Raw genomic sequence first — 55,177 nt, forward strand, 5'->3', positions numbered from 1 at the left:
CCTTAGGTGGCCGCAAAGAAGAGGCTCTCGCTCCTGGCCCGGGCGGGACGCGCCAGGGCGGGACGCGCGGACACTCGTGCTCAGGGGGTGGCGCCGGTCTCGCGGACGACCTCGTAGCGCAGCCAGAGCATCCCGTCGCCTCCGACCTGGGCGAAGAGCAACCGCAGCCGGGTGGGAAGCTCTCCGTCCGCGAGTTGGGGGCCGTCGAAGAGCGCCGGTGTGCCGTGACCGCCGATGGCGGCGGGGATGACGAGCAGCTGGATCTCGTCGATGAGACCGGCCCGGAGCAGCGCGCCGTTGAGCCCGCCCCCGGCCGTCGAGACGACGCAGGTGACCGCCAGCTTGTCGCGCATGCGCCGCAGGGCCGCGGCGAGGTCGACGCGTTCGCCGCCGGCGACCAGGTAGGGGATCCGCTCCCGGCGCAGATGGGCCAGATAGGCCGCGGGCGTGGCGCGGGCCACCAGCACCAGCAGGTCGTATCCGCCGTTCCGCTTCATCGACCACCCCACCCGGCCCCGGCTGTCGACGACCGTGAACCACTTCTCGTGCCCTGGCCGCTCGACGACCTCCTCGGGCAGGAAGTCCGTGAACAGCGTGTCCACCGGCTCATCGAACTCTTCGGGCAATCCGGTCAGCGGCCCGGTGGAGCCGGTGACGAGCGACCCGCTCCCTTCCAGGACCGCCTGGGGCTGGTGCAGACCGGCCAGCAGCGCCGAACGCGCGTCCTCGGCCGCCTGCGCCCCCTCCGGCTGCATGGACTGCCACATCCGGGCGGCATCGGCCTCCATCAGCAGGCGATCGCTGCCGAGCGTCACTCGCCCGTCGACCGACGTCGACACGGAGACCACGACGCGCGGCCGGGCGGCCGGCCCGGATTCCTGCTCCATCAGAGCCTCCTGAGGGGACCGTCGCCTTCAGGCGATGGGGGAATCGGGAGCGGGAGGGCCGCCAAGGCCCGGGCGTTCAGGGGCAGAACCTCGGACACCGTCGCCTCCTGCGGATAGGATTGTGCTTGTGCTTTCGGGCATCGGTCAGGGCTTGGCCGTCGTCTCCCGCGTATGCGGGGCGAGAAGCCGCTTCCTTCAGGGAGCGGAGGAGTCACGACTGCACGCTCCTCATGCCGGGGATCTGGCGGTGGTCTCGTTCTATCGATGGCCACCGACAGTTACGCGGACCCCGTTCCGCCCCGGCGGGAGCTCAGTCCCTGGCCTGCCTGATCTCCCTGATCGCCCGCATGATCTCGCGCTCGGCCGGTTCCTTGGTCACGCCCATGTCCGCCAGCGCCCGCACCACGGGCCCGTCCTCCAGCGACAGGATGCCGAGCAGGATGTGCTCGGTGCCCACATAGTCGTGGCCCAGCCGCAGCCCTTCACGCAACGTCAGGTCCAGAGCCTTCCTGCCCTGCGCGGAGAACGGCGTGATCATCTGCCGAGGGCTGCCCTCGCCCGGCCCGAGCGCGGCCGTGACGGCGTCCTCGACGGAGCCGGGTGACGCGCCGAGCGCCACCATGGTCGCGACCGCAAGCGCCTCCGGCTCGCGCAGCAGCCCGAGCACCAGGTGGCCGGGCTCGATGTGGCCGTGGCCCGCCGCCCGCGCCTCCTCCTGCGCCTTCACGACGACGCTGCGGGCCCGATCGGTGAAGCGGGCGTAGGCGCGTATGTCGGCCGCCAGGTCGGGGCCGCCGTCCTTGGGCACGAACCGCTTCTGCGCGGCCTGCTTGGTGACGCCCATGCTGCGCCCGATGTCGGTCCAGGAGGCGCCGGAGTGCCTGGCCTGGTCGACGAAGTGGCCGATCAGATGGTCGGCCACTTCGCCGATGTACTCGCCCAGGGCCACCGCGTCCGACAGCTCGCCCAGGGGGTCGCCGTCGGGGTGGCGGGTCTTGATCGCGGTGATCAGGTCGTGGAGACGTACCGTACTGTCCATGCCGTCAACCATAGGTTGACGATCGCTTGCCGTCAACTCTCGGTTGACGGTTGGGCTGCCGGCGCCGGCGAGGGCTCGACGACGAGCCCCGCGTGCTGCGGACGGGGTTCGCCGTTTCCAGCTTGACGCTCACCGTGCAGCCGAACCGGCGCCCAGCGCGTCGCACTCGTACAGCGGCGCGTCCAGGAATCGCGGGTCGATCACCTGGCGAGCCGCTCCGATCCGGTCAAGGCCGCACGTCGATCCTCCACTTCAAGGACGACATGCTGCTGTTCACGCTGGAGCACCACGGCCGTCGCCTGGTCGAGAGGCTCTCGGCGCGCGCCGCCGGTGCGCCGCAGCCCTCCACGCCCCGCCGCGTGCTGCGCGCGATCGCGATCGAACTGCTTCCGCTGGAAGAGGAGCGTGCCGTCGAGGCGAGGATCGCCGCCGCCTTCACGCTCCGCGCCGCGGCCGACCCGGAGCTCGCGCAGGTCTTCCGCCGGCAGTACGCGCTGCTGGACACCCTGGTGGCCGACCAGTTCGGCCGGGCCGGCGTGCCAGACGCCGACGCCGACGCCCGGGAACTGCTCTGCCTCATCGAGGGCCTGCGCACCCAGCGGCTGCTCGGCGAGATCGACGACGGCACGATCGTGGCCATGGTCGAACGGGTCCTCGACCGGCTCGGCCCGGCGCATCCGGTGCGGCCGGCCTGACCGACCGCTACGCGCTGGTCGACCACCCGCCCACGCTGGGCTCGGGCGCACGGACGTTCGAGGGTCTGCGCTGCTGACGCGGTTCCGCCCCGCCAGCGGGATACACCACGGAAGGCGTCATCGCCGCCCACGACGATCGCCGCTGACCGCCGCCTCCTCCTCGGAGCCGGGCGGGCGGAAGCCCGCGCAGAGGCCTTCGAGGCCGATGCCGCTGATCAGCAGGCGTTCCTTGGCGTTGCCGAGCAGGCCAGCGGTCCAGGTGACCGATCCGCCGTCGCTGAGGCCGACGTCGTCGCCGGCCGGAGTGGTGGCGCGGATCCCGAAGCAGACGCCGCTGTAGTAGCCGCGGCCCGCAGCGCGGTCGTCGTCGAAGCCGAACGCGGCGCCGGGATGCGCCTGCGCGAGCCGGTCCAGGACGTTCTCGCGCAGCGCCCGGCGGTGGCGCCCGCCGGTCAGGTCGGTGACGGACACGCGCACCTTCGTGGCCTCGTAACCGAGGGCGCGGGCCTGGTGCAGGATGTCCAGGTGGACGCCGATCTGCTCGGCCAGGGCGGCCGTCTCGAAGGCGAACGAGCCCTCGTCGCGACCGGCGGTGCACAGGCCCAGCAGCGAGAAGTGCGCCGCCATGCCCGGCCCGTCGAAGGCCTGGGCGCGCACCACGCGGTGAACGGCCCCCAGCCGGACCCGCCGTCGTGAGCGCGGATCGGCCCCGAGCAGATCCCGGCGACGTACCGCGCACTCCAGAGCCAGCACGTTGGTGACGTCCGCGACGACCTCCGTGGTACGGACCGTGGTGACGACCTTGTTCTGGTCCGCGGTAGCCACCGACGAGACGGTGCCCAGCGGGCACAGCGGCGACAACGCCACCGTGGTGAAGGCATGCTTGCCAAGTCGTTCGAGCACCAGAGCCTCCAGGCGTGCCAGCTCACCGGCGTCCAGCGCCGACGGCCGGGTGAACCGGTTGTCCTCATAGGCCTTCAGCAGGCGCGCGGGCGTCACCGCGGCGGCACGCCGGCGGGAGACCTCGAGCAGCAGCGTCTGCAGATCGGTGGGTGACAACCGTTCGGCCAGCACCTCCAGCGCCTCGGGAACGGCTCCCTCGCGCAGGATCCGGCCGAGCCACCGCTCACGCGTCCGCGCCGCCGACCGATCTTCACCAAGGTCGAACACATCACTCATCGAAATATCGTGGCGAATTTTCGGACGCCCCGCAGCGGGTTTCCGGCCGTCCGGACTTCAGGGAGATCGGAGCAGTGAGCCCGGATCCGCGCGAGCCGTGTGGCTCATGTCACATCCGTTCCTGTCACACATCGCCGGGCAGGCCCGTCAGTAAGACGACCAGCAACGACGACAAGGAGCCACCATGGATGCTCGTCTGAACGTTTTCGGCAGCCAGCTCGCGGCCAAGGCGATGAAGCACTTCGTCGCGGTGAGCAAGGTGGTCGCGGACTCGAGCCTGCCGGCGGCGACGCGGGAACTGGTGCAGCTGCGCGCCAGCCAGATCAACGGCTGCGCCTTCTGCATCGACATGCACACCAAGGACGCCGCGCACGCCGGGGAGAGCTCGGTGCGGCTCAACCTGGTCGCGGCCTGGCGGGAGGCGACGGTGTTCACCGAGGCCGAGCGAGCCGCCCTGGAGCTGGCGGAGGAGGGCACCCGCCTCGCGGACGCGGCCGGCGGCGTCTCCGACGAGGTCTGGGCGAACGCCGCCAAGCACTATGACGAGGAGCAGCTCACCGCCCTGGTGACGCTCATCGCCACCATCAACGCCTACAACCGCCTGAACGTCATCACCCAGCAGCCTGCCGGCGACTACCAGCCCGGCCAGTTCGGGTAAGGGGAAGGCCCGGGTCCGCCCGCGCCGGAAGGCAGGCGGATCCTGGCGTTCGGCGGAACGTCCCAGGGGTGGCTGCCCGCCGCCCGTGCGAGGGCCGCACGGCGGGCGTCGCTCACGCGTCGAGGAGCCGCCATGCGGTGAGGGCGATTCTGGCGCGGGTCAGCCCGGCCGGTTCCGTGAGGTCGATGGCCAGGGCCTTGCCGATCTGTTCGAGCCGGCGGGCGATGCTGCTGTGGTGCAGGTGGAGGAGGTCGGCGGCCTGGCGCAGGGAGCCGGTGGCGCAGTAGGCGTCCAGGGTCTCCAGATCCTCCGGGGTGCCGGCCATGCGGGCGATCGCGGCCACGTCGGCGTTGCCGCGCGCGACGTCCGGGGGGATCTCGGCCAGGAGGGCCAGCGCGCCCAGGTCGTCGTAGTGGATGACCGGCCGGCGCGGGGTGGAGTAGCGCAGCGCGGTGCGGGCCTGCTGCCAGGACGTGCAGGGGCTCGCCGCGGCGCCGATGCCCGCCCGCACGTCCGCGGGGAACCGGCTCTGGTCGACGGTGGTGGCCAGGATGACGCCCACGCCGCCGAGCGGCGCCGCCTTGACCGGGCGCGACGGGCAGATCAGGCCGCCGACCTGGTCGAGCGGGAGCTGCGAGCGTACGGCGGCGACGCGGACGGGCAGGTCGGCGGCGAATCCCAGCAGGCGCAGCGCCCGCGCTCTGGCGGCCTCCTCGCTGCCGGGGCTGATCGCGAGTTCGACGAGGGCGGGGTCGGCCATGGTGGTGCTGGCGGGGCCGTACCTCTCGACGACGGCCGCGGCGGCGATGGCGAGCCGGTCGAGCAGGAGTTCGTCGAGCAGGACGGGAGGGGCGGCGCGTTCCAGCCAGACCGTGCCGATCTCCTCGTCGTCGAGGGTGATCGGCGCCGTGGTGGACGCGGGGGACGGCGGGTCCGCCGCCTGCCCGCCGTCGGGCGAGTAGCGGATGACGCGTCCCGGGCCGTGGAGCCGTATCCCGGTCACGCACCCGGCCAGGTTGGCCGACGCCCGGGCGAGCGCGGGGAGATCCACCCGGCGGCGCATCAGCGTGTCGTAGAACATGACGACCCGGATCGCGCCACCGGCTTCCGTGTCGAGGTGCGACAACCGTACGGCCAGTGCCTCCATGCCCGGAAGGGTACGCGACGATCGGCGCGCGACCCAGTGGCGATCGGCGACGGTTGGCGGATGATGGCGCGGGGCGGCCGCGGCCAGGATGAGCTGTATGGATCCCGAACTGGAAGCCTTCATCCCGCTGTTCCCCCAGTCGGATCTTCGTGATCCGATCGCCGAGCGGAAGGACTTCGCCGCCCTGGCCGCCGCGGTGGCGCCGCCGGACACCTCGGACCTGGAGATCGAGGACCACATGGTCCCCGCCGAGCCCGACGTGCCGGTGCGCGTCTACCGTCCCCGGCAGGCGGCGCAGGGCGCCGTCGTGTGGCTGCACGGCGGCGGCTGGGTCATGGGCGACCTGGAGACCGAGCACCCCTGGGCCGCCCGGCTCGCCAACGTCTCCGGCACGGTGGTGATCTCGGTCGGCTACCGCCTGGCCCCCGAACACCCCTTCCCCGCCGCCCTGGACGACGCCTACGCCGTGCTCCGCTGGACGGCCGAGCACGCCACCAGCCTCGGACTGGACCCTGCCCGCATCGCCGTCGGCGGCCACAGCGCCGGCGCCGGACTGGCCGCCGGCCTGACCCTGCGGGCCCGCGACGAGCACGGCCCGTCCATCCGCTTCCAGCTGCTCAACCAGCCCGGCCTCGACGACCGCCAGGAAACCTGGTCCGCCCGCGCCTTCACCGACACCCCCTGGATGACCCGCGACAAGGTCACCGCCGCCTGGCGCCACTACCTCGGCGACGCCCCCGCCACCCCCTACGCCGCCCCTGCCCGCGCCGGCGACCTGACCGGCCTGCCCCCCGCCTACATCGCCACCGCCGAACTGTGCCCCAACCGCGACGAGGACATCGCCTACGCCGCCCGCCTGCTCCAGGCAGGCGTATCGGTCGAACTCCACCAGTGGCCCGGCACCTTCCACGGCTCACAGGCCATCCTGTCCGCCGAGGTCTCCCAGCGCCAGATCGCCGAACTCGGCGCCGCACTCCGCCGCGGACTGGCCGGGTGACGCCGCCGCCCATGGCACGGCTGCTGCGCCCTTACGGATGGGGTCTCGCCGCTGTCGTCCTGTCGCAGGCGATCGGCTCCCTCGCGGGCCTGGCGCCGCTGCTCGCGGTCGTCGAGCTGGGCCGTGTCCTGCTGTCGCCGGGCCCCGCCGACCACGGCCATGTCTGGTCCGTGGTGATCGCGGGCGCGGCCGGCCTGCTCGTCCGGCTGCTGTTCACGGCCGCTTCGTCGGGGATCGGGCACGTCATCGACGGCCAGGTGCAGCTGACGCTCCGCCGGCAGCTGGCGGAGCGGCTGGGGCGCGTACCGATGGGCTGGTTCTCGAGGCGCGGGACCGGAGAGCTGGCCAAGGTGGTGGGCGAGGACGTGAGCGCCGTGCACCCGTTCATCGCCCACTCCCCCGGCGAGCTGGTCTCCGCCTTCGTGGTGCCGCTGGTGTCGCTGGTCTACCTGGCCTCCGTCGACTGGCGGCTGACGCTGATCACGCTGATCCCGGTGGCCATGGCGGTGTCGCTGGTCCCGCTGATGATGCTGCCCGCCCGGCTGCGCGAGCAGGAGGAGTTCGACGCGGCCATGGGGCGGATCGCGAGTTCCGCCGTCGAGCTGGTCCAGGGGATCTCGGTGGTCAAGACGTTCGGCGGATCCGGACGCGCCCACCGCACGTTCCTCGAGGCCGCCGACGATTTCGTCAGCGTCTTCTTCCGGTGGGTGCGCAGCATGTCCCTGATCGCGGCGGGCATGCAGCTGGCGCTGTCGCCGCCGTTCGTGCTGCTGGTCGTGCTGATCGGCGGGGCGGCCCTGATCACGTCCGGCGGCATGGCCCCGGCCGACCTGCTGCCCTTCCTGCTGCTCGGACTGGGCCTGACCGCGCCCGTGGCGGCCCTCGGTCACGGCTTCGACGACCTGCAGGCCGCCCGGCGGGCGGTCGGCCGGATCAAGGACGTGCTCGAGGTGCCCTCGCTGCCGGAGCCTGACGACCCGGTCGCGCCGCAGGGGCACCGGGTGGAGTTGCGTGACGTCCGGTTCGGTTACGACGAGGGTCACGAGGTGCTGCGCGGGATCGACCTGGTGCTCGAACCGGGGACGGTCACCGCGGTCGTCGGGCCGTCGGGAAGCGGGAAGTCCACGCTCGTCCAGCTGCTGCCGCGGTTCTTCGACCCGGACCACGGCTCGGTCCTCCTCGGCGGCGTCGATCTGCGCGAGCTCGGCAGCCGGGAGCTCTACCGGAGGGTCTCCTTCGTCTTCCAGGACGTGCGCCTGCTGCGCGCCTCGGTCGCCGACAACATCGCCCTCGCGGTGCCGCACGCCGACCGCGACGACGTGGTCCGCGTCGCCCGGCTGGCCGGCATCCACGATCGCGTCCTGCAGCTGCCGCGGGGGTACGACACCGTGCTCGGGGACGACGCGCGGCTGTCGGGCGGCGAGGCGCAGCGCATCGCGATCGCCCGCGCGCTGCTGGCCGACGCGCCCGTTCTGGTGCTCGACGAGGCGACCGCGTTCGCCGACCCGCAGACCGAGCAGGCGGTACGCCGGGCCCTGGCGACGCTGGAGGGCGATCGGACGATCCTGGTCATCGCCCACCGCCTGGAGACGGTCGCCGACGCCGACACCGTCGTGATGCTGGAGAACGGCTCGATCGTCGAACGCGGCAGCCCCGCCGAACTCCTGGCACGGAACGGAAGGTTCGCCGCGTTCTGGCGATCCCACCGGTCGGCGGTCGCCGGCACGAGCGGCACCCCCGGCGACGTACGACAAGGAGATGAGCCCTGATGATCCGCATGCTGCTGCGCGTGCTCGGACACGAGTTCGCCGGGCCGATGCGCCGCACCATGGCCCTCATGACGATCACCGCGACGGCCGAGGGCCTGTCCTACGCGCTGCTGGTTCCCGTGCTGCGGGCGCTGCTCGGGGACACGCCCGCGGACGCCTGGCCGTGGCTGGCCGCGTTCGGGGCCGCGGTCGCCGGCTACGCCGTGCTGCGCTACACCAGCGACCTGTCCGGCATGCGGGTCGGGACCACGATGTTGCGCGGCCTGTACCACCGCCTCGGCGAGCATCTGGCCCGCCTGCCCATCGGCTGGTACACCGCCGGCCGGGTCGGCGAGGTGTCCCTCATGGCGGGTCGCGGGCTGCTGGCGGCGATGAGCGTGGCGGCGCATCTGCTGGCGCCGTTCATCTCCGCCGTGGTGACTCCGCTGGCCATCGTCGCCGTGATGCTCGTCCTCGACCGGCGCATGGGGGTGGCCGCGCTGGCCGCCGTGCCCGTCGTGGCGGCCATCCAGGTCTGGACGGCCCGCTCGATGGCCGCCACCGACGACGAGCGCCACGAGCGCGACCACGAGGCGGCCGGGCGGGTCATCGAGTATGTCCAGGCCCAGCCGGTGCTGCGGGCCGGCGGGCGGACCGTGGAGCGCTTCGCGCTGCTCGACGACTCGCTGCGGGGAGTCCAGCGCGCGTCCCGGCGTAGCGTGCTGGCCACGCTGCCCGGCATGGTGGGGTTGACGCTCGTCGTGCAGGCGATCTTCACCGTGCTGCTGGTCCTGGGCGCCTACCTCGTGCTCGGCGGGTCCATCGGCGCGGCGGAGGTGCTGACGATCCTGGTGCTGGCCGCCCGCTGCGCCGACCCGCTGCTGTCGTTGTCGGACATCGGCGGCCGGCTGCGCGGCGCCCGGTCCGAGCTGGACCGGCTCGACAGGGTGTTGAGCGCCGAGCCGCTGCCGGAGCCCGCCGACCCGGTCGAACCGGCGGGCCATGGCCTGGAGCTCGCGTCCGTCACCTTCCGGCACGGCGCTCGTACGGTGTTCGACGACGTGTCGTTGTCCGTGCCGCAGGGACAGCGGCTCGCCGTCGTCGGACCGTCGGGCGCGGGCAAGAGCACCCTGCTGCAGTTGCTCGCGCGCTTCTACGACGTGGACGCGGGCGCGGTGCGCGTGGGAGGGGTGGACGTGCGCTCGATCGACACGGAGGTGCTGATGGCGCGGATCGCCATCGTCTTCCAGGACGTCTACCTCTTCGACGGCACGATCGAGGAGAACGTACGTCTCGGCCGTCCCGGCGCCGGCGAGGCGGAGGTGCGGGCGGCGGCGGCCGCGGCGCGGCTGGACGAGGTGATCGAGCGGCTGCCCGGCGGATGGGCGGCCAACGTCGGCGAGGGCGGCGCGCTGCTGTCGGGCGGCGAGCGCCAGCGGGTCTCGATCGCGCGGGCGCTGCTGAAGGACGCGCCCATCGTGCTGCTGGACGAGGTGACCTCCGCGCTGGACCCGGAGAACGAGGCGGCCGTCCACGAGGGGATCGAGCGCCTCATGGCGGGCCGGACGGTGGTGATGGTGGCGCACCGCATGCGGACCGTCCGGCGTGCCGATCGTGTCGTCTTCGTGGACGGCGGCCGGATCGTCGAGGAAGGAGGTCACGACGAGCTGCTGCGCCGCGGCGGGCGCTACGCCGGGTTCTGGGAGATCTCCACGACGGCGGGTTGCCCCGCGACCAGGTAGATCGTCAGAGTGGCGCGCCAGGTGAACGCCGCTCGGTCCGGTCGACGTTCTTCGGGGTCACCCGTGACCGGCCGGTCATGGACAGGCCCGCGTTGGCGGCGGCGGCCACCTGGGCGGGGTGGGTGAGCTGCGGGTGGTGCCCCGCCCCCTTGACGATGGTGACCGGGACGTCGAGGGCGTCGCCCACGAGCGGGTCGTGTTCGCCGGCGACGACGCGTACGGGCACCGGGCAGGTGGCCGCCAGAGCGCGCAGTTCGGCCCGCTCGGCCGGCCGCTGCGCTCCTGCCAGCCGGCGCGCGGTGCGCCGCGCGACGCCAGGACGCCGCACCTGGGCGGCCGCGCTCTCCAGCGCCGGCCCGGCGGTGGCGCCGGGGCCGAGCAGCGCCCTGGCGAGCCGCGCGGCTGAGGCCGCGTGCAGCAAGGGGCCGGCGAGCACCCCGGTGCGCTGGGGCCATGGCGGGCGGCGCTGGAGGAAGTAGGGCGAGACGAGCACGAGACCGGAGAGCCGTTCGGGATGGGCGTGCGCGTAGCGCAGCGCGGGCGCGGCGCCCGCCGAATGTGCCACGAGGACCGGCCGGGTCCGTACGGGAGCCAGGAGCGCGGCGAGCCAGGCGGCCGGACCGGCGCCAGCGCGCCGGCCGACGAGGTGTCGTAGCGGTCCTCCGACAGGAAGTCCAGCGACTCGGGCTCGGCTCCGGTCAGCGCGCGGGGCAGGCGGCGGACGAGTCCGGCCGGCAGGAGCACGCGCGGTCCGCGCAGCCCGAGGTGCCGTGCCAGCAGCGCCATCAGCTCGGGCAGCTCGGAGGTGTCGTCGTCGAGGACCCAGTGCGCGCGGAAGGGCCCCCGATCGTGCTCGGGGACGGCGGCCAGGAAGCGGGCCAGGTGGTCGGCGGTGACCACGGGCACGTACGTGTGCCGCGAGCCGGGCAGCGCCTGGAGCCGTCCCGACCACAGGCGCTCCACCAGGCCGGCCAGGCCGAGGTACTGGTCGGACTCGCCGGTGGCCGAGTGGCCGATCACGGTGGCGGGATTGACCACCGTCAGGGGGATGCCCCGTTCCCGCCGCCGCCCTCCGCACCGTGGCGTCGCCCTCGCGCTTCGAGGCCTCGTACGCGCCCAGGCGCCGGTAGAGCCCGGCCAGGTCGTGCTCGGAGGGCGGCTCGCCCGCCCCCGCGCGGTATCCGGAGATGTGGACCAGGCGCCACAGGCGCGGGCGGGCGGCGGCCCAGCGCAGGACGTTCACGGCGCCGTCGACGTCGACCCGCCGGGCCTCGTCGCGGCCCAGGCCGAAGCGGTACACGCCGGCGGTGTTGAAGACGTCCCGTACGGAGTCCAGCCGGGCCTCGTCCTGCGGCGCGAGCGCGCCCTGGTGACCAGAGTGTCCGGTTGGTCCATGATGAAGCTCTTCTCTAGACCGATCTACATATTCTGAGGGCCGCGACGTTGACGCGGGACGCACCGCTGTCACCAGGTCAGCCATGGGGGGTGGTGCCGTCGCTGACACCAGACCCTCGCTCAGCACGCATCGATGAAACAGGAACCGGGCGGCGGCCAAGGGCGCACCGGGGTTCGCGCGCCACCAGGTCGGGGCGACGAACCGGGTGTGCGCATGTTCGCCCGGTCGGGGGAACGCGGTGTGGGTGTCGTCAGTCCGGCAGCAGGTGTGACACCAGGGTGCGTGCCCATTCGGGAGTAGGGGCCTGGTCGGTGAAGACGGCGCGGTAGTAGAGGGGGGCGAGCAGGGCGTCCGTGGCGCGTTCGATGGGCGGGGTCTCGTTACCCCGGGCCTGTTCCCGTTCGAGCATGGCTTCGAGCTGCCGCTGGCGTTCCGCGCGGCACGCGCTGGCGTTCTCACCGCCCGTGCCGACGATGGCTCGCACCAGGGTGAGGGTGTCCGGGTCGCTGAGGTCCTTGGCGAGGTCGGAGGCGAAGCGTTCGAGGTCCTCGCGCAGGCTTCCGGTGTCCGGCACCACGATATCTCCGGAGAAGCGGCTGGTCGCGACGTCGGCGAGCAGGTCTCCGACGGAGCCCCAGCGGCGGTAGACCGTGGTGGCGTGCACGCCTGCGCGGGCGGCTATCACCGGGATCGTGAGCTCGCCGGCCTCGTCGCCGAGCAGTTCGCGGACGGCCTGGTGGACGGCGGCGCGGACCCGGGCGGAGCGGCCGCCGGGCCGGCTCTCGGTGCGAGATGAGGAAGGCGCAGGACGCATGCGACCAGTATCGCACTGATCACTGCTTTTTAATCGCAATGATCACTGCGTTTGTGTTACCTTGAAGCCACTAACGCAACGATCACTGCGAGATGTTCATGTCTGTTGAGCCTTCTGACCTCCCCGCACCGCTCGTCGGCGGTCCGCACTGCCGCGTGCCGCGGAAGGGGGCCTTCTCTTCCGCGGCCGCCGTCCTCGTGCTCTTTCTGGCCGCGTCCAGCGCCCCGTCCCCGATCTATGTCATCTACCAGCAGCAGTGGCAGTTCGCGGCGTGGGTTCTGACGGTCGTCTTCGCCCTGTACGTGTTCGGCCTGCTCGGCTCGTTGCTCGTCGTCGGAGCACTGTCCGACCATCTCGGCCGCCGGCCGGTGCTCGCCGCGGCGATCGCACTGGAGGTGATCGCGCTCGTCCTGTTCCTGGTCGCAGGGAACGTACTCGTCCTGTCGGCCGCTCGGGTGTTGCAGGGCATCGCGACCGGGGCGGCGACGACGACGCTGAGCGCCACGCTGGTCGATCTCGAGCCGTCCCGGGGGCGGGCGGGCGTCGTCACCTCGGTGGCTCCCCTGACCGGGCTCGCTGCCGGTGCTCTCGGCAGTGGCGCGCTGGTGGAGTTCGGCCCCGCCCCGACCCGGCTGGTCTACGCGCTGCTGCTCGGCGGGATGCTGCTGGCGGCGGTGGTCGTCGCCCTCGTCCCGGAGACGTCGCCGCGCCGGCCGGGAGCCGTCGCCTCCCTGCGACCCCGGGTCGCGATGCCCGCGCACCTACGCGCCGACATCGTCCCAGTGGTGCCGGCGATGATCGCCACCTGGGCCCTGGCCGGGATGTACCTCTCGCTCGGCCCGTCCGTCGCGGCCGAGTCGCTGGGGCTGCACAACCACCTGATCGGCGGCGTCGTCGTGACGCTCCTGGCCGGAACCGGAGCACTCGCGGTCTTCCTGCTCCGCTCCCGGCCCGCCTCCTGGCTGCTGGCTCCCTCGTCCGCGATGCTCGGGCTGGGCACCCTGATCTCGCTCGGTGGGGTCGCGCAGGGCCTCGCCTGGCTCGCCGCCGCCGGCACCGTCGTCGCGGGTCTCGGCTTCGGCGCGTCGGTGCTGGCGACGTTCGGCACTTTCGCCCGGATCGCCAGGCCGCACGAGCGCAGCGCGGTCTTCGCCCTGGCGAACACCATCAACTACCTGGGCAACAGCGTGCCCGCCGTACTCGGCGGAATCGCCGTCACCGCCCTGGGACTGAGGACCGCCACCATGATCTACGCGCTGGCCATCGCGGTGATCACGTTCTCCGCCTTCGCCCTGCGCCTGAACCAGCTACGGGCCGAGCGCCGCACCGTCATGGCCACGTGCGGCTGAGAGCCCGCGCCCGCCCTGCTCCACCAGCACATGCGTAACAAGTGACAAGGAGACATCGTGACGGAGACAAGCAGGAGCAAGAAGCACCTGGGGGTCCGGCGAGCGGACCACACGACCATCCGGTACACGGCCAGCGGTCCGGCCGGAGGACCGACCCTGGCTCTCATCCACGGCTGGGCGTGCGACCGCGGCGACTTCGACGCGGTGACCGACCATCTGCCCAAGAACCACCGTGTCCTCGCGATCGACCTCGCCGAGCACGGCGAGTCGCGGTCGACGCGGAAGCTATGGACGATGGAGGAGTTCGCCCGCGACGTGACGGCCGTGCTGGAGGCCGAGTCGGTGGACAAGGCGGTCGTGGCCGGGCACTCCCTCGGTGGGGCGGTCGCTGTCGAGGTCGGCCGGCTGCTTCCCGATACGGTCTCGCGGGTGGTGGCGCTCGACGCGCTGCACTATCTGTCCCTGTTCCCGGCGATGAGCGAAGAGCAGGTCGAAGCGATGCTGCGCCTGTTCCAGGAGGACTTCGCCGCCGGGGTGCGGGGCCTCGTCGAGGGAGGCTCGCCGGCGGGGACCGATCCGGCTCTCAAGGAAACGTACTTCGAGAAGATGGTCGCCGTACGGCAGCCCGCGGGGCTGCGTTCCCTCGAAGGGCTCATGCGCTGGGACATGGACGCGGCGCTGCGCGAGACGAAGCAGCCGATCACCGTGTTCGCGATCCGTGACCTGGTGACGCAGGAAGCGATCGACCGCTACGGGGACCGGCTCGACATCGTTCTCATCGAGCTGGGCAGCCACCACTTCCCGGTGGAGGCGCCCGAGGGCACGGCGAGGCTCCTGGCCGATGTGGGAACCGACTGATGAGACCGCGACTCATTCGGCCAGTCGGCGGTAACACATGAGGGCTGCAGCGATCGCCACGAGGGACGCGCAGCGATCAGCCCGGCGCTCGTAGCGCCGGTGTGAACGGCGGCAGCCGCGAACGAACTGACCATCAATGATCAATGAGTCGGTCCAAGGCGGTGACCGAGCCGGTGACCGAGGCCGTGAGCGCCGCGCTCAGGCGCCGAGCAGGACCGCCACCACCCGTCGCGCCCGCTCGACGGGCACCAGGCTGCGCCGGGCGCGGGCCAGGACGAGGGCCCCCTCGATCAGGGCGAGCAGGGAACCGGCCAGGTCCTCGGCCTCCGCAGGAGGGCGTCCGTCGGCGACCAGGCGGTCGGCCAGCGCCCGCTCCCAGCCGTCGTAGGCGTCGGCACAGACCTGCTGGAGCGCGTCGTGGGTGGCCGCCACCTCCAGGGCGACCGTGGCGATCGGGCAGCCCTTCGCATAGCCGGCCGCCTCCATCCGGCCGGCCAGCGCGTCCAGCACGGCGTCGATGAGCGCACCGGTGCCGGCGGCCTCGTCCGCCAGGCTCCTGATGAGGGCGTCGACCTCCCGGCCGGACGCGGCGACGGCCTCGGCCGCCAGCTGCTCCTTGCCGCCGGGGAAGTGGTGGTAGAGCGAGCCCCTGGGCGCCCGGCCTGCGTCGATCACCTCGTTGAGGCCCGTGCCGTAGTAGCCCCGCTCCTCGACCAGCGTGCGCGCGGCGTCGATCAGCCGCGCCCGCGTCTGCTCTCCTTTGACAGCCATGAAGGAAGAGTAGACCGATCTACATATTTTGTCCATCCGGTGTGACGACGGGCTGCCGCGCCGCGGCGGGCGTCACGCCGGCTTCCGGGAGCTCTCCATGGCGCCGGGCTGCAGGTAGGAGAGCAGGAGCTTGATCAGGAGCACCGGCGTGAACCAGGCGACGGCCTGCGGGACGGTGACGAGCGTGAGGCCCAGCACGGCGATCGCGAAGGCCGCCGGGTGGCGCACGCCCGGCGGCGCGAACTGCAGGACGGCCCCTCCCCACGCGATCAGGTAGATCGCCAGGGCGGCGCCCCAGGTGAACCCCGGGACGAGCCACGCCATGAGGAAGGGTTGGACATGGATGCCGACGAAGATCAGGTGATGTCTGGCCGTCCGGCCGGGGGCGTGGTATTTGCGCTTGGCCGACGCCGTGGCGTTGACGACGGCTCCGCCGTACAGGTCGAGGGCGATGATCGTGACGACCACGACCGCCGGCCAGGGCCAGTGCGCGTCCAAGGCCCGGTGGAGCGCGAGCGCCGCGCCGGCCACGGCTGCGCCGTAGCAGAGGAGCCGGTCGACGCCGGTCGCGCCGGGCGCTATCAGGACGTCGTCGATCCGGCTCATCGCAGGCTCCGCACGCAGATCTGGACGATCGGCCCGGCCAGCTCGCCCAGGTCGAGCTCGGGGTCGGCGAGGCACTGCACCAGGCAGCCCTCGACCGCGCCGACGATGACGGCGGCGGCGTGATCGGGGTCGAGACCGGGGCGGATCGCGGCCCGGCGCAGCAGGCCGGCGACCGTCGTGCGGTAGTCGCGGTAGAGGCCCGCCATGTCCAGGCCCGCCATGTCCAAGGGGGCGTTCCACACGTCGAGCTGGACGCGGGCCAGGTCGGCATCGGCGACCAGCATCGTCAGCGTGGCGCCGATCAGCTCCTCCAGCCGGTCGAGCGGGTCGGCGCCGGCGTCGGCATGGGCCAGCAGCGCGGCGACCCGGGCGGCGTGCGCTTCGAACGCGGCCTTCAGCAGCTCGTCGCGACTGTCGAAGTACAGGTAGACGCTGCCCTTCGCGATGCCCGCCTCGGCGGCGACGTCGTCGATGCGGGTGGCCGCGAAGCCCTTGCGGGCGAACATCCGGACGGCGGCGGCCAGGATCTGCTCCCGCCGCTCGGCCTTGTCGACTCTCTTGGGGGTCATGCCACAATAATGACTGACTGGTCAGTCATTATCAAGCGGGCGGTGCGCGCGCGGCGGACGGGCCCGGCCCGCGAAAGCACGCGCGGCGCGCCGGGTTTCGCCGGGCCTGCCGGGGGAACCGGGGCGGACCAGGGCGACGGAGAGGCGGGCGAGATGGCGCGCAGGCTGATGGCGATCGGCAATCCGGCGGCGGGCGGCGACGACGACGAGACGCGGCAGGCGGTGCTGCGCACGCTGGAGAGCGAGGCCGACGTCGTGGCTCCCGTCGTGGCGGCGCCCGGAGACGTCGACCGCGTCCTGGCCCGGCACCCCGGCCGCGACCCCGTGGTGCTGGGCGGCGACGGGACCCTGCACGCGGTGCTGGCGGCCCTCTTCGCCCGCGGCGAGCTCGCCGACCGGCCGGTGGGGCTGGTCCCGATGGGCACCGGCAACGACCTGGCGCGCTCGCTGGGCCTCCCGCTGGACCCCGAGAAGGCCGCGCTGCTGGTGCTGCGCGGCACCGAGCGGCCGCTCGACCTGCTGGTCGACGACGAGGGCGGGATCGTGATGAACGCCGTGCACGTCGGCGTGGGCGCGCTGGCCTCGCAGCAGGCGGCCCCGCTCAAGCCGGTGCTGCGCCGGGCCGCCTACTCCGCGGGCGCGCTGCTCGCGGGGATCCGCAGCCGGGGCTGGCGCCTGCGGGTGCGCGCCGACGGCGTCGTCGTCGCGTCCGGCCGCCGGCGCGTGCTCATGGTGGGCGTCGGCAACGGCGCCACGATCGGCGGCGGCACCCCGCTGGCGCCGGACGCGTGCCCGGACGACGGGCTGGCCGACGTCGTCGTCTCCTTCGCCGTCTCCCCCTGGGCACGGCTCGCGTACGGGCTGCGGATGCGGCGCGGCGAGCACCTCGAGCGCGGCGACGTCGTCACCGTGAAAGCGAGCTCGGTCGTCATCGAGGGCGAGCCCGTGCTGGCCAACGCCGACGGGGAACTGCTGCCGGCCGCGCCCGTCCGGTCCTGGACGGTACGCCCCGGAGCGTGGCGGCTCATCGCACCGGACGATGGCGCTTGACCTGAGGTGCGGCCGGCCAGTCACCCCGGACCGTGACCCTTGACCCCTGTGAGAGCATCGGTCAGGAACGCGTGATGATCGCTCGCCGGCCGTCTCGACGCGGACGCCCGCCGGCGCGCGGTGGATGGGAGGATCCCATGTCCTTGCCCGGCCGGCTCCTGCTGGTGTTACCCCTCGTGACTCCTCCGCTCCCTGAAGGAAGCGGCTTCTCGCCCCGCTTACGCGAGAGACGACGGCCAAGCCCTGACCGATGCCCGAAAGCACAAGCACCATCCGACCCGCAGGAGGCGAGGGTGCCCGAGGTTCTGCCACTGAACGCCCGGGCCCTGGCAGCCCTCCCGCTCCCGACTCCCCCATCACCTGAAGGCGACGGTCCCCTCAGGAGGCTCTGATGGCGACGTTCGCGGCAGGCGGGGGTGCGGCCGGCGCGGCGTCCGCCGCCGTCGATCATCGAGGCCGACTTCCCCGACCCCGACGTCATCCAGGCCGGATCCACCTTCTACGCCTACTCGACCAGCAGCCGGGCCGGCCGCATCCAGGTGGCCGGCGCGCCGTCGCCGACCGGGCCGTGGACCGTGCGCGGTGACGCGCTGCCCGACAAGCCGTCCTGGGCGGGCGACGGCGGTTTCTGGGCGCCCGACGTGACCCGGCGCGCGGACGGGCAGTACCTCATGTACTTCACCGGCCCGAGCACCGCGACCAAGCGCATGTGCATCGGCGCCGCGCTGTCGCCCACCCCGCTCGGCCCGTTCCGCCCCGTCGGCGACGGCCCGCTCGTCTGCGACCCCGCCGAGGGCGGCGACATCGACCCGTCGAGCTTCGTCGACACCGACGGCACGCGCTACCTGCTGTACAAGAACGACGGCAACGCCGTGGGCAAGCCCGCCGTCATCTGGCTGCAGCAGGTGGCGGCCGACGGCGTCACCTTCATCGGGGCCAGGAGGGAGCTCATCCGCAACGACCGCCCGGAGGAGGCCGGCGTGATCGAGGCGCCGGTGCTCGTCAAACGCCCGTCCCGGTACGTGCTGTTCTACTCGGGCGGCTCCTACACGGGCAACTCCTACTTCACGAGCTACGCCACCTCCCCCTCGCTCACCGGCCCCTACACCAAGGCGTACCGGCCGCTCATGACGACCGGCACCTTCGACGGCGCGGTGCAGGGCCCGGGAGGCACCGACGTGCTGGGCGATCGCGTCTTCTTCCACGGCTGGGTCGGCAACGCGCGCTGGATGTACACCGCGGACCTGGGCTGGGCCGGCGACCTTCCCGTCGTGCGCGGCAGCCGGGTCCGCTACGAGGCCGAGCGCGGCACGGTCAACCACGCGGAGGTCCGCACCGGCGCGGCCGGCGCGTCGCAGGGCGCCGTGGTGGCGAAGCTGGACCACGCCGACAGCTGGGTCGACATCAGGGTGTTCGCGCCGGTGGGCGGCGACTACACCGCGAACGTGGCGTACGCCGCCGGATACGGCGACGCCCAGCACGCCCTGACCGTGAACGGGTCGGCGCGGGCGACCGTGAACTATCCCGACCGCGGCTGGGACAACTGGACGCAGGTCAGGGCGACGGTCACCCTGGTCGCGGGGTGGAACACGTTGCGCCTGCAACATCTGACGCGGTGGGCGGAGCTCGATTACGTCGAGCTCGCCTGACCGGGCCCGCCGGCCGCGCGTTCCCTGAGCACGGCCTTCTGGATCTTGCCGGTCGAGGTCTTGGGCAGGTCGCAGAAGGCCACCTCCCGGGGCGCCTTGAAGTGGGCGAGGCGCCCCCTGACGTGCTCGACCAGCTCGCCCTCGGTGACGCTCGCGCCGGCGGCCAGGCTGACGTACGCGACCGGCACCTCGCCCCAGTGCGGGTCGGGCCGCGCGACGACCGCGGCCTCCTGCACGGCCGGATGGCTCACCAGGGCGTTCTCCACCTCGACGGAGGCGATGTTCTCGCCGCCTGAGATGATCACGTCCTTGGCGCGGTCGACGACCTGCACGTAGCCGTCGGGGTGGCTCACCGCCAGGTCGCCCGTACGGAACCAGCCGTCGGGCGCGGCCCTGCCGGTGGCGGCAGGGTCCCGGTGGTAGCCCACCATGACGTCGTTGCCGCGCATCGCGATCTCGCCGACGGTGGCGGCGTCGGCCGGCACGTCGTCGCCGTGCGCGTCGACGACCCGGACGCGCTGGGCGACCACGTTGCCCACGCCCTGCCGCGCGCTCAGCGCCGCCCGCTCGGCGGCGTCCAGGTCCGCCCATGCCGGCTGCGGCTGGCAGATGGCCGCGGGCCCGTACGTCTCGGTGAGCCCGTACAGGTGGATGACGTCGATGCCCGCTTCCAGGGCGCGCCCGAGCAGCGCGGGGCTCGGTGGCGCGCCGCCCACGCAGGCGAGCAGGCGCGGGTCGAGAGGGCCGGCAGGCGCGTCCTGGTGGGCCAGCAGCGACGTGAGCACGGTCGGGGCGCCGCACAGGTGGGTGACGCGGTGCTCGCGGATCAGGCGCCAGGCCTGGCCCGGCTCCACCTTGGGCAGGCAGACGTGCCGGCCGCCGGCCAGGGTGACCGCCCAGGGGAAGCACCACCCGTGGCAGTGGAACATGGGCAGCGTCCACAGGTAGCCGCTGGCCGCGTCGAGCCTGGCGTGCAGCGCCATCGCCATCGCCTGGAGGTAGGCGCCCCTGTGGTGGTAGACGACCCCTTTCGGCCGGCCCGTGGTCCCGCTCGTGTAGTTGATCGACAGCGGCGCCAGCTCGTCCTCCACCGGGATCAGGAGCGGCTCGGCGCCGGCCCGCAGCGCGTCGTACGCGGCGGGCGGCAGGAGCAGCGGTCGCGCCGCGCTCGCGCCGGCCGCCGCCCGCGCCGTGGAGGCGAGGCCGTCGTCGTGCAGGAGCACCGACACCTCGGCGTGGTCGAGGATGTAGGCCAGCTCGCCGGGCGACAGGCGGATGTTCATCGGCACCAGGACGGCGCCGGCCGCCGGCACCGCGAAGGTCGCCTCCAGCGGCATGTGGCCGTTGGCGGCGAGCACGGCCACCCGGTCGCCGGGGCGCACCCCCGCCCCGGCCAGGCCGCCGGCGACCTGCCGTACCCGCTGCCACAGCTCGGCGTAGGTGAGCGTCAGCGCGCCGTCGAGCACCGCCGGGCGCCGCGCGAACACGGTCGCCGACCGTTCGAGGAAGCTCGTCGGAGTCAGCGGCTCGAACGACAGACCGGACATCCGTCCCTCCTGCCTGGGCTGTGCGAAGGGGTGCTTGATCGATCGTCGCACGGCGAGGCCGCGCCGCGGGAGACCGCACGCATGGCATCTAAAGCGGATTTATATCGCTCCTTTCTACGCTGGCGGGATGTCGAGTGTTGAGGACCGCTTACTGGCGGGTCGCTACCGCCTCGTTTCGCCGATAGGCACCGGCGGCATGGGCACGGTCTGGCACGCGCACGACGAGCGGCTGGACCGGGAGGTCGCGATCAAGGAAGTACGGCTCCCTCCCGAGCTCGGCCCCGGCGAGCGCGCCGAGCTCTGCGCCCGCATGGTGCGGGAGGCGCAGGCGGCCAGCCGGCTCAAGCACCCGGGCATCGTCACCGTCCACGACGTGCTCACCAGGGACGACCGCCCGTGGATCGTCATGCGGCTGCTGCGCGGCCGGCCGCTCGACCGGGTGATCCGCGACTCGGGAGCGCTGCCCGTGCGCCAGGTGGCACGGCTCGGCCTCGGCGTGCTGGACGCGCTCGCCACCGCCCACGCCGCCGGCGTGCTGCACCGCGACATCAAGCCGGCCAACATCTTCGTCGGGGAGGACGGCGCGCCGATCCTGACCGACTTCGGCATCGCGACGGTGGAGGGCCAGGCGACGATCACCGAGTCGGGGATGCTGGTCGGCTCCCCCGGCTACATCGCCCCCGAACGGCTGCGCGGGGAGCGCCCCGGCCGGCAGTCGGACCTGTGGTCGCTGGCCGCGACGCTGTACGAGGCGGCCGAGGGCGAGCCCGCCCACCCGGGCGGCGACGCGATGGCGGTGCTGGCGAGGGTCCTCACGGAGGAGGCCCGACCGCCCCGGCGGTCGGGATCGCTCGGGCCGCTGCTGACCCGCATGCTGGCGCGCGAGCCCGCCCAGCGCCCGGCCGCCGAGCTGGTACGCCGCACGCTGGCGAGCATCGCCCAGGACGCGGAACCGCCGCCGCTGCCCGCGCCCGCCGCCCTTCCCTCCGGGCGGCGCGCCCTGCCGTTCTCCTCCGGGCGGCGCACCCTGCCGCTCGCCGGCGGGGGCGGGCGCCGCCGGCGGCTGATCCTGGCCGCGGGCACGGCCGCGCTGCTCGTCTCGGCCGGCACGCTCGCCGTCACGAATCTGCGGGGTGAGGATCCCCCTCCCGTGGCCTCACCGCCGCCCGCCGTCTCCGTCACCGCCACGTCCCCGTCCGCCGTGGCCCAGCCGGTGGAGGAGGAGCAGGCCAGGTTCCCCGCCCCGATCGACCTGTGCACGCTCGTCACCGCCGAGCAGGCCGCCGAGATCGTGCCCGGCGCCTCACCGCGCGGCGGCACGCTGTTCAAGAACGGCGACAGCACCGGATGCCGGTGGACGGTCGAGGGCAGGGGCCTGTTCGTCAGCGAGGAGCCGTTCGGCACGGTCTATCCGGAGATGTGGGACAGCCAGCCCGTCGACGCCCACGACGCCTACGTCAACCTGCGCAACCATCTGCACGGCGGCGACAAGCGGCTGATCGTCTGGACCCGCCCCTCCATCGGCGTCACCCAGCGCACGCAGTCCGACCAGACAGGCTCCACGGACGTCCCCGGGCTGGGGGCGGAAGCGCTCACCTACGACCTGCTCGTACGTCACCAGGAGGACGTCATCAGCACCACCGTCGCCTACCGGCTCAGCAACGTGCTGCTGGAAGTGACCTACACCGACATGAAGGCCGGCTCGTCGGAGCGGACCCGCGAACGCGCGCTGCGGGCGGCGCGCTGGACGGCCGCCGCGCTCGAGGAGAGGGCGGCATGAACCCGCCGGGAGACCGCTACCGGATGTCGCGGCCCGCGGGCGAGCGGGCCTTCCTCGCATCGGACCGGCAGTTGCTCAGGGAGGTGCTGATCAGGGAGGTGCCCTCGCCGCCGGAACTGCCCGGGAGCGAGCGCGACGTGCTCGCGCTGAAGGCGGTGCAGCGGGCCCGCGCCGCGTCGCGGATCTCGCATCCGGCGCTCAACCCCCTCCTCGACGCGTACGTGGCGGACGGCGCGGCCTGGCTCGTCTCCGAGCCGATCGACGGCATGCCGCTGGCGCAGGCCGTGCGCGAGCGAGGGCCGCTCCCTGCCGGGCAGGTGACCGCCATCGCCACGGACGTGCTCGGCGCGCTCGCGGCCGGTCACGCGCTCGGCCTGGCGCATCTGGGCGTGCGGCCGGACACGGTCTGGCTCACCGCGTCCGGCAGGGGCGTGCTCACCGGGTACGGCTGCGCGGTGCCCGAGCTCTTCGGAGGCGGCTCCGGGGGCACGCCGGGCTTCACCGCCCCGGAATGCCTGTCAGGAACGGGGCCCGCCCCGGCGTCCGACCTGTGGTCGCTGGGCGCCACCCTGTACCTGGCGGTCGAGGGCGTGCCCGCGTTCCCCGAGGGCGGGCTGGCGACGGTGAGCGCGGTGCTGGCGGGCGAGCCGCGCCCGCCGGTGCGCGCGAGGGCGCTGGCGCCGCTGCTGCTCGCCCTGCTCGCCCGCGACCCCGCCAGGCGGCCCGCCGTGCCGGCCGCGCTCGACACGCTCCGCGGAGGCGGCCAGCGCCCGGCGCTCCGGCTGGGGGGCGGCATGGTGGCGCTGTCCGCGGCGGGGCTGAGCCTGGTGGTGGCGGCGCCGGCCGTCGCCGTGACGCTGTCGCTGGGCGGCTCCCCCGGGCCCGCGCCGCGCACCACGTACGCGCCCGTCTCGGCGTCCTCCGCCGCCTCCACCGCGGGTCCGGCCGCCACGGCACCGGTCGGCACCTCCCCCAGCGCCACGGCCACGCGGGGAGGAGCCGCCTTCGCCTCCATCCCGCGACCGTGCAGCCGGCTCACCGAGGAGCAGGCGCGGGAGCTGGTCCCCGGCTACACGAAGTCCCCGCTGGAAGCGAACGAGTGCTCGTGGTCGACCCTGGACGACGGAAAGAACTCGATCATCCTGAAGGCGTTCCTGATGAAGCCGGGGCCGCTGGGCGACGGGACGGCCGTGGCCCGCGAGTACGTCATCGGCATGCGGCAGGAGGCTGCCAGCATGGCCGGCCCGTCCGCCGTGGGCGGCAGGGAGCTGCCGCCGCGCGACCTGCCGGGCGTGGGCGACCTGGCCGCAGGACGCGACAAGGTCTCGTCATGGGCCGGCGACAACAGGCTGAACACGGAGGTCTGGTTCCACGTGCGCAACCTGGCGATGCTGCTGCGCTGCGAGCGAGACGTGCCGAGCACGGTCACCGCCGACACCGACGGCTCCGTGCGCAAGTGCGCGGAGACGGCGGCACGCCACGTCGCGGAAGGGCTGACATGACCACGCTGCTCAACGAGCGCTACCGGCTGACCGTCCCCCTCGACGCCGGCGAGAAGACCACCGTGTGGCGGGCCAGGGACGAGGTGCTGCACCGGGACGTGACCGTACGCGCCCTCGACGAGCGGGACCTGCCCGGCGCCCTCGCGGCGGCACGCCTGCGGCATCCGGCGGTGGCCGCCGTGCACGACGTGTTCACCGTGGACGGCCGCTCGTGGCTCGTCGCCGAGCTGCTGGAAAGCCGCACGCTGGGCCGGCTCGTGGCGGAGCGCGGCCCGCTGCCCGCCGGGCAGGTCGCGGCGCTGGGCGCGGACCTGCTCGAGGCCCTGGTCGCCGGTCACACGCTGGGCGCGTTGCACGGAGCGGTCCAGCCGGACCACGTGCTGGAGCCGAGCTCGGGACGGTGGGTGCTCACCGGGTTCGGTACGGGGGACGCGGATCCCGCCTTCACGGCGCCGGAGTGCCGGGCCGCCAACGCGGTGCCGGTTCCCGCCTCGGACCTGTGGTCCCTGGCCGCCACCCTCCTCACCGCGACCGGCGCCCCGCTTCCGCCACCCGCCCCCGGCCGTCCCGTTCACGGGAAGGTGGCGTCCGGCCGCCCGGCCCTCGAACGGGACGTCCCCGACCGGCCGGACACCGGCCAGACCAGCGCTCACCAGACGGCGGCCGAACGGCACGACGGACCGGACACCACCCGGACCACACCCGACCTGAAGGCAGCCGCACGGGACACGCCCGAGCAACCGGAGACCGGCCAGGACGCGGCCGGCGGAAGCGCGCCGGGCCAAGCGGCCGGCGGAGGCCTGACGAGCCGGGCAGACGGCACCGGCGTTCCGGCCCCCGGAGGCCTGTCTGGCCGGACGGCCGGGGTGGGGACACCGGAGGATCGGGCGCCGACCGTACGGGTCCGTCCCGGTACCGGAGGGCAGGATCGGCGCGGAGGTGGTGATCGCCCCGCCGGCACGCTGCGCCTCGACCGCCCCGGCGCAGGTGCGGAGACGGAGGACGCGGCGGCCCGGTTGCGGCGGCTGCTGCTCGAGCTGCTCGCCGAGGACCCGGCACGGCGCCCCGACGCGTGGACGGCGCAGCGGACGATGCGGGACATCGCCACAGCGGGACGGGCGGACCGCGTCACCGGTAAGACCACGGTGGAGCTGCGGCTGGGCCGGCGTCCCGCGCTGCAGGCGCGGCCGTGGGCGCTGGCGGCGGTCGCGGCGTGCCTGGCCGTCGTGGTGGCCGGAACGTCGGCGGGTGTCACCGCGGCGTTCGGCCCGGACCGTACGGCGGCCGTCGCCGCCTCCACCGCCGGGCCGTCCTCGGGAGGCGGGCGCGGCGGCACCCCGTCCCCTGCGGCGACCGGCCGCACTCCTCCGCCCGCGAACCTGCCCGCGACCCCGGTCGTCCCTCCGGGCGCGGACTCGGGGACGGGCGAGGTGACCACCCAGCCGGACATCTGCCGTCTCCTCACGGATGAGCAGCTCGCCCAGCTGGTGCCCGACAGGGATAAGCCGTTCGCGTTCGAGCAGCGGAGTTGCGACTGGAAGTCCGATCTCTCGGACATACCGGGTCGGCTGGTCTACGGGCTGAAGGTGGACGTCGAACGGAGCGGAGACCCCGCCGAGGCGCGGCGGACATTCGGTTACGCTCGCGACTCCGCCTATCGCATGGTGCATGCCACGACGGACGGCAGCATCGTCTACCGCGAGCCCCAGAAGCTGGAAGGGCTCGGCAACGAAGCATTCACGGCCGACTTGACCCACGTGGCCTCGACGAACTCGGAGCCGAGCTTCAGGGCCTCCGTGCACTTCCGGTTCAGCAACGCGGTGGTGACGGTCGAGTACGGACGGGACGTGGAGGAGGACCAGCGCATGCGCGAACTGGCGGTGCAGGCGGCCCGATGGGTCGGGGAAGCGCTCGCCCGTGAGTACTGACGCTCCGCTCGCCGGGCGCTACCGGCTGGGGAGCTCGCTGGGCGAGGGCGGCATGGGCATCGTCTGGCGGGCCTGGGACGAGCTGCTCGGCCGCGAGGTGGCCGTGAAGGAGGTGCGCCTGCCCGCCCACATGCCCGCCGACGCCCGGCAGGAGCTGTGCGAGCGCACCATGCGGGAGGCCAGGGCGGCGGGCGGGCTGGCGCACCCGTCCATCATCACCGTGCACGACGTGCTCGTCGCCGACGGCCGCCCGTGGATCGTCATGGACCTGGTGTCCGGGCCCTCGCTGGAGCGGTTGCTGGCCGGCGGCGAACGGCTGTCGCCACGCCGGGCCGCGGTGATCGGGCTGCAGCTGCTCGAGGCGCTGGCGCTGGCGCATGAGCGGGGCGTGCTGCACCGGGACGTCAAACCCGCCAACGTGCTGCTGGCGGAGGGCGACCGGGCGATCCTCACCGACTTCGGCATCGCCGTGCGCTCCGGGGAGGCGGCGCTCACCTCCGCGGACGCGGTGGTGGGCTCGCCCGGTTACATGGCTCCCGAGCGGGTGCGCAACGACCGCGCGGCCGGGCCGCCGTCCGACCTGTGGTCGCTGGCTGCGACGCTGTACGCAGCCGTCGAGGGCCGGGGGCCGTTCCACCGGGACAACCGGCTGGCGACCCTCGGAGCCGTCCTGACCCACCCGGCCCCTCCCCCGGCGCACGCGGGCCCGCTGGGGCCGGTGCTGCTGGCCGTGCTGGCCAAGGATCCCGGTCGACGCCCTGACACCGAGGCGTTCCGGCAGGCTCTGCACGCGGTGGCGCACCCCGACCAGGCCGGCGTCACCCCCGGTGTCACTCCGGACGGCACCGGGAGTGACACGCCCCGGAAACGTGCCAGGAAACATGCTCGGGGACCCGGTGGGGAGCACGGACGGGGCGGCGCCGCGTACCCGCCCGGGCAGGCCTCCCCGCCGCTCCCCGGCGGGAATGCGCCGGGCCCGCGCACCGGGCGGGACGGGGTCGACACCGTGGACCACCCGTTCCAGCCGGCCTTCCCGGCGGCCCGGCGGAGGCGACCGCTGGTGGCGGCCGCCGTGGCGGGCGCGGTGGCGGCGTCGGCGGTGACGGCGGCCGCGCTGCTGATGACGAACGCCACGACGACGACCGGCCCACCCGGCACCACGACCAGCGGGCCGACCACCGGGCCGACCACAGGACCGACCACCGGGCCGACCACCGGGCCGGTGACGGCGACCTCCGTCTCCACGCCGCCCCCGTCGCCCACCGCCGCGGCCGTCCCCGATCCGTGCACCCTGCTGACCGAGGCGCAGGCGGCCGCTCTCACGGGCGGCGCCCCCTCCCCCGAGGGCACCACCACCTGCTCCTGGCGGGGACGTACACAACTCGACATCAAGATCAACGGCTATCCGGAGGAGAAGACCGCCGAGGAGACCCTCGCCCTGCACCGCGCCGCCGCGGTGTCGGAGGCCGGCGTCGGCAAGGGGGAGCTCACCACCGTGACCGTTTCCGCCGTGCGGAAGGTGCCGGGCCTGGGCGATGAGGCGTTCGCGCAGGACGAGGGGACCGTCTCCGACTTCGGTGACAGCGCCGCGACCACCGTGTGGCTGAGATCCGGCCGCACCCTCCTCACGGTCACCCACACCGCGCGCGAGCAGCCGAAGGTGAGCGACGACGTCCGCGACGGCGCGCTCCGGGCCGCCCGCCAGGCGCTGGCCAACCTGCCCTGACGGCACCACGGCCCGCCGGCCGGCGGCGGTCCCGCGCGACGCCGACGCGTCGAGGGGGTCACGCGCGTCAGCCTGTGGTCGCAGCCCGGGTGCGACCAGCGTGGCAGGCGAGGTTCGTCAGGAATGAGGACGAGGACGGCCGCGGGCCCTTCGAGGATGGAGATCGTTCACCGCCGTCCCATCGAAGGAACCTCTACATGTCCCTCCTGACCGGCCGCCGCGTGGCGGCCACCGTCCTCATCGCCGCGGGACTGCTGTCCCCCCTGCCGGCGAGCGCGCAGGCGCAGGAGCATGCCGGCGTGCGCCAGGCGCTCGACGCGATGGTGGCCGCCGGCGCTCCCGGCGTCCTGGCCAGGATCGACGACGATCGCGGCACCTGGATCGCCACCAGCGGCGTCGCCGACCTGGAGACCCGCGCGCCGGTGCCGCGCGAGGCGCGGTTCCGGATCGCCAGCCTGACCAAGAGCATGGTGGCCGCGGTGGTCCTGCAGCTGGTGCGGGAGGGCAGGGTGAGCCTGGAGGAGAAGATCGCCACCCGGCTGCCCGGCCTGGTCGAGGGAGGCGACCGGATCACCGTACGGCACCTGCTCAACCACACGGGCGGCCTGGCCGACTACGCGCAGGCGCCCGGGTTCGCCGACCCCGCCCGCTTGCACAAGACCTACACCCCGCGGCAGCTCGTCGCCGAGGCCGAGCGGCTGCCGCGACCGGAGCGGGGCCGCTTCTCCTACTCCAACACCGGCTACATCCTGCTCGGGCTGCTGGTGGAGAAGGTCACGGGCCACGACCTGGGCGCCGAGCTGAAGCGGCGGATCTTCCGCCCGGCGGGCATGACGCGCACGTACCTGCCGCTGACCCGGCCGGACATCCGCGGCCCGCACGCCACCGGCTACTACCTGCCCAGGGACGCCGACCCCGAGGTGCCGGGCTCGCTCAAGCCCATCACGCGGCTGAACCCGTCGTTCGCGTGGGCGGCGTACGGGGTGGTGTCGGACGCCCGCGATGTGAACCGCTTCTACCAGGCACTGTTCGGTGGCCGGCTGGTCACGCGCGACCTTCTCGCCCAGATGCGTACCGGGGTCGGCATACCGCAGGCGCCGGTGTTCCCGCGGTACGGGCTCGGGCTCGAGTCGGCGGGGCTCACCTGCGGCGAGACGTGGGGCGCGACCGGGGCCATCCCGGGCTACCAGACGTTCGCCTTCGCCGACGCGGCGGGCAGGCGCCGGATGACGCTCTCGGTCAACGTGCACCGCAGCGATCCGAAGGTCGCGCCGATGTTGCTGGCGGGCGTCGACGCGCTCAACCGCTACTTCTGCGGCGAGCCGTACAAGCCGCCGACGAAGTGACGCCGAGCCCGGCGATCGCGTAGGCGCCGGCCGCGACCACCACGTCCACCCAGCACAGCCCTCTCCCCCAGGCCAGCGGCACGGCGGCCGCCAGCGCCGCGAACGGCGCCAGCACGGCTCCCCAGAGTGCGGCCGCCGCGACCCGTCCGCGCCCCGGCGGGGGCGGGGCGGCGCCCGCCCGGTTCTGATCGGCGATGCCTGTTGCGGTTGGAGCCATCCCAGATCCGCCTCCCGTCGAACGGCTGAAAGCGCTTCGGGAGACCCACGCCTGCCCGATCGGAAACCGTCATACCGCCCATCGATCCGGATTTGGCATTGACCAGGGTGATTCTGGGCCGGACATCGGCGCGTGTTTGCCACCGGCCTGACCGGACGCCGCGAGCGGCTCATGAGCGCCGGTACGAGCCCGTACACGCGGCAGGGCGTGCCGAAGCTCAACCGGGCGGCCCGTCACGCCCCGCGCAGCGCCGCCGGCGGCACGGGTATGGCGGGGAACGGGTTGTCGGGCAGCAGGATCACCCGGCGTGCCCTGTTCGGCTGCCCGGCGGCGTCGAGGTGGAGCAGCGCCGCGCCGATGCCGGCCGCGCCCACCATGTATCCGGTGTCGGCCGTCACCTCCTCCGGCCGCAGCCGCCGGTAGGCCTGGTACCAGCGGTAGCCCCGCCCGTCGTGGTCGCTGGCCCGGCCGATCAGGTCGGCGGCGAGCGTCCTGGCGTACTCCAGGTGGGAGGGGTTGCCCGTCGCCGCCCATAAACCGGTGAACAACTCGATCAGGCCGGCCGCGCCGCAACACTGGCAGGCCACGTTCCAGTAGCCCTCGGTGCTGCGGCGCGGCACGCCGCTCTGCACGATGCCGCGCGCGAGCCGTTCCACCCAGTCGAGGTCGCCCGGGTCGCCCGCCACCCGGTGCAGCTCGTAGAACATCCGGGCCACGCCCGCCGAGCCGGAGCAGAAGCCCAGGTAGTGCAGCCCGCGCGCCTGCGGCACGTGGTGGGGGACGACCGCGCACGCACCGGTCACCACGCTGATCTCGCGGACGAAGCCGGCACCGCTGCGCGCCGCCGCCAGGAACCGGTCGTCGCCCGTCACGCCGTACAGGCGGGCCAGCAGGAACGCGGTGCCCGCCGTACCGGCCAGGAAGCCGGGTGTGACGGCATCGGACGGCAGGCCGGGACCGTCTCCGAAGAGGTGCCCCGGCACCGGCAACCGGGCGATGCGCAGGCCGGCCTCCACCGCCGCCTCCTCGCAGGCCGGCAGGCCGAAGCGGGCGGCCGCGGACAGGAGGCCGAGCACGACTCCGCCGTCGCCGCGCTGGGCAGGGTCGCGCGACCAGGCGACGCCGTCGCCCGAGGACCTTCCGAGGTGGACGACGTGCTCGGCGATCGCCCTGGCCTCCGCCTCGAAGCGGTCCTCGCCGAGCGCCCAGCCGGCCTCCATGAGCGCCACCATCGTGCCGGTGAGCCCGTGGTAGAGCGAGACGTCGTCGCGCTCGCGCCAGGTGGCGGCGAGCCACCGTGCGCCGGCCCTGGCGTCGTCGAGGTAGGCCTCGTGGCCCGTGGCGGCGGCCAGTTCGAGGAAGAACAGCACGATGCCGGCGCCGCCCGAGTAGAGCGACCAGGGCTCGGGGGTGACCGCCGACCCGCCGCGCAGGTCGGGATTGGCCAGCCAGCGCCTGCCGTGCTCGTCGTCGGCGGCGGCGGACCTGATCCACCGCCCCGCGCGGATGGCGGCGGTCACCGGGGAGTCGGCGCGCGCGCTCGACGGGCGGGTCCTGTCCATGCTCACCACCCCATCTTCCCACACATTTGGTAGGAAAATAAGTATTTACCGCCGCGTCACCGACACGCCCGTGCGCCGCACCGCGGGCGAGTCAGGAGGACGCCACCGTCACGCGTGCGGGCCCGCCGTGACCGTGCCGACGGTCAGGCTCGGCCGGCCCTCCATCACCGCACCCACCCGTTCCACCTGCTCGTCCAGCTCGCGCAGGTGCGCCCGCGACAGGTCGCCCAGCGGCTCCACCGTGACATCGATTCTCCGCCCCGAACGCCGCTGGGGCCAGACCCCGCCCACGACGCCGTCCACGAGCAACACGGGCAAAGTTCCCCGCCTGCCCGCCGTTCAGCGCCCGGCCGGCCGCCGCGCCCGTGATCGGGGTCGGTCATCGCGCGCGTGACGTACGCGACCTCGCGCGCCATCACGGCCAGCCGCACCCCGACGAGCCGTTCCTACGGGTCGCGCCGGGCCCGCAGCTCGTCCAGCACGACCCGCAGCTCGGGCCGTCCGTCCCGGGCGAGCGCGGCCGGACGGCGGCACCGCTGCCCGTGGGACAACGGTTCCACCTCGGCGATCAGGGCGCTGGGCGTGAGGGCATGAGACCGCATTAACCGCCCCATTATGCTGCTACGGCGCGCCGATCGTGAGCCAGCGACCTTACCTGGCTCGATCGGCGGAGGGCCATGGCGTGGGTCACGCGCCGCAGGCGGCCCGTACGTCCGCGACCAGCCGCGCCGCCGCGTCGATGGTGCGCCCGATCTCCTCCGGCGTGTGCCCCACCGAGGCGAGCAAGGCCTGGGCCCGCTCTCCGAACCCGCCGGGCGCGGACGGCAGCCGGTCCGCCGAGGCGATCATGGCCTTCTCGTTGACGAGCCAGGCGCCGTCGTGGGCGTGCAGCGCGTGGCAGGCGACGCCGAGCGCCCGGAACAGGGCCGCCGCGGTGTACGCCGGGTCGCGGCCCGCCGCGCCGTACCGGGCGGCCGACAGGGCGAAGTCGCCCTCCCACAGCCCTCCGACCAGGGCGTCGCGCAGCGCCGGCGGGTAGGCGGCGGCGACCTCGTCGCGCAGGGCGGTGAGCTCGCCGCCCGCGTCGGCGAGGACCCGGCACAGGGCCACCTCGCCCGCGTACGCGTGGGAGTAGAAGCCCAGGGGGTGGCCGACCTGGAAGCCGATCTCGTAGCGGCCCGCGCGGCAGTCTCGCCAGACGCTGTGCACGCGGTCAAGGTCACGGTAGATCCAGTCGACCCGCCACCCGTCCATGGTGAGCCAGCCGCCGCCGTCCACCCACGGGCCCCAGCCGCCCGGCTCGGTCAGCTCGGCGGGCGCGCCGGTCAGCTCCGTGGCGAGCGCCCGCAGGTCGTCCACGGCGAGCGGGCCGCGGTAGTAGAGGCCGAGGTCGATGTCGGAGTCGGGACGGTGGGTGCCGCGCGCGCGGCTGCCGCCGAGGACGACGGCGACGACCCCGGGCACGCCGGCCAGCCGGGCGGCGATGGGGTGGAGATCCGGTTGTCGCACGGGCCGATCCTAGCGGGCCGCCCCGGACCGTTTGACAGATTTTTTTGTCGGTGACATCGTTCACGCATGGACGAAGTGGCGGTGATCGAAGACCCTGCGGCGGCCGAGGCGTCCCTCGACCCCATGCGCTCGAAACTGCTGGCCGAGCTGGTCAAGCCCGGCTCTGCCACGTCGCTGGCCGCCAGGGTGGGCCTGGCCAGGCAGAAGGTCAACTACCATCTGCGGACGCTGGAGAAACACGGCCTGGTGGAGCTCGTCGAGGAGCGGAGGAAGGGCAACGTCACCGAGCGCGTGATGCGGGCCACCGCCGCGTCGTTCGTCATCTCGCCGGCCGCGCTGGCCTCCGTGCAGCCCGACCCCGGCCGGTCACCGGACCGGCTATCGGCGCGGTGGCTGCTGGCGCTGGCGGCGCGGCTCGTACGCGATGTGGGCGCTCTGGTCAACGGGGCGGCCAGGGCGCGGAAGCGGCTGGCGACGTTCGCCATCGACGGCCAGGTGCGTTTCGCGTCGGCGGCCGACCGGGCGGCGTTCGCGGAGGAGCTGACGCAGTGCGTGACCTCGCTGGTCAGCAAATATCATGATGAGTCTGCTGAAGGCGGGCGTGATCACCGGCTGATCGTGGCCGTGCACCCTTCCGTGCCCCCTTCCGTGCACCCGATAGAGCGTTGACGTGGGGCACGCGTTCGAGCTCCCCCATGAGGCCCTGGTCGAGGCGACCCCGGAGGAGGTCTGGGAGGCCATCTCGACAGGGCCGGGCATCGATTCGTGGTTCATGGGCCGCAACGAGGTCGCCGGCGGGGTGGTCCGCACGGCCTTCGGCGGCTTCGCGATGCCGGAGTCCACGGTGACGGCCGCCGAGCCCGGCAGGCGCTTCGCCCACAGCAGCGCCACCGGCGAGGACGGGCGCTTCGTCGCCTACGAGTTCCTCATCGAGGGGCGCGACCGGGGCAGCGCGCTCGTTCGCCTGGTGACCAGCGGGTTCCTGCCCGGCGACGACTGGGAGGACGAGTTCGACGCCATGTCCAGGGGCATGGAGATGTACTTCGCGACGCTGGTCGAATATCTCGGCCACTTCGCGGGACGGGCGGGGACGCCCGTCACGGAGTTCGGGCCGCCCGTCGGCGACTGGCCGCGCGCCTGGGAGCTCCTGTACGCCGCCCTCGGCGGCCCTCCCTCCCCCGGCGACCGCGTGCGGTTCGGCCCCGGGCAGGTCGAAGGAGTGGTGTACTTCCGCAACTCCCAGACCCTCGGCATCCGAGCCGATCACGCGATCTACCGCTTCCTCCAGGGCTTCCACGGTCCCATGATCGCCGCACACCTGCTCTTCGAGGATGAGCGCGGGGATGAGCGCGAGGGCGGGCGCTGGCGGGCGTGGCTGGACGAGCTGTACGCGGACGGGACGTGACGACCACCGCGACCGGGGCAGGAAGGCGGGCATGAGAGTCGTCGCGCTGTCCGACACGCACGCCCCCAGGCGCTGGCGCTCCTGCCCGCCCCGCGTCGCCGAGCACGTGCGCGGCGCGGACCTGATCCTGCACGCGGGCGACGTCTGCGTCCCCTCGGTGATCGAGGAACTGGCCGCCTACGCCCCCGTGCACGTGGTCAAGGGCAACAACGACGGCCCCGACCTCGACGCGCCGGAGAGGCTGGAGCTGACCCTGGACGGGCTGCGGATCGCCATGATCCACGACAGCGGCCCGGCCAAGGGCCGCCTGGCCCGCATGCGGCGCCGTTTCCCGCGGGCGGGCCTGGTCGTGTTCGGCCACTCGCACATCCCGCTCGACGAGTCGGACGGCGGCCTGCGCATCTTCAACCCCGGCTCCCCCACCGACCGCCGCCGCCAGCCGCACGGCACGCTCGGCCTGCTCACCATCGAGCACGGGGCGCTCACCCGGGCCGAGATCGTGCCCGTCACGTGACGACGTCGTCGCGCGACTTGTCGAGGTTGGCCTTGAGCTCCTCCATGACCTTGGCGTACCCGAGGTAGCTGTAGCGTTCGGCCGCGTGCCACGGATAGAGCTGGCCGGCCTTGACCGCGGGCAGCTTGGCCCAGGTGGGCTTCGCGGCCATCTCGTCGATCTTCATCGACTGGGCGCGGGCGTCCACCAGGATCACGTCGGCGTCGTACTTGTCGGCGTTCTCCCAGCTCAGCACCTCCCAGAAGCCGCCCTCGCTCTTCGTGGGCCGGTCCGGTGAGACGATGTTCAGGCCCAGCTCGCCCCAGTACTTGATGTCGGGGTGGTCGGGCAGGTAGGCGACGTACAGGTTGTCCGGGGTGCCTGTGACGATCATCACCTTCAGGTCCGGCCTGTCGGCGGCGAGCTGCTTGAGGGCGTCACCGGCCGCGTCGAAACGTCTCCTGGCATCGGCCACGGGCGCGGCATCGGGGTCCGCGCCGAGCGCGGCGGCCAGCCGGCCGTACGTCTCGATGATCTCCACCAGGGGCTTGCCGCTGAGCTGCACGCCGACCGTGGGGGCGATCTGGTCGACCACCTTGACCGACTCCTCGGGGACGTACCAGAGGGTGTTCTTCTGGTACATGCCGGCCACCAGCAGATCGGGCTGGAGCGAGGCGTACTTCTCGACGTTGAACTCGCCCCACACGTTCCCGATCGACTCGACCTTGGAGATGTCGACCTCGCCCACCTCGGGGTCGCGGCCGCCGTCCTTCAGCCGGTGCGGGCCGAAGACCGCGACGGGCCGCACGCCGAAGTCCCACAGCGCCGCCGCCGCGCCCGACTGGGCGACGACGCGCTGGGGGCGCTCCGGGAGGGAGACCCGCTTGCCGCGGTCGTCGGTCCAGGTCCATGCCCCCTGGCCGGACGCCGGCGGCGCGGCGGCGGGCGGCGGGGCCGTGCCGCCGCAGGCGCCGGCGCCGAGCAGCGCGGCGGCGCCGATGGCGGCCAGGATGCGGCGCGGGACAGTGGCCATGGGTGCTCCTCTTCGCAGCGATCTACGCCCTGATGGACGCCATATTAGATGAGCCTTACCTAACCGATAATCGCGGGCCGCCGGAACGGGCGTAGCGGGAAGCACGCGCCGTACGACCGGTGGTGTAGCGGACGTGGCGACGGCCGTCCGATGCCCGCGGGGGACGCCCGCACGACCCTTGGCAGTAGGGCGACGGCAAGACGAACGGGAAGAAGCCGTGAGCGCCCTCCAGCACAGTGATCGCGGATCGCGGGAGAGAAGGGCCGGAAGATGAGCCAGCCGCACACCATCCAGGACGAGATCACGCTTCCCGGCTTCTCCGGGGCGGCGCACCTGCCGGGCGAGGCCGGTTACGACGCGGCGCGCCGCTCGCTGAACCCCGCGGTGGACCCCAGGCCGGCGCTCGTGGCCGAGGCGCGGAGCGCCGCCGACGTGCGGGCGGCGCTGCTGGCGGCGCGCGGGCACGGGCTGCCGTTCGCGGTGCAGGCGACGGGTCACGGCACGCACGTCCCGTGCGACGGCGGCATCCTGGTCAGGACGTCGCCGATGCGCTCGGTGCTGGTCGACCCGGCCCGCCGGATCGCGCGGGTCGGTCCCGGCGCCCGCTGGGGCGAGATGGTCGCCGCCGCCGCGCCGTTCGGGCTCGCGCCGCTGTCCGGGTCGTCGCCCTCCGTCGGCGTCACCGGCTACACGCTCGGCGGCGGGCTCGGCTGGCTGGCGCGCAGGCACGGGTTCGCGGCCGACAGCGTGGTGCGGGCCGAGGTCCTCCTGGCGGACGGCAGGCACGTGACGGCGAGCGCGGGCAGCCACCCCGGGCTGTTCTGGGCGCTGCGCGGGGGCGGCGGCGGGTTCGGCGTCGTCACCTCGCTGGAGTTCCGGCTCCACCCGGTCGAGCGGGTGTACGCCGGTTTCACCTACTTCCCGATCGAGGCGGCGGGCGAGACGCTCGGCGCGTACCGCGACTGGATGGACGGCGCTCCCGACGAGCTCAGCACGGCACTCGTGTTCAGGCACATGCCGGACGGCGAGGAGGTGCCCGCCCCGGTGCGCGGGCGGCACGTCGTGATGCTGAAGGTCGTGCACGCCGGGACGGCGGAGGAGGCACGGCGGCTGCTGGCGCCGCTGTACCGGGCGGCGGGCCCGGCGCTGCTGGACGACACCCGGACGACCACGTACGCGGCCACCGCGATGGGCGGCACCCCGAACCGGCACATGGACATGTTCGACACCGTCCCCGACCAGGTGATCGACACGCTGGTGCGGGCAGCGGAGCAGGCGCCGACGGTGGAGATCCGGCACTGGGGCGGGGCGATGAGCCGGCCCGGGCCGGACGCCGGGCCGGTGAGCCACCGCACGACGAGGCTCTCGGCCATCGTGGACACGCGGGTCCCCGGGCTGGCCGAGGCGCTGCGACCGTACGCGAACGGCGGGACGTTCCTGAACTTCCTGGCCGACCCGTCGCGGACGGCGGCCGCGTACACGACGGCGGACCGCCGGCGGCTGGGCGAGGTCAAGCGCGCGTACGACCCCGACGGCTTCTTCCGCGTCGGCCACGTCGTCCCCGCCTGACCACGCCGCGCTCCCCGCCACCGGCTGAGGCGCGGGCTGGACCCGCTCACGTGGGCGCGTACGGGGAAACGCCCGCCGACGGTCACCGTCGGTCGAGCAGCGCCGCTGTCTTCAGGCGCTCGGGTGCTCCGATGGCCGTGAACAGCTCGTGAGCGCGGCGCCAGTGGCGGCGGGCCTGCTCGGGGGCGTGCGCTTCCCGGGCGTGGCCGAGCGTGAGCAGGGCGCGGGCGTGCTCCAGCCGCTGGCCCGACCGGTGGGCGAGCCTCAGCGCCTGCTCGCACGCGCGTACCGACTGTGCCGCGTCGCCGTCCGCCAGGTGCACGGCGGCGAGCAGCCCGTACAGCCGGGGCAGGTTCAGCGGGTTGGCGTCCTGCGCCAGCTTCAGCGCGCGTTCGGCCTCGTCACGCGCGTCGGCGTGCCGGCCGCCGCGGTGGTGGGCCTCCGCCAGGCCCAGCAGCACCTGGTCCAGGTCCGTGCCCGTCCGCTCGGCCAGCCGCAGCGCGGCCTCGAGGCGGGCGAGCGCGGAGTCCATCCTGCCGAGCTCCAGCTCGGCCTCGGCCATGCCGCTCAGCGAGGCGATCTGGCAGCGCCTGTTCTCGACCTCCCTGGCGACGGCCAGCCCCTGGGCGAACGCGTCCACGGCCTGCTCGTGGCGGCCGGCGTCGCGGTGCACCCAGCCGTAGGTCTCGTACGTGACCGCCACGGCGTACCGCAGTCCCGCGGAGCGGGCCACGGACAGGGCCTCGTCCAGGCATGCGAGCGCCTCGCCGAACCGGGCCTGTTTCTGGCGGACAAGGGCGAGGTTGACGAGGGTGAGCGCCTGGAGCAGCCGGTCGCCCGTCCCCTCGGCCAGGGGAAGGTTGGCCACCAGGCATTCCTCGGCGCGGTCGAGCCGGGCGAGCATCAGGTAGGCGGAGGCGAGGTTGTTCTGCGCGCGCAGCTCGCCGCGTTCGTTGCCGAGCGCACGGTGGATGGCCATGGCCCGCCGGTAGCGCGGAAGGGCTCGCTGCGGCTTTCCCAGCTGTTTGCTCGCCACGCCGCCGCCCTGCAGCGCCGTGGCCTCGCCGTGCGCCCAGCCGGCCCTGCGTGCCAGCGCCAGCGCGCGCTCGTACTCCCGCATCGCGCCTTCGAGGTCGGCCATGAGCCACCGGACGAGCCCGAGGGAGTTGCGCATCGCGGCCTGCCCGATGGGGTCCTCCTCCCGCTCGGCGGCGTCCAGCGCGATGCCCGCCAGGCGCAGCCACTCCGCGTGCGTGCGCCGGTGTTGCAGCAGGCCCGTCATGGCCTCGACCAGGAACCAGGCGTAGGGGCGCGGACCGTGCTCGGCCGCGTGCGACACGGCGGCGGCGAGGTTGTCCCATTCGTCGTCGAACCAGCCGACGGCCTCCGCCGGGCCGCCGAACTCCGTCGGCGTGACACCGGCCCCGGCCGGGCCGCCGGGCAGCCGCGGGGCCTCGAAACCCGCCGCCGAGGTGGCGCGAACGACGGTGCCCAGGTAGTAGTCGAGGAGCCGGTGGGCCGCGGCGTGCCGCTCCCGCGGCGGATCTTCCGCCAGGCTGAGCCGGACCGCGTACTCGACCACCAGGTCGTGGGCGGCGAAGCGGCGCGGGCCTGTCTCCTTGAGCAGGTGGACGCGCACCGCCGCGCCCAGGAGGTCCTCCGCGTGCTCCCGGCCCGTGCCGGCCAGGGCGGCGGCCGCGTCGGCGGAGATGGCGGCGCCCCGGGCCACGCCGAGGAGCCGGAACATGCGCCGCGCGGGAGCCGGCAGCGCCTGGTGCGACAGGTCGAGGGCCGCCTGCACGGCGACGCTCTCGTCGCCGTCGACGCGCAGGCGCGCCAGCCGTCCCCGGTCCGCCAGCTCGCGAACGTAGTGGCCGATCATCCGGTGCTCCTGGTCGCCGATCCAGGACATGGCGATGGAGAGCGCGAGCGGCAGCCGGCCGCAGAGCGCCACGAGCTCCGCCGCGGCCTCCCGCTCGCGGCGCAGGCGGTCCTCGCCGATGCCGTGCGCGATCAGCCGCAGGGCCTCCCGCTGGTCCAGCACGTCGAGCGTGAGGCGTTCGACGCCGTCCAGCGCGACGAGGCCGCCGAGGCGGTTCCTGCTGGTGATGACGGCACGGCAGCCGGGGTCGCCGGGCAGCAGCGCACGGACGTGCTCGGGTGCGGCGACGTCGTCAAGGACCACCAGGACGCGCCGGCCCGCCAGGAGCGAGCGGTACAGGGAGTGAAGATCGAGATCAAGCGGGTCGAGAACACCCGTCTGACGCAGCTCATCCACCCGGACTCCTGATTCCGGGCGCAGGGCCGCATCCCGGCCACACCGGGGTGCGGCCCTGCCCATGCCGTACCTGATCCTGGAGAGAGAATGACCACGTCCGTGGATGCGGGGCTGCGCGAGCGAGCCGCGCGGCTGACGGTCTCCTTCGACGGAGAGGCCTGGATTCTCGGCCGCCCCGAGCTGGGCGTCTTCGTCGCGGTGCCCGAGCCTGGCGCCGTGTTCGTGACCACGCTGCAGGAGACGGGCTCGCTGGCCGAGGCCACCGCGCGGGCCGGCGAGGTCGCGGGCGAGCCGGTGGACGGCACGGACTTCGTCGAAGGGCTCACCGCCGCCGGGCTGCTCGACCCGCCCGCTGAGACGGCGCCGGTCCGCGGGCACATCAGGTGGATCGAAGGGGTCAGCCCTCAGGCCGCGGCCCGGCTGTTCGGCCGCGCCGCCTGGTCGTTCTACGTGGCGGCCGCGCTGTTCGCGGCCGGCGTGCTGGTGTTCCGGCCCGGTCTCCGGCCCTCGTGGGAGGACGCCGTGTTCCTGCCCAGCCCGGGGCTGTCGGCGTTCACGTGGCTGCTGATGGGTGTGGCGTTCGGCGCCGTGCACGAAGCCTGGCACTGGCTCGCTGGGCGCGCGGTCGGCGTGCCGGCGATCTTCCGCGTCAGCTACCGCGGTGTGTACGTCGTCTTCGAGACCGACCTCACCCAGATCGTCACGGTTGCGCGCAACCGCCGCTACGGCGTCTATCTGGCGGGGATGGCCGTCGACACCGTGGTCCTCGCCGTGACGCTCGCGCTGCGGCTCCTCGGCCCGCCCGCCGGCGTGGACGGCTTCCTCGCCGCCGTGGCGCTCTTCCTGATCTTCGGCATCGTCTGGCAGTGGGCCGCCCTGCCGCTGCGCAGCGACTCGTACGCGCTGCTCGCGAACGCGTTGCGCTGCCACAACCTCTACCGGACGACGTGGCTCACCGCGAAGGGCCGGCTGTTCCGCCTCACCGAGGCCGAGAGCGCGGAGCTGGCCGGGGCCGGGGAGCGGGACCGGCAGATCGCCCGCTGGTTCGTGGTGCCGTACGTCGCCGGGATCGCCGTCATGGCCTGGATGCTCGTCACGGTGGTGCTACCGCTCATGATCTCGCTGGGCGGCTGGGGACTGGCCCAGTTCGCCGGCGGCGCGGTCGGCTCGGCGGGCTTCTGGGAGGCGCTGGCCGTGGCGGTCTACATCGCCGCGCAGCTCGGCCTGCCGCCGCTGCTCGCCCTCCGCGAGCGGCGCCTGCGCCGTGCGGGCGCCCTGCTCTGAAGGAGCCGCGTCGGCACGGCCGCGGTGCGGCGGCCGTGCCGCTGCGATCTCATCCCGGCTGCGTCGCCGGGCGGGGACGGCCTATGGGCGCATCCCGCGGTCGGAGACGTGTTCCGAGGTGCCGACGTGGCGCTGCTTACGCATGCCGGCCAGGCCCAGCAGGCCCAGCAGGCCGAGCAGGCCCCACAGGCCGGCGTTACCGCCTCCGTCCGTCTGTTGCTGTGGCGCGGGTGTGACCTGGCTCTGCGCGACGGGCTCGACCGGTGTGTCGGCCGTCGCTGCGGCGGCCGGGACTAGCGTCAAGAAGAACGCCAGGCCCAGCCCGGTGAGCGTCTTACGCATTGGGTTTTCCCCCGATCCGGCGGTCTCACAACCGCGGAGACCGCCTATCACGCCTTCCCCCCGGAAGGCTACCGATAGCGGGGCGATCTCCATTTGCCCTGCTAGGTGGCCTCTACCATCGTCACGCCCGCCTCAAACGCCTTCTCCCGTCAGGTGCGGCCGCGGCGGAAGTTCTGGCGGACGTGCCGGAAAAATCGGTTCCCTCCGTCATCCCCGTGTGACTACACTCCCCACCGAACGCCGTACCGCATCGATGAGGGAGAGGAGCCGGCCGTGCGCCACAGCACCGCTGCCATCGTCCCTCCCTCGCGGCACGAGGTGATCCTGGTGTCTTCGTCGCCCCGATGCCGGCTGCGCGGCCGCCATCGGACGCCCTGACGAAGCGACCTTCCCGACCCCCCGCGGGCCTGATCCCGCGCCGGGGTCCTCGCACGGCCTCGAGTTCCGGCCGTCCTTCGTCCGGGGAATCGCGCTGTCCTGTTCGACGACACCCGGAAAGGGTCATCGGCTGTGCGCGCCCATCTCTCCACCTCCCTGACGACCGTCCGCAATCTCGGCATCCTCGCCCACGTCGACGCCGGCAAGACCACCGTCACCGAACGGATGCTCTTCCTCGCCGGCGCGACGTACAAGCGGGGTGAGGTGCACGACGGCACGACCGTCACCGACTTCGACTCACAGGAGCGCGACCGCGGCATCACGATCTTCGCCGCCGCGGTGAGCTGCGCCTGGGACGGGCACCGGATCAACCTCATCGACACCCCCGGCCACGTCGACTTCTCCGACGAGGTCGAGCGCTCGCTGCGGGTGCTCGACGGCGCGATCGCGGTGTTCGACGGCGTCGCGGGCGTCGAACCGCAGAGCGAGTCCGTGTGGCGGCTGGCCGACCGGTACGGCGTGCCGCGGATCGCGTTCGTCAACAAGCTCGACCGGGCCGGCGCCGACCTGGACGCCGCGGTCGAGTCGATCCGCCGCCGGCTGCATCCCGCGCCGCTGGTCGTGCAGCTGCCGATCGGGCGCGAGGACGGCTTCGCCGGCGTGGTCGACCTGGTGCGGATGCGGTCGCTGGTGTGGACCGGCGGCGCCTGCGAGGAGGGTGAGGTGCCGCGGGAACTGCGCGAGGAGGCGCTGCGGCGGCGCCGCGTGCTGGAGGAGGCGGTGGCCGAGCTGAACGCGGACGCGCTGGAGGAGTTCTGCGCGGGCCCGTCGATCTCCGCGGGCACGCTGGCCGCGGCGCTGCGCGACCTGACCCGCACCGGTGCGGGCGTGGTGGTGCTGTGCGGCTCGGCGTACCGGGACCGCGGGGTCGAGCCGCTGCTCGACGCGGTGGTGGCGTACCTGCCCTCGCCGCCGGAGGTGCCGGCGGTGCGCGGCGAGGACGGCGCGGAACGCCCGGCGGACCCGGCCGCGCCGCTGGCCGCGCTGGCCTTCAAGGTGAACTCGACCGCCACCGGGCGGCTGACCTACGTACGGGTGTACTCGGGCACGATGCGGAAGGGGGACACGGTGCTGGACGCCGGCGCGGGCCGTACCGAGCGGATCAGCCGCATCCTGCGCGTGCAGGCCGACCGCCACACCGAGGTGGACCGGGCGGTGGCCGGGGACATCGTCGCCGTCGTCGGGCCGAAGGCGGCCAGGCCCGGGACGACGCTGTGCGCGCCGGGCTCGCCCCTCGTGCTGGAGCCTCCGGGGGCGGCCGACCCCGTGGTGTCGGTGGCGGTCGAGGCGCGCAGGAGCACCGACGCCGACCGGCTGGCCGCGGCGCTGGCGCGCCTGGCCGAGGAGGACCCGTCGCTGGCGGTCCGCACCGACGCCGAGACCGGGCAGACGCTGCTGTCGGGGATGGGCGAGCTGCACCTGGAGGTGGCGGTGGAGAAGATCCGCCGCGACCACGGGCTGGCCGTCGGCGTCGGCCGGCCTCAGGTGGCGTTCAGGGAGACCCTCGTCCGCGGCGTGTCGGGCCTGCTGTACCGGCACGTCAAGCAGGACGGCGGCGCCGGCCAGTACGCCCACGTCATGATCGACGTGGAGCCGCTGGCCGAGGGCGACTTCGCCTTCTCCTCGACCGTCACCGGCGGGCGGGTGCCGCGCGAGTACGTGCGCGCGGTCGAGGCCGGCTGCCGCGACGCCCTGGCCGGCGGGCCGCTGGCCGGGCACCCGGTGACGGGCGTGCGGGTGACGCTGACCGACGGCGCCACCCACACGAAGGACTCCTCGGAGCTCGCCTTCCGCACGGCCGGCCGGCTGGCGCTGCGCGAGGCGTTGCGGGCGGGCACGATGGCGCTGCTTGAGCCGGTGGCCGAGGTGACGGTCACGGTGCCGGACGACGCGGCCGGCGGGGTGCTGGGCGACCTCGCGGCCCGGCGCGGCCGGATCTCCGGCTCCGCGACGCGGTCGGGCACGGTCGTGATCACCGCGATCGTGCCGCTGGCCGAGGTGTTCGGCTACGCGACCCGGCTGCGCAGCCGTACCCAGGGCCGCGGCACCTTCACCACCCGCCCGGCCGGCTACGCCCCGGCACCGTAGAGACCGGCGCCGTAGAGACCGGCGCCGTAGAGACCGGCGCCGTAGAGACCGGCGCCGTAGAGACCGGCGCCACGCAAAAACCGGCGCGCGTACGGCCCCGTCGCGGGGGCGGGGCCGTACGCGTTTCCCGGCGGCGCACCCGCGGGCCACGGGCCGGGGGCCCGTTGGGGGCTCAGCGTTCCCGGTGGTCGGCGGCCACGCCGATCAGGGCGATGAGGCCGGAGGCGAACTCCATCGCCTCGGCGTGCCCCTCGCTGAACGGCGGCTGGAAGCCCACGCCCTCCCACCTGCGTGTCGCGGGGTTCCACAGGTCGGCTCCGACCTCGAAGTCCCAGCCGTAGACGCCGTGGTCGTACCAGAGCTCGTCGGCGGAGTTGCCGGCCGCCGAGTACAGCACGTCCGTCACGGGGCCCGTCTGCTGCGGCCAGGTGACCGTGCCGCGCTCGGCGGCGATGGCCTCCTCGATCGTGCGGGCCGAGCGCAGGAAGTACGCCAGGTCCTGCTCCGACGGCCTGGGCAGGGTGACGCGGCCGTCGAGCTTGTAGGCGCCGGGAGGCCACATGAAGTAGCCGCCGTAGCTGTGCACGTTCAGGGCGAACCGGATGTTGGGGTACGTCTGCGCCAGCCACATGACGTTGCGGCTCTCCGGCTCGGAGTGTTCGGCCGGGCCCGCGTACGTGCCGCTCTGGCAGTTGGCCGAGGCGCCGAAGTAGCCGTCGTGCAGCGATCCGACGGCGTAGTTGCGGTTGACGTCCACGCCCCAGGTGTTGCGCGCCGCCGGGTCGGACTGCGCGGCGGGGCAGTGGTTGGTCATGTTCTTACGCTGGGCGTTGAAGTCGTAGAAGCTGTAGTTGGCGCCGTCGGGGTTGACGGTCGGCACGATGAAGATGTCGGTGCGCTCCAGCAGCCGGCGGGTCGCCCTGTCACGGGCGTGGTTGCGCAGCAGCCGCTCGGCCGCCTCGATGGTGACCAGCGGCGTCACCCACTCCCTCGCGTGCTCCTGGGCGTAGGCGAGCACGCCGGTGCGCGAGCCGTCGCGGTGCGTGCCGATGCGCAGGGCCAGCACGCGCGCGGGCTCGCGGGAGACGCCGGCGGGGGCCTGGAGGAAATCGCTGAGCTGGGCGGGCGGCGCGGGCGCCATGACGCCGCCCCCGGCGTCGTCGCGGTAGGTCGTGGCGGTGACGCCGGCGCCTTCCGTGGCGTTGATCGCGGCGGCGACCTGGGCGGCGGTGCTGACCGGCGTGCCCGAGCCGTCGGTCGCCAGGCTGACGGTGATGAGCTTGCCGTCCACGTTCACCCGCAACGGCCGGTCGGGCGCGCCGGGGCCGGCCAGCTCGACCGCCAGGTCGTTGCCGCCTTCGGAGCCGTAGGCGGCGGAGGTGATCACGACGGCCGCGGCGGGCGGGGTGCCGATCAGGGCCTGGGCGTGCCGCCGGTAGCCGTTGGTCCGGTACGGCAGCGTGATGATCTCGGTGAGCCCGGGGTAGCGCCGGTGCAGGCTCTTGACGCGCTCGTCGAGCTGCGCCGGCGTCATGTACCGGCTGACGAAGTCGCGCTGGTATCCGCGGCCCTCGCGGTCCGGCCGCTCGCCGTCCGGCCATTCCTTGACCCGCGCCTCCGCCGTGCCGCCCGCGGCCGAGGTGACGGTGACCCACCGCGGCCTGCCGTCCGCGGGAACGGGCGTGCTGAGCTGGTGGCCGAGGTACGCGCCCGCGTCGACGTACGCGACCATGGGCGCCTGCCCGTCGGATCCGCGCGCGCCCTTCCACGTCACGGTGAGCGCGGCCGCCTGCCCGGCGTTGCTGGACGCCTCGACGGACAGGAAGTAGCCGTCGCGCGACCTGAACCAGACGGCCCGCTCGATGACGATCTGGTCCTTGGGCGCGGTGGCCCTCGGCCGCGCCTGGGCCGGCGCGCCGGGTGCGAGGGTCGCGCCCAGCGACTTCAGGCCGTCGAGCTGGCCGGGTGTGACGACGGCGTCGACCTGGATGCTGCCGTCAGGTTGCGGGCGGACCCGTTCCGTGAGGTCGGCGCCGGAGGCGACCAGGCGGTCGAACGCGGCCTGGCCGGGAACGGAGAGGGTGACCAGCGAGGCCGGCTCGGGATCGGCCGGCCCGGCGATGACCGGAGCGGCCGGCTCCGCGGCTGCGAACGTGGTGAGCACCATTATCAGAACGACTGCGGACGCCCGTAAACCGCGCATCGGCCCCTCCAGGATCGCCGTATGGGGCTCATTGAAGGACGACTTGCCCCGCCCGGCAAGACCCAGGCCGCGCGCGACCCGGCTCAGGAGGCCGTGACGTGCGGCACCTCCTGGTAGAGGGCCCAGTCGGCGCTGATCGCGCCGGCCGTCTTCAGCAGCAGCGGCAGGTGCTCCTCGGTCAGCTGGTGGAGGGAGGTCTCGGCGGCGTGGGCGTTGACGTTGACGGCCGCGACGACGTTGCCGAGCCCGTCCCTGAGCGGCGCGGCGACCGACCGGATCCCGAGGGCGAGCTGCTCGTCCGTCATCGCCCACCCCTTGGCCCGCACCTCGCGCAGCACCGCCTCGCGCTCGCCGGCGTCCGGCCGCCAGCGCGGCTCGATGCCGGAGCGGCTCGGCTCGGCCAGGACCCGCTCCACCTCGGCGGGGGAGAGCGCGGCCAGCAGCACCTTGCCCAGGGACGTCTGCAGCGCCGGGAAGCGGGTGCCGATCTGCACCGACAGGGCGACGATCTTCGGCACGGCGACCCTGGCGACGTAGACGATGTCGGAGCCGTCGAGCTGGGCGATCGAGGAGGACTCGTGCGTCTGCCTGACCAGCCGCTCCAGGTGCGGCCTGGCCACCTCCCAGAGCCCTGTGGAGCGGATGTAGGTGACGCCCAGCTCGAGCACGCGCGGCGTGAGGGCGAATCCGCCCGCCTCCTGCCGGGCGTAGCCGAGCTCCTGGAGGGTGAGCAGGATGCGGCGGGCCGTCGGCCTGGCCAGGCCGGCGGCGGTCGCCACCTCTGTCAGGGACATGACCGGGCGCCCGGGCTGGAAGGCCCTGATGACATCGAGGCCGCGGGCCAGCGCCTCGATGAAGTCAGGTCCCGTGTCACCGCGTGCCATCGATGCCCTCTCGTTCGGATCCGCCTGCTCCGACTTTAGACGGTCGGCACGGGCGGCACGGTCGGCCGTCCGCACAGCGGCCGGTCACAGGCGGTGCGTGGAGTCGCTGCGGTAGTCGGTGTACGTGTACGGGTTGTCGAGGATCTTCGTCGCGGGGATGTCCGGGTTCATGCCCTTCTCCCACGCCTCGTCGCCCATCTCGGAGCGGAGGTGCTCGACCGTCCGCTCGACCTGGCGGCGGGCCGCGGCCAGGTCGACACCGACGAGGCGGTGCTCGTGCTTGACCACGCGGCCGTCGACCAGGACGGTGTGCACGTCGCCGCGCTGCGCCTGGAACGCCACGTGGCCGAACGGGTTGAGCAGCGGGAACGACACGGGCGACGCGTCGTTCTTGATGAGCACCAGGTCGGCCTTCTTGCCGGGCTCGACGGCGCCGAGGTCGTCGCGGCCGAGCGCGCGGGCGCCGCCCCGGGTGGCCCAGGTGACGACCTCGTCGGCGCGCAGGCCGCAGTGCGTGACGGTCTCGCCCCTGGCGTGCGCCTCCAGGTGCTCGCGGGAGCGGTCCGCGCCGAGGGTGGTGCGCATGGCGGAGAACAGGTCGCCGCTCCACCAGACGCTCGTGTCCATGGACAGCGACACCGGGATGCCGTGGGCGCGGACGGCCCACGTGGGCGGGTAGCCCTGCCCGGCGCTCTGCTCGCTCTCGGTGGAGACCGAGATGGAGCCGCCGGTGGCCGCGATGCGGTGGTAGGAGTCGGCCGACAGCGAGGCGGCGTGCACGTACACGGTCTCGGGGGTCATGAAGCCGTGCTCGTGCATGAGCTTGATGCCGTCGTCGCTGGTGGCGCCCCACACGCCGGCGTGCGTGGTGACGGGCAGGCCGAGCTCGCGGGCGACCTCGAAGGCGGGCTTCTCCGGGAACGACGGGTCGCCGAGCACGTCGAAGGCGAGCTGGAATCCGAGCAGGTCGTCGCCGGTGACGCGCCGGGCGACGAAGTCGCGGAACTCGGGCGTGGCCGTCCATTCGGCGGGCGGCGCCTGGATGTTGCCGTACGCGAGCACGTACCGGCCCGGCACGGACCGCAGCGCGTCGGCGGCGGCGTCGGCGTGGTCGACGGTCTGCAGGCCGTGCGACCAGTCGACGACGGTGGTGACGCCGGCGTCCAGGGCCTCGATCGCGGCCAGCGTGTTGCCCGCGTGCACGTCCTCGGGCCTGAAGAGCTTGCCGTGTTCCAGGTAGAACCAGACGAAGTACTGGGTGAGCGTCCAGTCGGCGCCGTAGCCGCGCATCGCGGTCTGCCACATGTGGCGGTGGGTGTCGATCATGCCGGGCATGACGATGCCGTCGGAGGCGTCGATCTCGATGGCGTCCTGCGGGGCCTGCAGGTCCTGGCCGACGGCGGCGATCCTGTCCCCGGTGACGAGGACGTCCGTGCGGGGCAGCACCCGGCGCCCGTCCATGGGCAGCACCGTGCCGCCGCGCAGCACCACGGGGCGCCCGGGGTCGAAGTCGTTCATGGCACGCTCCTCGTTGGCGAACAGCTGTCCGCTATACGGTCACCGCTACTGTGATGAGCGCGCGTCCGGCTGTCAAGACGCTTGACGCCCTGGCCTTCAGATGCTGGGATCGACTGGGCGGACATATGTCCGTTCAACGGACGCGAGGATGGGACTCGATGACTGACACCGAGCCGCGGGGGCCGCTGTCCGGCGTGCTGGTCGCCGACTTCTCCAGGGTCCTGGCCGGACCCTACGCCACGATGTTGCTGGCGGACATGGGAGCCGACGTCGTCAAGGTGGAAGGGCCGGGCGGCGACGACACCCGGACGTGGACGCCGCCCGCCAGGGGCGAGGCGTCCACCTACTATCTCGGGGTCAACCGCGGCAAACGCTCGATCGCCCTCGACCTGCGCGACGAAGCCGACGCCGACGCCGCCAGGGAGCTGGCCCGCCGGGCCGACGTGCTGGTGGAGAACTTCCGGCCCGGCGGGCTGGACAAGTACGGCCTCGGCTACGACGCCGTGCTGGCCGCCAACCCCGGCATCGTGTACGCGTCCATCAGCGGCTTCGGCTCCGGGGCCGGGGCGCGTGTGCCCGGCTACGACCTGATGGTGCAGGCCATGTCGGGGCTGATGAGCCTCACCGGCGACCCCGGCGGGCCGCCCTACCGGGCCGGGATCAGCGTGTTCGACGTGATGGCCGGCAACCACGCCGTCATCGGCATCCTGGCCGCGCTGCGCCACCGCGAGGCCACGGGGCGGGGCCAGCACGTCGAGGTCAACCTGATGTCGTCGGCGCTGACCGGGCTGGTCAACCAGAGCTCTGCGTACGTCGCCGGGGGCGTGGTCCCCTACCGGATGGGCAACGCGCATCCGAGCGTGTTCCCGTACGAACCGCTGCCCACGGCCGACCAGGACCTCATCGTCGCCGCCGCCAACGACGGCCAGTTCCGCAAGCTGTGCGAGGTGCTCGGCATCCCGGAGGTGGCCGACGACCCCCGCTTCGCCCGCAACGCGAGCCGCACGGCCAACCGCGAGGAGCTGCGGCCGATCCTGGTCGAGCGGCTCGCCCGGCGCCCCGCCGACGAGTGGTTCGACCTGCTCCTGGAGGCCGGGGTGCCGAGCGGGCCCATCAACACGATCGACGGCGGGTTCGCCGCGGCGGAGCGGTTCGGGCTCGACCCGGTCGTGGAGGTGGGCGAGGGCGAGCGGGCGGTGCCGACGACGCGGCACCCGATCCGGTTCTCCGAGACACCCGCCGGCTACGCGCTGCCGCCGCCCGAGCTGGACGAGCACGGCGCCGAGCTGCGCACGTGGCTGTCCGAGGGGCGGCCGTCGTGACGCCCGGGGACTACCCCACCGCGCTCGGGGCGTCGTCGCCCACGTCGATCACCCTGCTCGGCCACGACCTGGCCGCCGACGTGATGGGCGAGGTGGGCTTCGGCGAGCTGGCCTTCTGGCTGGCCACGCAGCGCCGCCCGTCCCGGGGGGAGGTGCGCGTGTTCGAGGCGGTGCTGGCCGCGCTGGCCGACCACGGGTTCACGCCGACGGCGATCGTGACGCGGTTGACGTACCTGTCGGCGCCCGACTCCGTGCAGGGCGCGCTGGCCGCCGGGCTGCTCGGCGGCGGCTCCCGGTTCCTCGGCGTCACCGAGGACTGCGGGCGTTTCCTCGCCGGCGTGCTGAAGGAGCGTGACCCCCTCCCCTCCGACGACGCCGGCTGGGACGCGCTCGCGCTGGACACCGTGACGACCTGGCGCGAATCCGGCCGGCGCGTGCCCGGGCTCGGCCACCACGTGCACAAGGACGGCGACCCGCGCACGCCGCGCCTGTTCGAGATCGCGGCCGAGGAAGGGCTGTTCGGGCCGCACCTGTCGCTGTTCGCCGCGGTCGGCCGGGTGCACCCCCGCGTGCTGGGCAGGACCCTGCCGCTCAACGGCGCGGGCGTCTGCGGCGCGGCCCTGGCCGACCTGGGGCTGCCGATGGAACTGCTGCGCGGATTCGCCCTCCTCGCCAGGACCGCCGGGCTGATCGGCCAGCTCGCCGAAGAGCTGCGCCACCCCGTGGCCAACGAGATCTTCCTGTCCGTGGACCTGAACAACCGGTCCGTGCCCCCCGACCCCTACGGAGAGACGCATGGCTGAACTCGTCGCGGTCATCGCATCCACCCACCACCCCTTCTACCACCGCGCCAGCACCTCCACGGGCGAGGACCGCCCGCCGTTCGCCGACGAGTGGGTGCGCAAGGTGGAGGCGTTCCGGCAGACCCTGACCAGAGCCAGGCCCGACGTGCTGGTCATGGTCGGCTCCGACCACTTCCACCAGCTGTGGCTGGACAACATGCCGCAGTTCCTCGTCGGCAAGGCGCCCTTCTACGACGCGAACTTCTACAACGAGGAACGCGAGTTCGGGCTGCCCAGGATGGTGTTCACCGGGCAGGAGGACCTGTCGGCGTACATCCTGCGCGAGGGCCTGGACGCGGGCTTCGACCTGGCCTTCTCCAACGAGTTGCGGATCGACCACTCGATCACGTGCCCGATCATCACCCTGCGCCCGCAGAACGACCTGCCGATCGTGCCCGTCTACACCAACATCTTCGCCCCTCCCCTGCCGCGGCCGAAACGGTTCGTGCAGCTCGGCCGGACCATCAGGGAACTCGTCGAGTCGTGGCCCTCCGACCAGCGGGTCGCGGTCATCGGCACCGGGCACCTGTCGCTCGAGCTCGGCGGGCCGCGCCAGTTCGGGCCGCACGGCCCCGACCCCGAGTTCGACCGCAGGGCCGTCGAGTGGATCTCCACCGGCGACCTCGACGGCTGCCTGTCGGAGGTCACCCTGGACAGCCTGTGGGAACCCGGCAACGCCACCCACGGCTTCATGGACTTCATGCTGATGATGGGAGTGGCCGGCGAGGGGAAGAAAGCCGACTATGTGGATACGTACGACCTGTTCCACACCATGGAGGCGTACTTCACGTGGTATCCGAACGGAGGCGACGGGTCATGAGCAAATACCTGCTGAACAAGTTCCTCTTCACCGTCGACCGCGACCCCGAGCTGGTCGAGCGCTACCGCGAGGAGCCGCGGGCCACCGTCGAGATGTGGGAGGCCGAGTACGCCAACCGCATCCTCGGCTGCCACACCGGCGAGTCGTCGACGTGGCTCCGCTTCGACGACGTCGAACGCGAGGCCCTGGCCGCTCACGACTACCCGAAGTTGTTCGAGCTGGGGGCGCACCCGTTCCTCACGCTGACGTTGTTCATCGCGATGTTCGAGCGCGACCACCCGCCGCTGGGCTTCCAGAAGGAGTACGCGCGGCGGCTGTCCCACATGAGCCTGCCGTACCCGGACATCGCCACATGACGGACCTGGACGTGATCGCGTGATGCGGGCCGTCACGATCGAGACGTGCGGCCTGCCGCCCGTGGTCGCCGAGCGGCCGGCACCCGTGGCGTCCGGTGCCGAGACGGTCGGGGTCATCGCCGCCCCGATCACCCCGCTCGACCTGCTGTGCGCGGGCGGCGCCTCCTACTTCGGGACGCCGTCCGTCCCCTACGTGCCCGGCGTGCAGGGGGTCGGGGCCGTCGGCGGGCGGCTCGTGTGGTTCCCCACGCCGGCGGGGATGGCGCCGGGCGACGGCAGCATGGCGGAGCTGGCGGCGGTGCCCGCCGAGGACCTCGTCGAGTTGCCCGGCGGCGCCGACCCGTTCGCCGTGGCCGCGCTCGGATTGTCGGCCGTGGCCGCGCACATGGCGCTGACCTGGCGGGGCGAGCTGGCAGCCGGCGAGCAGGTGCTGGTGCTCGGCGGCGGTGGCGTGGTGGGGCAGGCGGCCATCCAGCTCGCCCGTCTCGCGGGCGCCCGCCGGGTCGTCGCCGCCGCCCGTTCACCGCAGGCCCGCGAGCAGGTCCGGCAGGCGGGGGCGGACGCCGTCGTCACCCTGGACACCGACGACGTGGCCGCGCTGGCCGCCCGCTTCACCGCCGCCTGCGAGGGGCCGCTGGACCTGGTGCTCGACCCGCTCTTCGGCGTCCCGGCCGCCGCGGCGGCCCGCACCCTGCGTCCCGGGGGCCGGATCGTCAACCTCGGCAGCTCGGCGTCGGAGACGTCCCCGCTCGACTCCGCCACGCTGCGCAGCCGGTCGTTGCGGGTGCTCGGCTACACCAACAACGAGCTGACCAGGGAGCAGCGCGCCGCGGCCATCACCCTGATCGCCGAGCGGGTGACCGAAGGGCGGCTGTCGGTGGCGCACGAGGTCGTACCGCTGGAGCATGCCACCGAAGCCTGGCGACGCCAGGCGGCCGGCGAGGCCACGGGCCGCATCGTCCTGAGCACCACCTGACCGGCCGGGGCGGCTCAGGCCAGCTGGGCGACGCCGGAGCGCGGGGAGGAGAGCACCGGCACTCCCCCGTCCGCCTCCGCGACGATCCCGGCCATCGACGCCTGGGCCAGCACCACGACGTCCACCTGCCCCGCGAGCCGGCCGAACCCGTCCAGGACCAGGGCGTCGTGGCGGGCCGGATCGCCGCCGCGCAGCGCGTCGAAGGCGCCGTCGCACAGGTGCGGAACGACCTCCCGCGCCACCCCCTCACGGGACGCCGCCCGCCGGACCAGCCGGGTGGTCGGGCCGAGCGTGGTGGCGAGCGTCGCCAGCACCCCGATCCGCCGCCCGGCCCGCACCGCCTCCCCGGCCATCGGCTCGTCGATGCGCAGGATCGGCAGCTCGGCGAACGGGCGCGCCTGTTCGGCGGCCTCACCGATGGAGGAGCAGGTGACGAGCAGCGTCCCGGCTCCCGACTCCTTGGCGTACATCGCGTACGAGACCAGCCTGCGCAGGACGTGCGGGGGCGGGCCGTCGCCGGCGATGGTGTCCTGGAGCAGGCTCTCGTCGGCGAAGTGCAGGATCCGCGTGCCGGGCCGCACCTCGGCGGCCAGTTCGGCCAGCGGCGCGGCGAGCGCGGGCACGGTGTGCAACATCGCGATCGCCGGCCCTCCCGCAGGACGACCATCAGCCGGTCCGGCCGTCCGCGCCGTCATCGGGCGTTCCACGGGCGGGCGAAGGAGTCGACGATGGACGCCAGCCGCCGCAGCCGGGGCACCGAGCGCGTACGCAGCTCCGCGGCCAGGCCGGCGGACCCCACCACGTCGCTCCAGATCGCGCGGCCGGCCAGCATCCCCGACGCGCCCGCCCGGCAGGCGGCCCGGACGGCGGCGGGGAAGTCGTCCCGTTCCACGCCCTGGGAGAGCACGACCCACGGGACGGGGATCACCTCGTCGAGCCGGGCGCACTCCTCGGCCAGCCGTTCCTCGGGGGCGGCGCCGCCGAGCGGCACCTGGGCCTTGTACAGGCTGGGCCGCAGCCCGGCCAGTTCCCTGGCGGCCTCCCGGATCGCGGCGGGCCCGTCGAAGCCCGCCTCCTGGCCCTGGACGGGTTTGGCCACCCCTTCGAGCACGGAGAGCAGGCCCGCCTCGGCGCATACACGGACGAACGCGGCGGCGGTCTCCAGGCGGCGCCGCCGGTGCTCGTCATCGCGCCAGATGAGCAGCAGCTTGGCCGCGACCGCGCCGGCCCGCCGCGCGGCGGCCAGGTCGATCGTCTCGTCGATCGAGGTGTCCTCGACGGGGCCGTCGGGCGCCTGCCGGAGGCTGTCCACGGCGATGATCAGCCCGCCGGGGACCATGCCCTCGGCGGCCACCCGGTCGAAGCCGTAGTCCCTGTCGATCAGGAACCCGGAGGCGTGCGGCCCCACCTCCCGCGCCACCGCCAGCTTGAACCCGGCCAGGGTGTCGTCGTCCACCCGCTCCCCCGTGGCGGCGGCGAACATCTGCCTCAGGCTCTCCCGCTGGTCCATGGCGACCATGGCGAACCCACCGGACGGGCGGGCCAGCAGGTCGAGCGTGGGGGCGGGCGTGGTGGTCTCCTGGCTGGTCATGGGTGCTCCGATCTGATGGTTCTGCCTGGTCATCCGTGCTCCCGCCGGCCGGCGGAGGTCAGGAAGCGTTCGTACAGGGGGAGGTAGGCGGCGGCGAGGCCGGGGTCGTGCCGTTGCGGCTCGCGGGGCAGCACGGGGACGTCACCGAGCGAACCTCCCGCCTGGCCGGCGATGAGAGCGGCGCCCGCGCAGACCGCGTCGTCGGCCCGTACGACCTCCACCGGCACGGGCGAGACCGCCGCCTTCACGCGCATCCAGAGCGGGACCCGGACCTGCCCGCCGAAGACCACGAGCCGTTCGGGAGCGGCGCCGGTCACGGCGGCGAGCTCGGCCACGGTCCAGCGGGTGTGCAGGCACGTTCCCTCCATGGCGGCCGCCAGCAGGTCGCCGAACGTGTGCTCGGGCCCGATCCCGGACATCGTGACCCGGCGTTCGCGGTCGGGCGCGGGCGCCACCCTGCCGCGCAGGTACGGCTCGGCGATGATGCCCGTCGGCAACCGCACCCCGTCCAGCAGTCCGGGCAGGGCGGCGTACCTGTCCCGTCCCGCTTCCCGCTCGCCCGCGCGCTCCGCCGTGGCCCGCGCCCGGGGGGCGTCAGGGGGAGGAGCCAGGCCGAGGAGCCAGTCGAGCATGCCGCCGCTCGTCGGCAGACCTCCGACCAGGACGGTGCCGGCGCCGTCGAGCGAGGGGTCGGCCGTGGCTCCCAGGGCCAGGCCGGTGCGCGGGTCGGGCCGGTGCGCCGCCGGCGCCAGGACCGCCTCCGCCGTGCCCATGGAGTCGGCCACGTCCCCGGGACGGCGTACGCCCGACGCCCACGCGCCCACCGCGTGGTCGTGACCGGCGATCACCACGGGGGTCCCGGCCGCCACCCCGCTCGCCCTCGCCGTCAGCCCGCCGACGGGCTCCACCGCCCCGGCCGTGGGCGCCAGCTGCTCGGGACCCAGCCCGGCCAGGGCGAGGAGGTCCTCGTCGTAGCGGCCGCGTACGACGTCGTAGGCGAGGGTGCGCGCGGCCAGCGTCTCATGGGTGCGCAGCACGCCGGTGAGCGCGTACGCCACCGCGTCGGGCACGCTCGCCCACCACCGCATCGCCGCCGGCACGCCCGGCTCGTGCGCACGCAACCAGAGCCACTTCGCCAGCGGCGCCTTCCCGTCCACCCACCGCCCGGTCCGCGCGTAAACCGCCACCGCGTCCTCGCCCGCGCCGGGTGGGCCGGTGCCGCGGAGCGCGGCGGCTTCCTCGTGGCCGCGGGGGTCGTTCCACCACAGCAGCGGCGTGAGCGGGCGTCCCGAGGCGTCGAGGGGCACGCCGGTCTCGGCCATGCCCGCGATCCCGATCGCGTCGGGGCCGCGTTCCGCGCGGGCGGCGCACTCCGCCAGGGCCTCCACGACGGCGGCCACGAGGGCGGGCAGGTCGCGCGGGGTCGGGTGGCGTACGGCAGCGACGCAGCCGCCCCCGTCGTCG

At 73.8% G+C, this 55,177-nt stretch carries 49 protein-coding genes (1 of these 49 running past the window's edge); 25 read left to right on the forward strand and 24 right to left on the reverse strand.

Going from position 1 to position 55,177, the window contains the following annotated elements:
* Positions 1-80 precede the first annotated feature (80 nt).
* Together ACZ6SA_RS17170 and ACZ6SA_RS17175 are read right to left on the reverse strand one after the other, a co-directional pair.
* Entirely contained in the window at positions 81-887 is an 807-nt protein-coding gene (locus ACZ6SA_RS17170; RefSeq protein ID WP_465828831.1) for a RibD family protein, read from the reverse strand.
* A gap of 310 nt (positions 888-1,197) precedes the next feature.
* Positions 1,198-1,926, reverse strand: a complete 729-nt coding sequence (locus ACZ6SA_RS17175) for a Clp protease N-terminal domain-containing protein (protein ID WP_347644431.1) — start codon at positions 1,924-1,926, stop codon at positions 1,198-1,200.
* A gap of 263 nt (positions 1,927-2,189) precedes the next feature.
* Here ACZ6SA_RS17175 and ACZ6SA_RS17180 point away from each other — a divergent pair, with 263 nt between their 5' ends.
* Positions 2,190-2,621 carry a TetR family transcriptional regulator C-terminal domain-containing protein gene (locus tag ACZ6SA_RS17180; protein WP_465828834.1) on the forward strand — a complete coding sequence of 144 codons (432 nt, stop codon included), beginning with the start codon at positions 2,190-2,192 and terminating at the stop codon, positions 2,619-2,621.
* A gap of 117 nt (positions 2,622-2,738) precedes the next feature.
* On the opposite strand, the gene ACZ6SA_RS17185 is transcribed toward ACZ6SA_RS17180, so the two are convergent.
* Positions 2,739-3,800: a hypothetical protein gene (locus ACZ6SA_RS17185; protein ID WP_465828836.1), complete on the reverse strand. Its 1,062-nt coding sequence runs from the start codon at positions 3,798-3,800 to the stop codon at positions 2,739-2,741.
* A gap of 184 nt (positions 3,801-3,984) precedes the next feature.
* Between ACZ6SA_RS17185 and ACZ6SA_RS17190 the strand changes: the two genes are divergently transcribed.
* Complete coding sequence (locus ACZ6SA_RS17190) at positions 3,985-4,458, forward strand: carboxymuconolactone decarboxylase family protein (protein WP_347644442.1); 474 nt, start codon at positions 3,985-3,987, stop codon at positions 4,456-4,458.
* A gap of 112 nt (positions 4,459-4,570) precedes the next feature.
* Here ACZ6SA_RS17190 and ACZ6SA_RS17195 read toward each other — a convergent pair whose 3' ends face one another.
* Positions 4,571-5,605, reverse strand: coding sequence for a PucR family transcriptional regulator (locus ACZ6SA_RS17195; RefSeq protein WP_465828838.1), 1,035 nt, complete (start codon positions 5,603-5,605; stop codon positions 4,571-4,573).
* Positions 5,606-5,702: 97 nt separating this feature from the next.
* Between ACZ6SA_RS17195 and ACZ6SA_RS17200 the strand changes: the two genes are divergently transcribed.
* Genes ACZ6SA_RS17200 through ACZ6SA_RS17210 form a run of 3 tightly spaced genes read left to right on the forward strand, consistent with a single transcriptional unit; the run spans position 5,703 to position 10,092 of the window.
* A complete protein-coding gene (locus ACZ6SA_RS17200) occupies positions 5,703-6,602 on the forward strand; it encodes an alpha/beta hydrolase (RefSeq protein ID WP_347644444.1) in 900 nt (299 codons plus the stop codon).
* An 11-nt stretch (positions 6,603-6,613) separates the two neighbouring features.
* Positions 6,614-8,371 (forward strand): ABC transporter ATP-binding protein, encoded by a 1,758-nt coding sequence (locus ACZ6SA_RS17205; protein WP_465828840.1) that lies wholly within the window; start codon positions 6,614-6,616, stop codon positions 8,369-8,371.
* Complete coding sequence (locus ACZ6SA_RS17210; protein ID WP_347644446.1) at positions 8,371-10,092, forward strand: ABC transporter ATP-binding protein; 1,722 nt, start codon at positions 8,371-8,373, stop codon at positions 10,090-10,092. Before ACZ6SA_RS17205 ends, ACZ6SA_RS17210 begins: the two co-directional genes overlap by 1 nt.
* Before the next feature lie 4 nt (positions 10,093-10,096).
* Here ACZ6SA_RS17210 and ACZ6SA_RS17215 read toward each other — a convergent pair whose 3' ends face one another.
* Both ACZ6SA_RS17215 and ACZ6SA_RS17220 read right to left on the reverse strand, forming a co-directional pair.
* The gene (locus ACZ6SA_RS17215) at positions 10,097-11,572 is read right to left on the reverse strand and encodes an alpha/beta fold hydrolase (RefSeq protein ID WP_465828844.1); all 1,476 of its coding nucleotides are present in this window, start codon (positions 11,570-11,572) and stop codon (positions 10,097-10,099) included.
* Between the two features lie 166 nt (positions 11,573-11,738).
* Entirely contained in the window at positions 11,739-12,302 is a 564-nt protein-coding gene (locus tag ACZ6SA_RS17220; RefSeq protein WP_347644448.1) for a TetR-like C-terminal domain-containing protein, read from the reverse strand.
* Positions 12,303-12,400: 98 nt separating this feature from the next.
* Between ACZ6SA_RS17220 and ACZ6SA_RS17225 the strand changes: the two genes are divergently transcribed.
* Positions 12,401-13,651 (forward strand): MFS transporter, encoded by a 1,251-nt coding sequence (locus tag ACZ6SA_RS17225; protein ID WP_465828847.1) that lies wholly within the window; start codon positions 12,401-12,403, stop codon positions 13,649-13,651.
* 57 nt (positions 13,652-13,708) lie between these two features.
* Positions 13,709-14,509, forward strand: a complete 801-nt coding sequence (locus ACZ6SA_RS17230) for an alpha/beta fold hydrolase (RefSeq protein ID WP_465828849.1) — start codon at positions 13,709-13,711, stop codon at positions 14,507-14,509.
* Positions 14,510-14,707: 198 nt separating this feature from the next.
* Here ACZ6SA_RS17230 and ACZ6SA_RS17235 read toward each other — a convergent pair whose 3' ends face one another.
* The 3 genes from ACZ6SA_RS17235 to ACZ6SA_RS17245 form a co-directional block, all read right to left on the reverse strand.
* On the reverse strand, positions 14,708-15,280 hold the full coding sequence (locus ACZ6SA_RS17235) for a TetR/AcrR family transcriptional regulator (protein WP_443153393.1): 573 nt from the start codon (positions 15,278-15,280) through the stop codon (positions 14,708-14,710).
* Positions 15,281-15,352: 72 nt separating this feature from the next.
* Positions 15,353-15,886 (reverse strand): hypothetical protein, encoded by a 534-nt coding sequence (locus ACZ6SA_RS17240; protein WP_465828851.1) that lies wholly within the window; start codon positions 15,884-15,886, stop codon positions 15,353-15,355.
* A complete protein-coding gene (locus ACZ6SA_RS17245) occupies positions 15,883-16,455 on the reverse strand; it encodes a TetR/AcrR family transcriptional regulator (protein WP_443153391.1) in 573 nt (190 codons plus the stop codon). The genes ACZ6SA_RS17240 and ACZ6SA_RS17245 overlap by 4 nt, the downstream gene beginning before the upstream one ends.
* Positions 16,456-16,464: 9 nt before the next feature.
* Here ACZ6SA_RS17245 and ACZ6SA_RS17250 point away from each other — a divergent pair, with 9 nt between their 5' ends.
* Together ACZ6SA_RS17250 and ACZ6SA_RS17255 are read left to right on the forward strand one after the other, a co-directional pair.
* The gene (locus ACZ6SA_RS17250; RefSeq protein ID WP_465828854.1) at positions 16,465-17,505 is read left to right on the forward strand and encodes a diacylglycerol/lipid kinase family protein; all 1,041 of its coding nucleotides are present in this window, start codon (positions 16,465-16,467) and stop codon (positions 17,503-17,505) included.
* 416 nt (positions 17,506-17,921) lie between these two features.
* Positions 17,922-19,154 carry a family 43 glycosylhydrolase gene (locus ACZ6SA_RS17255; RefSeq protein ID WP_465828856.1) on the forward strand — a complete coding sequence of 411 codons (1,233 nt, stop codon included), beginning with the start codon at positions 17,922-17,924 and terminating at the stop codon, positions 19,152-19,154.
* On the opposite strand, the gene ACZ6SA_RS17260 is transcribed toward ACZ6SA_RS17255, so the two are convergent.
* On the reverse strand, positions 19,136-20,701 hold the full coding sequence (locus ACZ6SA_RS17260; RefSeq protein ID WP_465828858.1) for an AMP-binding protein: 1,566 nt from the start codon (positions 20,699-20,701) through the stop codon (positions 19,136-19,138). The two genes, ACZ6SA_RS17255 and ACZ6SA_RS17260, sit on opposite strands and share 19 nt — an antisense overlap.
* 127 nt (positions 20,702-20,828) lie before the next feature.
* On the opposite strand from ACZ6SA_RS17260, the gene ACZ6SA_RS17265 reads away from it, so the two are divergent.
* The 5 genes from ACZ6SA_RS17265 to ACZ6SA_RS17285 all read left to right on the forward strand — a co-directional run bounded on the left by ACZ6SA_RS17265 (position 20,829) and on the right by ACZ6SA_RS17285 (position 28,983).
* Positions 20,829-22,481 (forward strand): serine/threonine-protein kinase, encoded by a 1,653-nt coding sequence (locus tag ACZ6SA_RS17265; protein ID WP_465828860.1) that lies wholly within the window; start codon positions 20,829-20,831, stop codon positions 22,479-22,481.
* Entirely contained in the window at positions 22,478-23,983 is a 1,506-nt protein-coding gene (locus ACZ6SA_RS17270; protein ID WP_465828862.1) for a protein kinase domain-containing protein, read from the forward strand. The genes ACZ6SA_RS17265 and ACZ6SA_RS17270 overlap by 4 nt, the downstream gene beginning before the upstream one ends.
* Positions 23,980-25,911, forward strand: a complete 1,932-nt coding sequence (locus ACZ6SA_RS17275; protein WP_465828864.1) for a serine/threonine-protein kinase — start codon at positions 23,980-23,982, stop codon at positions 25,909-25,911. Before ACZ6SA_RS17270 ends, ACZ6SA_RS17275 begins: the two co-directional genes overlap by 4 nt.
* On the forward strand, positions 25,901-27,637 hold the full coding sequence (locus ACZ6SA_RS17280; RefSeq protein WP_465828866.1) for a serine/threonine-protein kinase: 1,737 nt from the start codon (positions 25,901-25,903) through the stop codon (positions 27,635-27,637). The genes ACZ6SA_RS17275 and ACZ6SA_RS17280 overlap by 11 nt, the downstream gene beginning before the upstream one ends.
* A 197-nt stretch (positions 27,638-27,834) precedes the next feature.
* Complete coding sequence (locus ACZ6SA_RS17285; protein WP_465828867.1) at positions 27,835-28,983, forward strand: serine hydrolase domain-containing protein; 1,149 nt, start codon at positions 27,835-27,837, stop codon at positions 28,981-28,983.
* On the opposite strand, the gene ACZ6SA_RS17290 is transcribed toward ACZ6SA_RS17285, so the two are convergent.
* From ACZ6SA_RS17290 to ACZ6SA_RS17310, 5 genes are all read right to left on the reverse strand, one after another.
* A complete protein-coding gene (locus ACZ6SA_RS17290) occupies positions 28,937-29,200 on the reverse strand; it encodes a hypothetical protein (RefSeq protein WP_465828869.1) in 264 nt (87 codons plus the stop codon). The genes ACZ6SA_RS17285 and ACZ6SA_RS17290 overlap by 47 nt on opposite strands.
* 233 nt (positions 29,201-29,433) lie before the next feature.
* Positions 29,434-30,762 (reverse strand): lanthionine synthetase LanC family protein, encoded by a 1,329-nt coding sequence (locus tag ACZ6SA_RS17295; RefSeq protein ID WP_347644463.1) that lies wholly within the window; start codon positions 30,760-30,762, stop codon positions 29,434-29,436.
* Positions 30,763-30,870: 108 nt separating this feature from the next.
* A complete protein-coding gene (locus ACZ6SA_RS17300; RefSeq protein ID WP_347644464.1) occupies positions 30,871-31,074 on the reverse strand; it encodes a hypothetical protein in 204 nt (67 codons plus the stop codon).
* A 134-nt stretch (positions 31,075-31,208) separates the two neighbouring features.
* Positions 31,209-31,364, reverse strand: a complete 156-nt coding sequence (locus ACZ6SA_RS17305) for a hypothetical protein (protein WP_465828871.1) — start codon at positions 31,362-31,364, stop codon at positions 31,209-31,211.
* Between the two features lie 85 nt (positions 31,365-31,449).
* Entirely contained in the window at positions 31,450-32,271 is an 822-nt protein-coding gene (locus ACZ6SA_RS17310) for a nucleotidyltransferase domain-containing protein (RefSeq protein WP_465828873.1), read from the reverse strand.
* 66 nt (positions 32,272-32,337) lie between these two features.
* Between ACZ6SA_RS17310 and ACZ6SA_RS17315 the strand changes: the two genes are divergently transcribed.
* The 3 genes from ACZ6SA_RS17315 to ACZ6SA_RS17325 are packed head-to-tail and all read left to right on the forward strand — an operon-like array spanning position 32,338 to position 34,190.
* A complete protein-coding gene (locus ACZ6SA_RS17315; protein ID WP_465828874.1) occupies positions 32,338-32,940 on the forward strand; it encodes an ArsR/SmtB family transcription factor in 603 nt (200 codons plus the stop codon).
* Between the two features lies 1 nt (position 32,941).
* Positions 32,942-33,676: an SRPBCC family protein gene (locus ACZ6SA_RS17320; protein WP_465828876.1), complete on the forward strand. Its 735-nt coding sequence runs from the start codon at positions 32,942-32,944 to the stop codon at positions 33,674-33,676.
* Positions 33,677-33,707: 31 nt separating this feature from the next.
* Positions 33,708-34,190, forward strand: coding sequence for a metallophosphoesterase family protein (locus ACZ6SA_RS17325; RefSeq protein ID WP_465828878.1), 483 nt, complete (start codon positions 33,708-33,710; stop codon positions 34,188-34,190).
* Here ACZ6SA_RS17325 and ACZ6SA_RS17330 read toward each other — a convergent pair.
* Positions 34,183-35,202, reverse strand: coding sequence for an ABC transporter substrate-binding protein (locus tag ACZ6SA_RS17330; protein ID WP_465828879.1), 1,020 nt, complete (start codon positions 35,200-35,202; stop codon positions 34,183-34,185). The two genes, ACZ6SA_RS17325 and ACZ6SA_RS17330, sit on opposite strands and share 8 nt — an antisense overlap.
* A 270-nt stretch (positions 35,203-35,472) precedes the next feature.
* On the opposite strand from ACZ6SA_RS17330, the gene ACZ6SA_RS17335 reads away from it, so the two are divergent.
* A complete protein-coding gene (locus tag ACZ6SA_RS17335) occupies positions 35,473-36,771 on the forward strand; it encodes an FAD-binding oxidoreductase (protein WP_465828881.1) in 1,299 nt (432 codons plus the stop codon).
* An 82-nt stretch (positions 36,772-36,853) separates the two neighbouring features.
* Here the strand turns inward: ACZ6SA_RS17335 and ACZ6SA_RS17340 are convergent, their stop codons facing one another.
* Entirely contained in the window at positions 36,854-39,049 is a 2,196-nt protein-coding gene (locus ACZ6SA_RS17340; protein WP_465828882.1) for a tetratricopeptide repeat protein, read from the reverse strand.
* A gap of 87 nt (positions 39,050-39,136) precedes the next feature.
* On the opposite strand from ACZ6SA_RS17340, the gene ACZ6SA_RS17345 reads away from it, so the two are divergent.
* The gene (locus tag ACZ6SA_RS17345) at positions 39,137-40,333 is read left to right on the forward strand and encodes a hypothetical protein (RefSeq protein ID WP_465828883.1); all 1,197 of its coding nucleotides are present in this window, start codon (positions 39,137-39,139) and stop codon (positions 40,331-40,333) included.
* Between the two features lie 81 nt (positions 40,334-40,414).
* Here the strand turns inward: ACZ6SA_RS17345 and ACZ6SA_RS17350 are convergent, their stop codons facing one another.
* A complete protein-coding gene (locus tag ACZ6SA_RS17350; protein WP_132636554.1) occupies positions 40,415-40,675 on the reverse strand; it encodes a WGxxGxxG family protein in 261 nt (86 codons plus the stop codon).
* Positions 40,676-41,185: 510 nt separating this feature from the next.
* Between ACZ6SA_RS17350 and fusA the strand changes: the two genes are divergently transcribed.
* Positions 41,186-43,201 carry an elongation factor G gene (gene fusA, locus ACZ6SA_RS17355; RefSeq protein WP_465828885.1) on the forward strand — a complete coding sequence of 672 codons (2,016 nt, stop codon included), beginning with the start codon at positions 41,186-41,188 and terminating at the stop codon, positions 43,199-43,201.
* A gap of 172 nt (positions 43,202-43,373) precedes the next feature.
* On the opposite strand, the gene ACZ6SA_RS17360 is transcribed toward fusA, so the two are convergent.
* From ACZ6SA_RS17360 to ACZ6SA_RS17370, 3 genes are all read right to left on the reverse strand, one after another.
* Positions 43,374-45,404: a M14 family zinc carboxypeptidase gene (locus ACZ6SA_RS17360; RefSeq protein WP_465828886.1), complete on the reverse strand. Its 2,031-nt coding sequence runs from the start codon at positions 45,402-45,404 to the stop codon at positions 43,374-43,376.
* 83 nt (positions 45,405-45,487) lie between these two features.
* Positions 45,488-46,288, reverse strand: coding sequence for an IclR family transcriptional regulator domain-containing protein (locus ACZ6SA_RS17365; RefSeq protein WP_443153370.1), 801 nt, complete (start codon positions 46,286-46,288; stop codon positions 45,488-45,490).
* A gap of 84 nt (positions 46,289-46,372) precedes the next feature.
* On the reverse strand, positions 46,373-47,806 hold the full coding sequence (locus ACZ6SA_RS17370; RefSeq protein WP_465828887.1) for an amidohydrolase family protein: 1,434 nt from the start codon (positions 47,804-47,806) through the stop codon (positions 46,373-46,375).
* Positions 47,807-47,964: 158 nt separating this feature from the next.
* Here ACZ6SA_RS17370 and ACZ6SA_RS17375 point away from each other — a divergent pair, with 158 nt between their 5' ends.
* From ACZ6SA_RS17375 to ACZ6SA_RS17395, 5 genes are read left to right on the forward strand one after another with little or no spacing between them, the layout of a single operon-like run.
* Positions 47,965-49,128, forward strand: coding sequence for a CaiB/BaiF CoA transferase family protein (locus ACZ6SA_RS17375; RefSeq protein ID WP_465828889.1), 1,164 nt, complete (start codon positions 47,965-47,967; stop codon positions 49,126-49,128).
* The gene (locus ACZ6SA_RS17380) at positions 49,125-49,931 is read left to right on the forward strand and encodes a citryl-CoA lyase (RefSeq protein ID WP_347644480.1); all 807 of its coding nucleotides are present in this window, start codon (positions 49,125-49,127) and stop codon (positions 49,929-49,931) included. The genes ACZ6SA_RS17375 and ACZ6SA_RS17380 overlap by 4 nt, the downstream gene beginning before the upstream one ends.
* Complete coding sequence (locus ACZ6SA_RS17385; protein ID WP_465828890.1) at positions 49,924-50,790, forward strand: DODA-type extradiol aromatic ring-opening family dioxygenase; 867 nt, start codon at positions 49,924-49,926, stop codon at positions 50,788-50,790. The genes ACZ6SA_RS17380 and ACZ6SA_RS17385 overlap by 8 nt, the downstream gene beginning before the upstream one ends.
* Positions 50,787-51,146, forward strand: a complete 360-nt coding sequence (locus ACZ6SA_RS17390; RefSeq protein WP_132331584.1) for a hypothetical protein — start codon at positions 50,787-50,789, stop codon at positions 51,144-51,146. The genes ACZ6SA_RS17385 and ACZ6SA_RS17390 overlap by 4 nt, the downstream gene beginning before the upstream one ends.
* A gap of 22 nt (positions 51,147-51,168) precedes the next feature.
* Complete coding sequence (locus tag ACZ6SA_RS17395; RefSeq protein ID WP_465828892.1) at positions 51,169-52,122, forward strand: zinc-binding dehydrogenase; 954 nt, start codon at positions 51,169-51,171, stop codon at positions 52,120-52,122.
* A 14-nt stretch (positions 52,123-52,136) separates the two neighbouring features.
* Here the strand turns inward: ACZ6SA_RS17395 and ACZ6SA_RS17400 are convergent, their stop codons facing one another.
* The 3 genes in view from ACZ6SA_RS17400 to ACZ6SA_RS17410 are tightly spaced (each overlapping or abutting the next) and all read right to left on the reverse strand, a layout consistent with a single transcriptional unit that may run on beyond the window.
* Positions 52,137-52,817, reverse strand: coding sequence for an aspartate/glutamate racemase family protein (locus ACZ6SA_RS17400; protein ID WP_465828893.1), 681 nt, complete (start codon positions 52,815-52,817; stop codon positions 52,137-52,139).
* Positions 52,814-53,746: a hypothetical protein gene (locus ACZ6SA_RS17405; RefSeq protein ID WP_465828894.1), complete on the reverse strand. Its 933-nt coding sequence runs from the start codon at positions 53,744-53,746 to the stop codon at positions 52,814-52,816. The genes ACZ6SA_RS17400 and ACZ6SA_RS17405 overlap by 4 nt, the downstream gene beginning before the upstream one ends.
* Positions 53,743-55,177, reverse strand: partial view of an FGGY-family carbohydrate kinase gene (locus tag ACZ6SA_RS17410; RefSeq protein ID WP_465828896.1) — the 3' portion only. 56 nt of this gene lie beyond the right edge of the window; the window shows 1,435 of its 1,491 coding nt (coding positions 57-1,491); its start codon lies beyond the right edge, outside the window; the stop codon is at positions 53,743-53,745. Before ACZ6SA_RS17410 ends, ACZ6SA_RS17405 begins: the two co-directional genes overlap by 4 nt.

Source organism: Nonomuraea sp. NPDC049378, assembly GCF_055586745.1.

Bases quoted from the DNA above. Each gene is read 5' to 3' on its own strand.
- ACZ6SA_RS17290 (WP_465828869.1), bottom strand. From the start codon at position 29,200: ATGGCTCCAACCGCAACAGGCATCGCCGATCAGAACCGGGCGGGCGCC.
- ACZ6SA_RS17250 (WP_465828854.1), top strand. From the start codon at position 16,465: ATGACTGACTGGTCAGTCATTATCAAGCGGGCGGTGCGCGCGCGGCGG.
- ACZ6SA_RS17185 (WP_465828836.1), bottom strand. From the start codon at position 3,800: ATGAGTGATGTGTTCGACCTTGGTGAAGATCGGTCGGCGGCGCGGACG.
- ACZ6SA_RS17375 (WP_465828889.1), top strand. From the start codon at position 47,965: ATGACTGACACCGAGCCGCGGGGGCCGCTGTCCGGCGTGCTGGTCGCC.
- ACZ6SA_RS17170 (WP_465828831.1), bottom strand. From the start codon at position 887: ATGGAGCAGGAATCCGGGCCGGCCGCCCGGCCGCGCGTCGTGGTCTCC.
- ACZ6SA_RS17175 (WP_347644431.1), bottom strand. From the start codon at position 1,926: ATGGACAGTACGGTACGTCTCCACGACCTGATCACCGCGATCAAGACC.
- ACZ6SA_RS17370 (WP_465828887.1), bottom strand. From the start codon at position 47,806: ATGAACGACTTCGACCCCGGGCGCCCCGTGGTGCTGCGCGGCGGCACG.
- ACZ6SA_RS17200 (WP_347644444.1), top strand. From the start codon at position 5,703: ATGGATCCCGAACTGGAAGCCTTCATCCCGCTGTTCCCCCAGTCGGAT.
- ACZ6SA_RS17405 (WP_465828894.1), bottom strand. From the start codon at position 53,746: ATGACCAGGCAGAACCATCAGATCGGAGCACCCATGACCAGCCAGGAG.
- ACZ6SA_RS17315 (WP_465828874.1), top strand. From the start codon at position 32,338: ATGGACGAAGTGGCGGTGATCGAAGACCCTGCGGCGGCCGAGGCGTCC.
- ACZ6SA_RS17245 (WP_443153391.1), bottom strand. From the start codon at position 16,455: ATGACCCCCAAGAGAGTCGACAAGGCCGAGCGGCGGGAGCAGATCCTG.
- ACZ6SA_RS17215 (WP_465828844.1), bottom strand. From the start codon at position 11,572: ATGGCTGACCTGGTGACAGCGGTGCGTCCCGCGTCAACGTCGCGGCCC.
- ACZ6SA_RS17400 (WP_465828893.1), bottom strand. From the start codon at position 52,817: ATGACGGCGCGGACGGCCGGACCGGCTGATGGTCGTCCTGCGGGAGGG.
- ACZ6SA_RS17395 (WP_465828892.1), top strand. From the start codon at position 51,169: ATGCGGGCCGTCACGATCGAGACGTGCGGCCTGCCGCCCGTGGTCGCC.
- ACZ6SA_RS17390 (WP_132331584.1), top strand. From the start codon at position 50,787: ATGAGCAAATACCTGCTGAACAAGTTCCTCTTCACCGTCGACCGCGAC.
- ACZ6SA_RS17225 (WP_465828847.1), top strand. From the start codon at position 12,401: ATGTCTGTTGAGCCTTCTGACCTCCCCGCACCGCTCGTCGGCGGTCCG.
- ACZ6SA_RS17330 (WP_465828879.1), bottom strand. From the start codon at position 35,202: ATGGCCACTGTCCCGCGCCGCATCCTGGCCGCCATCGGCGCCGCCGCG.
- ACZ6SA_RS17220 (WP_347644448.1), bottom strand. From the start codon at position 12,302: ATGCGTCCTGCGCCTTCCTCATCTCGCACCGAGAGCCGGCCCGGCGGC.
- ACZ6SA_RS17270 (WP_465828862.1), top strand. From the start codon at position 22,478: ATGAACCCGCCGGGAGACCGCTACCGGATGTCGCGGCCCGCGGGCGAG.
- ACZ6SA_RS17345 (WP_465828883.1), top strand. From the start codon at position 39,137: ATGACCACGTCCGTGGATGCGGGGCTGCGCGAGCGAGCCGCGCGGCTG.
- ACZ6SA_RS17235 (WP_443153393.1), bottom strand. From the start codon at position 15,280: ATGGCTGTCAAAGGAGAGCAGACGCGGGCGCGGCTGATCGACGCCGCG.
- ACZ6SA_RS17350 (WP_132636554.1), bottom strand. From the start codon at position 40,675: ATGCGTAAGACGCTCACCGGGCTGGGCCTGGCGTTCTTCTTGACGCTA.
- ACZ6SA_RS17210 (WP_347644446.1), top strand. From the start codon at position 8,371: ATGATCCGCATGCTGCTGCGCGTGCTCGGACACGAGTTCGCCGGGCCG.
- ACZ6SA_RS17335 (WP_465828881.1), top strand. From the start codon at position 35,473: ATGAGCCAGCCGCACACCATCCAGGACGAGATCACGCTTCCCGGCTTC.
- ACZ6SA_RS17325 (WP_465828878.1), top strand. From the start codon at position 33,708: ATGAGAGTCGTCGCGCTGTCCGACACGCACGCCCCCAGGCGCTGGCGC.
- ACZ6SA_RS17180 (WP_465828834.1), top strand. From the start codon at position 2,190: ATGCTGCTGTTCACGCTGGAGCACCACGGCCGTCGCCTGGTCGAGAGG.
- ACZ6SA_RS17385 (WP_465828890.1), top strand. From the start codon at position 49,924: ATGGCTGAACTCGTCGCGGTCATCGCATCCACCCACCACCCCTTCTAC.
- ACZ6SA_RS17275 (WP_465828864.1), top strand. From the start codon at position 23,980: ATGACCACGCTGCTCAACGAGCGCTACCGGCTGACCGTCCCCCTCGAC.
- ACZ6SA_RS17190 (WP_347644442.1), top strand. From the start codon at position 3,985: ATGGATGCTCGTCTGAACGTTTTCGGCAGCCAGCTCGCGGCCAAGGCG.
- ACZ6SA_RS17260 (WP_465828858.1), bottom strand. From the start codon at position 20,701: ATGTCCGGTCTGTCGTTCGAGCCGCTGACTCCGACGAGCTTCCTCGAA.
- ACZ6SA_RS17205 (WP_465828840.1), top strand. From the start codon at position 6,614: ATGGCACGGCTGCTGCGCCCTTACGGATGGGGTCTCGCCGCTGTCGTC.
- ACZ6SA_RS17265 (WP_465828860.1), top strand. From the start codon at position 20,829: ATGTCGAGTGTTGAGGACCGCTTACTGGCGGGTCGCTACCGCCTCGTT.
- ACZ6SA_RS17240 (WP_465828851.1), bottom strand. From the start codon at position 15,886: ATGAGCCGGATCGACGACGTCCTGATAGCGCCCGGCGCGACCGGCGTC.
- ACZ6SA_RS17195 (WP_465828838.1), bottom strand. From the start codon at position 5,605: ATGGAGGCACTGGCCGTACGGTTGTCGCACCTCGACACGGAAGCCGGT.
- ACZ6SA_RS17365 (WP_443153370.1), bottom strand. From the start codon at position 46,288: ATGGCACGCGGTGACACGGGACCTGACTTCATCGAGGCGCTGGCCCGC.
- ACZ6SA_RS17295 (WP_347644463.1), bottom strand. From the start codon at position 30,762: ATGGACAGGACCCGCCCGTCGAGCGCGCGCGCCGACTCCCCGGTGACC.
- ACZ6SA_RS17305 (WP_465828871.1), bottom strand. From the start codon at position 31,364: ATGCGGTCTCATGCCCTCACGCCCAGCGCCCTGATCGCCGAGGTGGAA.
- ACZ6SA_RS17285 (WP_465828867.1), top strand. From the start codon at position 27,835: ATGTCCCTCCTGACCGGCCGCCGCGTGGCGGCCACCGTCCTCATCGCC.
- ACZ6SA_RS17360 (WP_465828886.1), bottom strand. From the start codon at position 45,404: ATGCGCGGTTTACGGGCGTCCGCAGTCGTTCTGATAATGGTGCTCACC.